The sequence below is a fragment of the Stenotrophomonas sp. STEN038 genome (assembly GCF_056759895.1).
Map to the genome: position 1 here is coordinate 1 of NZ_JBRRDW010000039.1, position 45,799 is coordinate 45,799.

42 protein-coding genes, 1 tRNA gene and 2 pseudogenes are annotated in these 45,799 nt (G+C 60.9%); 28 read left to right on the forward strand and 17 right to left on the reverse strand.

Going from position 1 to position 45,799, the window contains the following annotated elements:
• The 7 genes from ACVOLS_RS15285 to ACVOLS_RS15315 all read left to right on the forward strand — a co-directional run.
• A partial coding sequence (locus ACVOLS_RS15285; RefSeq protein ID WP_481546310.1) for a hypothetical protein occupies window positions 1-722 on the forward strand: 722 nt, incomplete at its 5' end.
• A gap of 233 nt (window positions 723-955) precedes the next feature.
• Window positions 956-1,615: a hypothetical protein gene (locus ACVOLS_RS15290; RefSeq protein ID WP_481546311.1), complete on the forward strand. Its 660-nt coding sequence runs from the start codon at window positions 956-958 to the stop codon at window positions 1,613-1,615.
• Between the two features lie 133 nt (window positions 1,616-1,748).
• Window positions 1,749-2,909: a restriction endonuclease gene (locus tag ACVOLS_RS15295; RefSeq protein WP_481546312.1), complete on the forward strand. Its 1,161-nt coding sequence runs from the start codon at window positions 1,749-1,751 to the stop codon at window positions 2,907-2,909.
• 10 nt (window positions 2,910-2,919) lie between these two features.
• Window positions 2,920-3,711 (forward strand): NYN domain-containing protein, encoded by a 792-nt coding sequence (locus tag ACVOLS_RS15300; protein ID WP_481546313.1) that lies wholly within the window; start codon window positions 2,920-2,922, stop codon window positions 3,709-3,711.
• Window positions 3,712-3,876: 165 nt separating this feature from the next.
• Complete coding sequence (locus tag ACVOLS_RS15305) at window positions 3,877-5,445, forward strand: recombinase family protein (RefSeq protein WP_481546314.1); 1,569 nt, start codon at window positions 3,877-3,879, stop codon at window positions 5,443-5,445.
• Window positions 5,442-6,338, forward strand: coding sequence for a plasmid partitioning protein RepB C-terminal domain-containing protein (locus ACVOLS_RS15310; protein ID WP_481546315.1), 897 nt, complete (start codon window positions 5,442-5,444; stop codon window positions 6,336-6,338). Before ACVOLS_RS15305 ends, ACVOLS_RS15310 begins: the two co-directional genes overlap by 4 nt.
• The gene (locus ACVOLS_RS15315; protein WP_481546316.1) at window positions 6,335-7,237 is read left to right on the forward strand and encodes a plasmid partitioning protein RepB C-terminal domain-containing protein; all 903 of its coding nucleotides are present in this window, start codon (window positions 6,335-6,337) and stop codon (window positions 7,235-7,237) included. The genes ACVOLS_RS15310 and ACVOLS_RS15315 overlap by 4 nt, the downstream gene beginning before the upstream one ends.
• 241 nt (window positions 7,238-7,478) lie before the next feature.
• Here the strand turns inward: ACVOLS_RS15315 and ACVOLS_RS15320 are convergent.
• Window positions 7,479-7,775: pseudogene (locus tag ACVOLS_RS15320) on the reverse strand (integrase core domain-containing protein); the annotation flags it as partial.
• Window positions 7,776-7,867: 92 nt separating this feature from the next.
• On the opposite strand from ACVOLS_RS15320, the gene ACVOLS_RS15325 reads away from it, so the two are divergent.
• Complete coding sequence (locus tag ACVOLS_RS15325; protein WP_481546317.1) at window positions 7,868-9,145, forward strand: IS110 family RNA-guided transposase; 1,278 nt, start codon at window positions 7,868-7,870, stop codon at window positions 9,143-9,145.
• Window positions 9,146-9,371: 226 nt separating this feature from the next.
• Here the strand turns inward: ACVOLS_RS15325 and ACVOLS_RS15330 are convergent.
• Window positions 9,372-10,182 (reverse strand): annotated as a pseudogene (locus tag ACVOLS_RS15330) (transposase); the annotation flags it as partial.
• 217 nt (window positions 10,183-10,399) lie between these two features.
• Complete coding sequence (locus tag ACVOLS_RS15335) at window positions 10,400-10,753, reverse strand: hypothetical protein (protein WP_481546318.1); 354 nt, start codon at window positions 10,751-10,753, stop codon at window positions 10,400-10,402.
• Between the two features lie 132 nt (window positions 10,754-10,885).
• Here ACVOLS_RS15335 and ACVOLS_RS15340 point away from each other — a divergent pair, with 132 nt between their 5' ends.
• Window positions 10,886-11,161: a hypothetical protein gene (locus ACVOLS_RS15340; RefSeq protein WP_481546319.1), complete on the forward strand. Its 276-nt coding sequence runs from the start codon at window positions 10,886-10,888 to the stop codon at window positions 11,159-11,161.
• 170 nt (window positions 11,162-11,331) lie between these two features.
• Here ACVOLS_RS15340 and ACVOLS_RS15345 read toward each other — a convergent pair whose 3' ends face one another.
• Window positions 11,332-11,832 (reverse strand): hypothetical protein, encoded by a 501-nt coding sequence (locus tag ACVOLS_RS15345; RefSeq protein WP_481546320.1) that lies wholly within the window; start codon window positions 11,830-11,832, stop codon window positions 11,332-11,334.
• Between the two features lie 450 nt (window positions 11,833-12,282).
• Here ACVOLS_RS15345 and ACVOLS_RS15350 point away from each other — a divergent pair, with 450 nt between their 5' ends.
• From ACVOLS_RS15350 to ACVOLS_RS15360, 3 genes are read left to right on the forward strand one after another with little or no spacing between them, the layout of a single operon-like run.
• A complete protein-coding gene (locus tag ACVOLS_RS15350) occupies window positions 12,283-12,813 on the forward strand; it encodes a hypothetical protein (RefSeq protein WP_481546321.1) in 531 nt (176 codons plus the stop codon).
• A 10-nt stretch (window positions 12,814-12,823) separates the two neighbouring features.
• Window positions 12,824-15,331, forward strand: a complete 2,508-nt coding sequence (locus tag ACVOLS_RS15355; protein WP_481546322.1) for an N-6 DNA methylase — start codon at window positions 12,824-12,826, stop codon at window positions 15,329-15,331.
• A 10-nt stretch (window positions 15,332-15,341) separates the two neighbouring features.
• Complete coding sequence (locus ACVOLS_RS15360; protein ID WP_481546323.1) at window positions 15,342-15,863, forward strand: PIN domain-containing protein; 522 nt, start codon at window positions 15,342-15,344, stop codon at window positions 15,861-15,863.
• Window positions 15,864-16,210: 347 nt separating this feature from the next.
• Here the strand turns inward: ACVOLS_RS15360 and ACVOLS_RS15365 are convergent, their stop codons facing one another.
• From ACVOLS_RS15365 to dtd, 8 genes are all read right to left on the reverse strand, one after another.
• A complete protein-coding gene (locus ACVOLS_RS15365) occupies window positions 16,211-16,975 on the reverse strand; it encodes a hypothetical protein (protein ID WP_481546324.1) in 765 nt (254 codons plus the stop codon).
• 159 nt (window positions 16,976-17,134) lie between these two features.
• Entirely contained in the window at window positions 17,135-17,551 is a 417-nt protein-coding gene (locus ACVOLS_RS15370; RefSeq protein ID WP_481546325.1) for an H-NS histone family protein, read from the reverse strand.
• Window positions 17,552-17,700: 149 nt separating this feature from the next.
• Entirely contained in the window at window positions 17,701-18,885 is a 1,185-nt protein-coding gene (locus tag ACVOLS_RS15375) for a tyrosine-type recombinase/integrase (protein ID WP_481546326.1), read from the reverse strand.
• A gap of 179 nt (window positions 18,886-19,064) precedes the next feature.
• A tRNA-Ile gene (locus tag ACVOLS_RS15380) sits at window positions 19,065-19,140 on the reverse strand.
• Window positions 19,141-19,437: 297 nt separating this feature from the next.
• Entirely contained in the window at window positions 19,438-19,827 is a 390-nt protein-coding gene (locus tag ACVOLS_RS15385) for a type II toxin-antitoxin system HicB family antitoxin (protein ID WP_481512271.1), read from the reverse strand.
• 8 nt (window positions 19,828-19,835) lie between these two features.
• Window positions 19,836-20,180, reverse strand: coding sequence for a type II toxin-antitoxin system HicA family toxin (locus ACVOLS_RS15390; RefSeq protein ID WP_481546327.1), 345 nt, complete (start codon window positions 20,178-20,180; stop codon window positions 19,836-19,838).
• Between the two features lie 18 nt (window positions 20,181-20,198).
• Entirely contained in the window at window positions 20,199-22,046 is a 1,848-nt protein-coding gene (gene rpoD / locus ACVOLS_RS15395; protein ID WP_481515831.1) for an RNA polymerase sigma factor RpoD, read from the reverse strand.
• A gap of 93 nt (window positions 22,047-22,139) precedes the next feature.
• Window positions 22,140-22,580, reverse strand: a complete 441-nt coding sequence (gene dtd / locus ACVOLS_RS15400; RefSeq protein ID WP_481546328.1) for a D-aminoacyl-tRNA deacylase — start codon at window positions 22,578-22,580, stop codon at window positions 22,140-22,142.
• Window positions 22,581-22,644: 64 nt separating this feature from the next.
• Here dtd and ACVOLS_RS15405 point away from each other — a divergent pair, with 64 nt between their 5' ends.
• The 4 genes from ACVOLS_RS15405 (at window position 22,645) to ACVOLS_RS15420 (ending at window position 26,985) form a co-directional block, all read left to right on the forward strand.
• Complete coding sequence (locus ACVOLS_RS15405; protein ID WP_481546329.1) at window positions 22,645-23,565, forward strand: lauroyl acyltransferase; 921 nt, start codon at window positions 22,645-22,647, stop codon at window positions 23,563-23,565.
• Window positions 23,566-23,639: 74 nt separating this feature from the next.
• On the forward strand, window positions 23,640-24,761 hold the full coding sequence (ribA, locus tag ACVOLS_RS15410) for a GTP cyclohydrolase II RibA (protein ID WP_481546330.1): 1,122 nt from the start codon (window positions 23,640-23,642) through the stop codon (window positions 24,759-24,761).
• A gap of 203 nt (window positions 24,762-24,964) precedes the next feature.
• On the forward strand, window positions 24,965-25,474 hold the full coding sequence (locus tag ACVOLS_RS15415) for a PH domain-containing protein (RefSeq protein ID WP_481546331.1): 510 nt from the start codon (window positions 24,965-24,967) through the stop codon (window positions 25,472-25,474).
• 5 nt (window positions 25,475-25,479) lie between these two features.
• The gene (locus ACVOLS_RS15420) at window positions 25,480-26,985 is read left to right on the forward strand and encodes a PH domain-containing protein (protein WP_481546347.1); all 1,506 of its coding nucleotides are present in this window, start codon (window positions 25,480-25,482) and stop codon (window positions 26,983-26,985) included.
• Window positions 26,986-27,029: 44 nt separating this feature from the next.
• On the opposite strand, the gene ACVOLS_RS15425 is transcribed toward ACVOLS_RS15420, so the two are convergent.
• Window positions 27,030-28,061, reverse strand: a complete 1,032-nt coding sequence (locus ACVOLS_RS15425; RefSeq protein ID WP_303747757.1) for a CDP-glycerol glycerophosphotransferase family protein — start codon at window positions 28,059-28,061, stop codon at window positions 27,030-27,032.
• A 102-nt stretch (window positions 28,062-28,163) separates the two neighbouring features.
• On the opposite strand from ACVOLS_RS15425, the gene ACVOLS_RS15430 reads away from it, so the two are divergent.
• The 5 genes from ACVOLS_RS15430 (at window position 28,164) to ACVOLS_RS15450 (ending at window position 33,374) form a co-directional block, all read left to right on the forward strand.
• The gene (locus ACVOLS_RS15430) at window positions 28,164-29,000 is read left to right on the forward strand and encodes a glycosyltransferase family 2 protein (protein ID WP_481546332.1); all 837 of its coding nucleotides are present in this window, start codon (window positions 28,164-28,166) and stop codon (window positions 28,998-29,000) included.
• 195 nt (window positions 29,001-29,195) lie between these two features.
• Window positions 29,196-30,485 carry an O-antigen ligase family protein gene (locus ACVOLS_RS15435; RefSeq protein ID WP_481546333.1) on the forward strand — a complete coding sequence of 430 codons (1,290 nt, stop codon included), beginning with the start codon at window positions 29,196-29,198 and terminating at the stop codon, window positions 30,483-30,485.
• Entirely contained in the window at window positions 30,482-31,396 is a 915-nt protein-coding gene (locus tag ACVOLS_RS15440; RefSeq protein ID WP_481546334.1) for a glycosyltransferase family 2 protein, read from the forward strand. The genes ACVOLS_RS15435 and ACVOLS_RS15440 overlap by 4 nt, the downstream gene beginning before the upstream one ends.
• A gap of 116 nt (window positions 31,397-31,512) precedes the next feature.
• Window positions 31,513-32,460 (forward strand): UDP-glucuronic acid decarboxylase family protein, encoded by a 948-nt coding sequence (locus ACVOLS_RS15445; protein ID WP_481546335.1) that lies wholly within the window; start codon window positions 31,513-31,515, stop codon window positions 32,458-32,460.
• Window positions 32,457-33,374, forward strand: a complete 918-nt coding sequence (locus tag ACVOLS_RS15450; RefSeq protein WP_481546336.1) for a glycosyltransferase family 2 protein — start codon at window positions 32,457-32,459, stop codon at window positions 33,372-33,374. The genes ACVOLS_RS15445 and ACVOLS_RS15450 overlap by 4 nt, the downstream gene beginning before the upstream one ends.
• A gap of 22 nt (window positions 33,375-33,396) precedes the next feature.
• Here ACVOLS_RS15450 and ACVOLS_RS15455 read toward each other — a convergent pair whose 3' ends face one another.
• The 4 genes from ACVOLS_RS15455 to def form a co-directional block, all read right to left on the reverse strand.
• On the reverse strand, window positions 33,397-34,164 hold the full coding sequence (locus ACVOLS_RS15455; RefSeq protein ID WP_481546337.1) for a glycosyltransferase family 25 protein: 768 nt from the start codon (window positions 34,162-34,164) through the stop codon (window positions 33,397-33,399).
• Window positions 34,165-34,367: 203 nt separating this feature from the next.
• Complete coding sequence (rsmB, locus tag ACVOLS_RS15460; RefSeq protein ID WP_481546338.1) at window positions 34,368-35,711, reverse strand: 16S rRNA (cytosine(967)-C(5))-methyltransferase RsmB; 1,344 nt, start codon at window positions 35,709-35,711, stop codon at window positions 34,368-34,370.
• A gap of 4 nt (window positions 35,712-35,715) precedes the next feature.
• Entirely contained in the window at window positions 35,716-36,639 is a 924-nt protein-coding gene (gene fmt / locus ACVOLS_RS15465) for a methionyl-tRNA formyltransferase (RefSeq protein WP_481546339.1), read from the reverse strand.
• 189 nt (window positions 36,640-36,828) lie between these two features.
• Entirely contained in the window at window positions 36,829-37,344 is a 516-nt protein-coding gene (gene def / locus ACVOLS_RS15470; RefSeq protein WP_481546340.1) for a peptide deformylase, read from the reverse strand.
• A 128-nt stretch (window positions 37,345-37,472) separates the two neighbouring features.
• Here def and ACVOLS_RS15475 point away from each other — a divergent pair, with 128 nt between their 5' ends.
• From ACVOLS_RS15475 to tsaC, 7 genes are all read left to right on the forward strand, one after another.
• Window positions 37,473-38,597, forward strand: a complete 1,125-nt coding sequence (locus tag ACVOLS_RS15475; protein WP_481546341.1) for a LysM peptidoglycan-binding domain-containing protein — start codon at window positions 37,473-37,475, stop codon at window positions 38,595-38,597.
• A gap of 78 nt (window positions 38,598-38,675) precedes the next feature.
• Window positions 38,676-39,827 carry a DNA-processing protein DprA gene (gene dprA, locus ACVOLS_RS15480; protein WP_481546342.1) on the forward strand — a complete coding sequence of 384 codons (1,152 nt, stop codon included), beginning with the start codon at window positions 38,676-38,678 and terminating at the stop codon, window positions 39,825-39,827.
• A 45-nt stretch (window positions 39,828-39,872) separates the two neighbouring features.
• Window positions 39,873-40,346 carry a DUF494 family protein gene (locus ACVOLS_RS15485; RefSeq protein ID WP_282268100.1) on the forward strand — a complete coding sequence of 158 codons (474 nt, stop codon included), beginning with the start codon at window positions 39,873-39,875 and terminating at the stop codon, window positions 40,344-40,346.
• 20 nt (window positions 40,347-40,366) lie between these two features.
• A complete protein-coding gene (locus ACVOLS_RS15490; protein WP_481546343.1) occupies window positions 40,367-41,095 on the forward strand; it encodes a GYF domain-containing protein in 729 nt (242 codons plus the stop codon).
• A 33-nt stretch (window positions 41,096-41,128) separates the two neighbouring features.
• Entirely contained in the window at window positions 41,129-42,067 is a 939-nt protein-coding gene (locus ACVOLS_RS15495) for an RDD family protein (RefSeq protein ID WP_481546344.1), read from the forward strand.
• 272 nt (window positions 42,068-42,339) lie between these two features.
• On the forward strand, window positions 42,340-44,841 hold the full coding sequence (locus tag ACVOLS_RS15500; protein ID WP_481546345.1) for a DNA topoisomerase I: 2,502 nt from the start codon (window positions 42,340-42,342) through the stop codon (window positions 44,839-44,841).
• Window positions 44,842-45,066: 225 nt separating this feature from the next.
• Complete coding sequence (tsaC, locus tag ACVOLS_RS15505; protein ID WP_481546346.1) at window positions 45,067-45,627, forward strand: L-threonylcarbamoyladenylate synthase type 1 TsaC; 561 nt, start codon at window positions 45,067-45,069, stop codon at window positions 45,625-45,627.
• Window positions 45,628-45,799: the final 172 nt, after the last annotated feature.

Sequence of the window (45,799 nt, forward strand, 5' to 3'; positions counted from 1 at the left end):
CGGGGAAACCCGTCGAAAGCCGCCAGAAATGGCGCAATTTTGATCAAATCGAGGTCGATCGAGCGCTCGACGCTGAAATCCAAGCTTCAGGGCGCTTTGATCAGACCTTCCCTAGCCGTACAATCAGGCCCATGCGGCTATGCCGGACTGCTGACCAGGAGAGAACCATGCGCATCGTGCTCGTAGGAATCACGACTGTCTGTCTGATCGCTCTATGGCCAGGCGTAGCAAAGGCCGATAGCTGGGTTATCTACACGGATGGGCGTGTCGGCGGCTGCTGGATGAACAGGTCCGGCGTCCTCTACGGTTGTACGCCGCAACCGCGTGCTTCCAAATTCGATGACGACATGCCTGCCCCGCGCTCCCGGGCTGAACCGCTAATCAGCAAGGACGCCACAGAGCTCGAGTTGCTCCGCCGACAGAACAGCGCATACCAACGACAGTTGTCCGAGCAGCGGGCCGCCGACCGAGAACAGCACGCTCAGGCCCGGGCAGTCAATGCGTACTTCGAGGCCCAGAGCCGGGCAAATGCACAAGCGCGCGGCGCGCGGCAGATGGCTGAGTACCAGTCCAAATACGTGGACTGCCGTGGCCCGCAGTACGACGCACTTCTTGCTGAGCGTAGCTTGAAACGGCATCCGACGGTGGCTGGCATGTGTGTGCCGGCCAGCAGCAAATCCGGCAGTAACAGCGTGTTCGTCCAGTGTCCACCTTGCGGTTGATTAAGTTTGGTCAAGGGGACGAGATGCTTGGCTCAAAACAATTCGGCGAGCTCGCCACGGCTGCGCGTTTTGAGCACGCGGGCGAATGATTGCCTTGAGCTATGATCGCTGGTCAGGCCTCGGCACCAGCTATATCCTTCTGGCATGCGAGAGCTGCGACCCGGGACAGGGTCGGGGCCTTTTATAATTTCTATTTCTAGTTCAATCCATGGAGGGGGCGTATGCGAGTTGCAATGAGTGCCGTTATTCTGGCCGTGGTAGGGGGTAATTTGTCTGCGGCAGAATCCAGTGTCCTTCCCCAGATCTTTGATCCGGAGATAATCGGTGCAGATATTGCCTACCTTGAGCGGTTGACCGGGCCAGCCCGAAATACATACGGTCAAACGAAGGTTTATAAGATCTCGGGCTGTGAGGTTTCTGTCGCCATGATTCGCGGCACAGTTGGCTCAGTGGGTATGGCTGTCAGTCCGCAGTGTGATTTCGATCTTTCTACTTTCCTGCCAAACCTCAGGAGTACCGGCCGGCCTTTGCATACGCTGACCTTTGGTCAGTTTGACGCGATGTCGGGAGGGAATGGTCGTTACTACGCGGACTGCCTTTATCTGTGCGGCAATGCGACCGATCCGAGGATTTATCAGCATTGGCAGGGATCTCGTGCCGACAAGGCCCTAGAGGTTTTGCTTGAGGTTGCGCAAGTCGATGAACCCGCGGTGGAGGCTGCGTTTGCCTGGAAGGCGGGCATGATGGAGGCTGAAGGTGAGGACTGGGTTTTAGATGCGAAGTTCAACTGCACACAAAAATACGAAGAGGTTGCGCACCGACTCTTCCGCGAAGTCCGCATTTCAAAGATCACCATCGGATATGACATCGAGATTCCTCGCTGCGAAAGCTGAGATGCACCCTGTGATCCCCCTATACCGGCTTCAAGGTCCCAAGGACTTGGTTCCGGGGTTGGCGCCGGTCGCGGTCGAGGTTCCTAGCCCCACTGGCTTCGCACGCTTTTGGCCCGGTGCCGGAAAGCGGCACTTGGCAGCCAAGGCCGCAGCGCATCAAGCCCACCAGCAGGCTCTCGAACAGTTCCATCGCGCAGAAGCGCAAAAGAAGCAACGGCTGGCTGATCTACGGGCCCAACACGAGACCGAACGCGCGCTCTATGAGGCAGACGTTGGTCGCCGAAACGCTGAACTGGAAGAGTTTCAGAGCGCCTACCTAGCTCACGAGCCTGATGCCGTCGTGGCCTACAACGACATGGTCCTCACGCGTTCCGAATACCCCTCCGAGGGTTTCCCTCAGGCGTTCAAGCTGGCCTATGCCGAGGCATCCAAAGACCTAGTCGTTGAGTATGACCTCCCCGAGGTGAGTGTCGTGCCCACCGAAGCCGATTATCGCTACGTCAAAACACGCGATGCGATCGACTCCAAGGTGCGCAAGGCCAGCGACATCAAATCGCTCTACCAAGAGATCATTGCCTCAATCGCGCTGAGGACCTTGCACGAAGCCTTTGAGGCTGATCAAGCAAACGCATTGGCGCTGGTAACCTTCAACGGCGTGGTGGACACCCACGACCCCACCACGGGCCAAGAGGTTCGGGTGCCGGTGGTGTCCGTCCGCGCAACAAAGGCCGCCTTCCTTCAGCTGCGGCTCGAACGCGTGGAAAAGGTCGCATGCCTGCGCAGCCTGGGTGCTCAGGTCTCAAACAGGCCCGATGAATTGCAGGCCATCAAACCGATTGTCGAGTTCAACATGGTCGACAAGCGCTTCATCGCGCAATCGGACGTGCTGTCAGGCCTTGAATCACGCCCCAACCTGCTGGATCTGACCCCCAGCGAGTTCGAAGCACTCGTCTCCAACCTGTTCAGTCGGATGGGGCTGGACACGAAACTGACCCGGAGCTCCCACGATGGTGGAGTGGATGCCGTGGCCTTTGACACCCGACCCGTCTTGGGCGGGAAGGTCGTCATACAAGCCAAGCGCTATCGGGACACCGTAGGCGTCAGCGCGGTCCGCGACCTTTACGGAACCATGCTCAATGAAGGCGCCAGCAAGGGCATCTTGGTTTGCACCAGCGGCTACGGCACCGAAGCCTTCAACTTTGCCAAAGACAAACCCATTGAGTTGATCGACGGGGGTGGTCTGCTCTATTTGCTGAGGGAGCACGCCGGCCTGGACGCACGCATCGCAGCTTAAGGACAAGAACATGGCTAACGGATCAGTCCCTCACGACGGCAAAGTGGCCGTTTTGGTCGATTGCGACAACGTCAGTCCCGAGATCGTGGAGCACGCCCTGCTGATGGTGGCCCAGTTCGGGCGCGTGGTGCTGCGACGCGGGTATGGAAACCACGCCACGTTGGCGAACCGCTGGCAGGAGGTGCTCGTCCAACAGGCGTTTACCCCTTGCCTCCAATACCAATACGCCCCTGGAAAAAACACTTCCGACATCGCCCTGGCTCTTGATGCTCAAGAGGCCTTGTTTGACCATCGCGCCGACACCTTCTGCCTGGTGACCAGTGACTCCGACTTCGCTTACCTGTGCAGAAAGCTCCGGGAGCGCGGAGCGACTGTCTGTATCGTCGGCGAGCCCAAGACGCCAGCGGCCCTGCGAAACGCTTGCGATCAGTTCTTCGAATGGGAACGCAAAGCAATCGCCGAGCCGTGCGAAGACCGACCCAATGCATCACCGGCCAAAGCGGAGGGCAACAAAGTTGAGGCCAGCGAGGTGGACACCAAGCCGCTTCCCAAGCGCCGCCCCAAATTCGTGGTGGAAGCGGTCACGCTCCTGGCTGGGGACACCTCTGAAGGCGAGGTAGGACTGGGGCCGCTGGGCCAATACCTCAAACGAACAGACCCCTCCTTCTCCCCCAATGCCTATGGGCATTCGGGCCTACTCAGCATGCTGAAGACCTATGACCTGCTAACCCTACGCCAGCAGGAAGGAGGCCAGTGGACCGTCAGTCTGGCCACGCGGCCTGAAACGAATGAGCACACGTAGGCGTATCACTCGCGCTCCCAGAGCGCCGTGATCATCTCGATCTGCTATCGACACCTGTGCGTCACGAACTTAACTGGTTCAGTCACGAAATCGAAGAGTAACGAGACCGTCAAACTGTCCGCCTACGGTCGCTGAATACATAGTCTTAGATGGGAAGCGCTGGCCGTGTCCTCGCACCACGCTGTGACCGATGCTATTCAGTCTCCCGATCGGCTCATTCCGGTTGCCCAGTATGTGCGCATGTCGACCGAGCATCAGCGCTACTCCACGGAGAACCAGGCTGCGGCAATTGCCGAATATGCCAGGGCGCACGGCATGGAGATCGTCCAGACCTACGAGGACTCAGGCAAGAGTGGACTGAACTTAAAGGGTCGAAGCGCCCTTCAAGCCCTTCTCCGGGATGTGAAGCTCCCCTCCCCTGGATTCAACGCCATTTTGGTCTACGACGTCAGCCGTTGGGGACGGTTCCCTGACCCGGACGAGGCCGCCGCCTACGTTCACGCCTGTAAGAGCCATGGCGTCCCGGTCATCTATTGCGCGGAAGCTTTCAAGAACGATGGCTCCTTGCCTTCCACCATCATGATTGGCCTCAAGCGCAGCATGGCCGCCGAATACAGCCGTGAGCTATCTGACAAGGTGTTCAAAGGGGCGTGCAACATTGTGCGGCACGGGTTCCGACAAGGAGGCACCCCGGGGTATGGCTTACGGCGCCAACTCGTGGACGAGCATCTCCAGCCCAAGGCATTGCTCGCTCGAGGAGAGCAGAAGAGCATCCAAACTGACCGTGTGATCCTGGTGTCCGGGCCTTCGCAAGAAGTCGCCACCGTCTTGCGCATCTATCGGCTGTTTCTGCAGGACGGCATGCCCGAGCGGGTCATCGCCTCCGTCCTGAACCGAGAAGGCATCCCGAATGAGGTTGGTGGCTCCTGGAGCCGAGGGACCGTCCATCAAATACTAACGAATGAAAAATACGTCGGCCACAACGTCTACAACCGGACCTCGTTCAAGCTGAAGCTGCAACACGTTCAGAACCCGCCCGAGGCGTGGGTGCGAAAGGAACATGCGTTTGAAGCCATTGTTCCGTTTGATCTGTTCGAGCGCGTTCAAGCCGTTATAGCGGCACGTTCGGTCCACTTGGACGACCATCAGATGCTGGAAGCCCTGCGTTCGCTGCTTGATCGTCATGGCGCGCTGTCAGGGATGCTGATCGATGAAGAAGAAAGCGTTCCCTCCAGCAGCGCCTTCCGCCATCGGTTTGGAAGCCTGCTCCGGGCTTACAGCCTGGTTGGTTTCTCCCCCAAACGTGACTACGCCTACTTGGAGATCAACCGTTCCCTTCGACGGCGGCATCCCGAGATGGTCCAACTGGTGGTCGATGGCATCGCCCAACACGGCGGTTGGGTTGAGCCATGCCGGGATACCGGTCTTCTGCGGGTGAACGGTGAGCTCCTCACGTCCGTCGTCATCGCACGGTGCAAGCCCACACCCGCCGGCTCTAACCGCTGGCGAATCCGACTGGATACAAGCCTGACGCCGCATGTGACCGTAGTGATCCGGATGGATCCCGGTAACCGTCATGCCCACGACTACTACGTACTTCCTTCCATCGACTTCACCCCCGATGGCATGCCCTCCATGGAGGACAACGGCTTTTCCTTGGATGCCTACCGGATGGACACGCTGGAAGAGTTCTTCGCCCTGGCCGGTCGGGCCGCATTGCTGGAGGCCGCATGACGAACAAAAGCTCAAGCGTTCAGATGATCCCCATTGCCGACATTCACGTAGCCAACCCGCGTGTCAGAAACCAACGCATCCACCGTGGCATCACTCGAAGCATCGAAACGGTGGGACTCAAACGCCCCGTTAGCGTTCGTAACGCATCTCCTGATGAAACGTCGCTCCCGTATGCACTGATCTGTGGCCAAGGCCGCCTTGAGGCCTGCAAGCTGTTGGGCCACCGCGAGATCCCCGCCCTGATCTTGGACGTGGATGAGCACACCGGTCACGTCATGAGCATCGTGGAGAACGTCGCCCGCCGCACGCCCAGGGCAGCCGAGACCATGGAGCAGGTCCAGGTGCTCAGAGAGCGCGGTTACTCGGACCCGGAGATAGCCACCAAGCTTGGCTGCACTCCGTCTTGGGTGAACAGCGTGGCCAATCTCATGGAGCGCGGAGAGCGACGTCTGCTCGCTGCCGCGGAGGCTGGCCACATTTCCTTGGCCCTTGCCATCAACATCTCCCGGGCAAATGATCGCGATGCGCAACAGTTGCTGATGGACGCCTACGAGGCCGGTGAGCTCAAGGGAAAGAAGGTGACCGTCGTCCGAAACATCTTGGCTCATCGAGCTAGAAGCGGAAAAAAGGGAACGAACTCCTATGCTCACGGCACACCGCGAAAAAAGCTGACTCCCGAGGACTTGACCAAGCTTTACAAGCGCGACGTGGAAATGCACCAGCGCATCCAGAAGAAGGCTGAGTTCACGCAGCAATCGCTTCTCTTGGCACGACAAATCTTCAAAGAGCTGCTTGCCTCGACAGATTTCCGCGAACTTCTCCAATCGGAGGGGCTGACTAGCATCCCGCAACCCTTGGCTGACTTACTGCCCCGCAGAGGATTGGGTCGATGAGCAAGAAGCAATCTTCGGGCTTACGCCTCGGCTTCGAAAAGGACTGCGTGGACATCCCTTTGGCGCAGTTGAACTACTGCGTCCCCATGCCAACAGGGATCAAGGGATCGGTCAAATATCAGCAGATCATGAGCTCGGTCAGGATAGTCGGATTGGTTGAGCCCATCGTGGTCGCCTTGGACCGCGGCAACGCCGGACAGTTCTTAGTCTTGGACGGGAGAATGCGCCTGGAGGCCCTGAAGGAACTAGGAGCCTCCGTGGCCCCCTGCCTCATCTCAACCGACGACGAAGGCTATACCTACAATAAGCAGGTAAACCGGCTTTCAGTCATCCAAGAGCACCGAATGATTCTCAGGCTAGCCGAAAGTGGTGCTTCTGTGGAACAGCTGTCGGAGGTGCTCAACATCTCGGCCAGCTCCATCCGGGACAAGTTCCGGCTTCTGGATGGCGTTTGCGACGAAGCAACCGCCATCTTGGCCGACAAGCCGGCCGCGGCCGGCGTGTTTCGGTTGTTGCGGAAGATGAAGCCCTTCCGGCAGATCGATGCTGCTCAGACCATGGTCAACTTGGGGGATTACTCGATCAAGCTCGCAACCGCGCTTCTCCAAAACACGCCGGTGGAACAGTTGATAGAGCCATTGGCAGCAAAGGCGCCCAATGGTGCTCCTATCGAGGCTCTCCAACGCTTGGAACGGGAGCTGGCAGCGCTGCAAGCCGATACAAAGCTGCTGGAGGAGAATTATGGCCCAGCCACCCTCCAACTCGAGATCGTCAAAACCCACATTGGGTCGACCTTTCTGGAAAATGCAGCAGTAGTGCGGTGGCTGGCCAAGAACAAGCCAGACCATCTTCAACAGCTTCAGCGAATTGCGGACATAAAGCTCCTCAAGGCCGGCTAGCTCGTTGAAGTTCCACACCTAGTATCGAAACCATTGCCCAGTGTTGACGCGGGCCGTTCACCTGCCAGCCTGACCAAAGCGCGTTCCGCATGCCTATGCGCGTTACCCGCGCTGTCGAATCTGATGCTTCGCCGGCAAGACCAACCTCGGCTTCTGTGAAAGAAGAAGCAAAATCCTAGGTTGCCAAGCGATGCCCCCCCCCCCGATTACCGGTGCATTTCAAAGTGGAAAATCCGGCGCTCTACGGCCCCCTGGAGTTCGCTTGGGACCCGTGTTTCAGGGCGAATTCCTCCGGGGTTTTCCATCCTAGTGCACTGTGGGGACGTTCCTCGTCATAGAAGCGCCGCCACCCTTCGATCTTGCTCCGCGCGTCGGCCAGTGACAAGAACCGATGCTCACTCAGGCACTCCTGCCGAAGGCGACCGTTGAAGCTTTCTACAAGCGCGTTGTCGGTCGGCGTGCCGCGTCGGGAAAAATCCAGCTCCACGCTGTTCTCATAAGCCCAACGATCCATCACCTTCCCGGCGAACTCGCTACCGTAGTACATCTGGAGGCATGAGTTCTTTGCAGGCAGCCATCGTCTCCGAGCGCATCCTGCGGGTTCTCACACGCCACAGGAGTTCGTTGACGATGGCTACCCAATCTCATCCGACCCCCGCAGCGACTTGGGTCGCGATTGATATCGCTAAGCGCTACCACGCAGTCCTCATTGGGCGCCCGGGCAGTAAGCAGCAGCGCTTCCGCATGGCCAGTTCTCGGGAGGACCATCAACGATTGGTTGAACTTCTCCGTAAAATGCCCGCGCCCGTTCGTGTCGCAATGGAGCCCACTGGCGATTGTCATCGCACCTTGGCCTTCCGCTTGGTCCAAGAGGGCTTCGAAGTCTGCCTTGTGTCCTCGGTCGCCGGGGCCCGCTATCGGGAAGCTCTTTTCAATTCGTGGGACAAGAACGATCCGAAGGATGCAAGCGTGATCCTGGCTATGCTCAAACAGGGCATGACCATGCGCTACGTGGATCCGTTGCTGGCCGGGCATCACGGGTTACAGGAGCTATCCAAGACCCATTACCAGATCAGCTTGGCTAGAACCCGACTGCAGCACAGCCTGATGACACACTACTTGCCCCTGTACTTTCCGGAAATCGAGCGCTACTTCGATGGTGCACATGCCGATTGGTTTGCCCGATTCATGCTTCGTTTTCCCACTGCTGCCTCGATCCGCCAACTCACCTGGGATGCTTTCCGCAAGGAAGCTTGGGAGCTCGTCGGCCGCAAGGTGAACAAGCAGACTTGGCTCGCCGAACTCTACCAATGTGCGCTCGGCAGCATCGGCTTACCCGTAGACGACGATTCGATTGAGGTCCAGAGTTTTCGGCTGCAGCTGCGTCGCTATCAGTTGTTAGTTGAGCAGCGCGATGCTCTAGCTGCGCAAGCGCACCAAGTGTTGGCAGATAACCCAGATTACGAGTCCTTGCGTTCATTACCCGGTATCGGCCCGGTGCTTGCACTGACCATCCTGGCCGAGGCCGGTGATCTTCGTCGATTTGCCCATCATCGCCAGTTCTTGAAGTACTGCGGCCTCGATCTAGCCACCTGCCAGTCCGGGCAGTACCGCGGACATGAGCGTTTATCAAAGCGTGGTAACGCGCGATTGCGCTTCGCCTTCTGGTTTGCCGCCACCATTGCGGTACGAATGCGTGAAAGCAGCTTCCGCGACAAGTACGAACGGTACGTCAAGAACGATCCAAACAATGCTGATCGCAAGCGTAAAGCACTGACCGCAGTGGCTGCCAAGATGACGAGGGTTGCTTATGGTCTGGTGAAGCGCCAAACCCAATACCGCTGCTACTTCGAAAACGCTTTACCCCGTGGATCGATCCCGCTCAGTGGGGCCGTTGGGACCTCATAGGATCCTGTAGATAATGCTCGGACCTTCCACTGGACCTCCATGCTGTTTAAGGCACGGTCGAGGCCGCTACGGACCTCGTGTTCACTATGCTCAGATCAGGAGACCTTGTCGATGTGGAAGCCCACGGGACTTTGTGTGAAGTTGCATACGGCCAGAGAAGAACAGGTGCTAATGGGACCTGTGCATCGACTCGCCATCAACTTTAGCTTGACTCCAGAGTTAGCACGTTGTCCACCTTGATAGCGCCCGGCGATCCTCGCAGGGCTGCCAACCTTGTCATTGCCTCTGCCACATGTTCCCCGCGTCGCGACTGGTCCACGACGATGGCCAGGCACTCATGCGTGAAGTGATCAACCACGGTCAGCATCCGGAAACGGCGACCGTCAAACAGTGCGTCGCTGACGAAGCCCATCCCCCAAAGTGCATTGGGAGCAACAGCTACTTTTATCAGCTGACGCCGGCGTGCACTTCTACTGCGCCGAGGCCGGCAATGCCTTAAAGAAAGGCCTTCCTCCTTGTAAATCCGATGGACCCGCTTGTGGTTGTCACGCCAGCCTTCTCGGCGCAGAACCACGAACAAGCGCTCGCAACCGTAGTGCACCCGAGTTGAGGCGATCTCACGCATGCGCATTCGTACCGCCTGGCTGTCCCTTGCTTTGCCCTTGTACGAATAGCTGGAATACGACATCGTCACCATCTGCAATGCCCGCCGCATGCTGACCCCAAAGCGCTCTTGCAACCGCCCACCCAGGTGCGCCGCTGGGCAGGCCTCAGAGCTTTTTTGCGACCACCTCCTGCAACATGGCCTTGTCCACACTGAGATCGGCAACCAACTGGTTGAGCTTGCGGTTTTCCTCTTCCAGCAGCCTTAAGCGTTTCAATTCCGAAGGGCCAAGCCCACCGTACTTCTTTCGCCATACGTAGACGGTGGCCTCGGCAATACCCAGCCTCCTGCAGATCTCGCCCACTGCCGTTCCCAGCTCCGCCTGCTTTAGCGCGTAGGCAATTTGCTCCTCGGTGAAACGCGACTTCTTCATGCCTGAATCCTCGTTCGTCACGGGGCCCAATGCTGCCGACGTCTCTACTTTAGCCTGCACCAGTTTTCTGGGGGTGGGTCAGGATCAAGCGATGGTGCCCGCTGCGGGGGAATCGACGCGGCGACATGAGGCCAGGCTGCGAACTGAGACGGCCGAAGTTACATTGAAGCTGCGAGGGCGCTTGGACAGCGAGCAATTGGGTCGTCGCGGCGTCAATCTATAAAAACTGCGAATCTTGTTTCGACCATTTACGAAATGCCGCTTGCATTTCACTATTCACCGCCCTCCAGTCGCACCCGTCTCTATGAGACACCACATCAAGGAGGGCTTTGTCGTTGATCCAGAACCCGTCGCCGGTGCCGTAACGCTCAAAGGCGCGGCGTAACCGGTCCATCTCGGCTGGTGTCAGGCATTGCGTGTCTGTGAGTTGGTCTTCCATGAACCAGGCGACGGAGACAGTTAAATGGATCGTAGCATTGGCAGGGAAAGCTTTCGTTCGGTGAACGCCTTGGCTATCAAGCGTGTCATGCCATGCATGCGCATCGACGATGTTTTCTGGCTTCAGCGACACGCGCGCTATCGTGTAAGGGCTCTCTTTTCTCTATGAAAATTTTACAAACCGTTATCCTGATCCCGCCTCACCCCTCCTTACGGCTGGTGCAGGGCACATATCAGGAGATTTGTAGAACAAGGATGGTCACTCATGAGGTCAACGATACCTCGCCATGTCCGCTCGCGCTTTCATAAGCGTCTCAACGTGTTACTTCAAATCGCATTCACATTCTTCGCACTTGCCGTCGCGAGTTACTGCGGCTTCATCGCAGGTAGTGGGCTCTTTCAAGGTGAAGTCTGTATTTTCGGCGACGGCCTGCACGAGACCTTCCAATGGGGCGACAACTCGCCTGCCTTCGTTTTCATGATGATCTTGTGGAGCGGGACAGGACTGCTCTTTTCCCATATGGCACTAAGCAAGAATTGACGCAGTAATCGCCCAGTTAAGAGGAAATCCTTAGTCGACTCGCTCCATCAATCAGGCACAGTCGATCTGCCAGACCTAACTGCCAGTGCATTGACCTGTGCATCCACTGCCTGCATGATAGTGCGCACTATCGGGGAGTAGTACCGGAGCCCGGTTCGCCGGGCTTTTTTTTAACTAACTCTCGGGGCGACTTGCAGATTCCCCGCAAGCGGGTCTCGTTGGCGGATCATGTCGCACTGCTCTACGGTACCTACGTGACTTTGCACGCGGTGCAGCAAGGCATCTATCGAAGCTGCAATTGTGAGCGCATTGGGTAGGTCTTCTGCGGCAACGAGCGCCTGGCCGGCAAGGAGCCCAATTTCGTGCAGCCGAACGGTTCGCTCAGCATGAGACAAGCCATGAGCCTGGGTGATCAGCTCACAAGCAACACCCTCAAGCTTGTTGCGTAATTCCGAGTACACCATCGCGATCCCCTGAGGCGTATCTACACTTCGGCAAAGTATGCACGCTGCAATCCTATCCGGTGTGAAGGCGTGCACCCAAGGCTTTGAATAAACGATGCTAGGGCTTGGTCTTTGAGTCTGAGGCCTGCCTGACGGCTCGATGGATTCACAGACGATCCGTCCGTCCGGGTCGACGTTGTAGTAGTTCAGGTCGCGAAGGTCGATCATCCTGGATAGCTGTCAGCTCACTTTTGCGCGGCTGTCATGAAATTGGAGCCTCGGAACGATTGCTGCTTCCCTGGTGCCGGGTAAGGAGGCATCCTTCGAACCATCCTCACGTTGAGAGCAGTGTCCGCTACCGTACGCAAACCGGCACCCCTTGATGTCACCGCGGCAATCAGGAACTACTCGCGCAGAACCGTCATGTGCTTTCGGTGGATGACGGCAATACTAAACTGGCGGCAGGCATCGCTGGTCTCGGCGCGCTGTGATTGCTGCAGCACATGGCACGCCAGCCACTTGCACGCAGCGAGCTGCTACCGTTGTTTGAGGACTGGTAGCTCGATCCCATGCCTGAATTGGGTCGAACGCCAATTTGTGCGCACTTCCCGCTCAGATCTGCGCACTCCATGCCCAGATCTGAGTATAGAATACGCACAAAGGGCTACGGAGACATAGGTGAGCAGTCGTTCTTTAACCGTGTCAGACCTGTTAGCTATCAGCGGATACACCCGCGATCAAATGCGTGGCCTGCTGGATGCTATACCTGCCTACGCCAGCCGTAATACGTCGGTGCGGGTGGCAAAACGATACACCGCACTGGATCTGCTGGTGGTACGAGCTTGCTCCCACTTGGAGCATCGATACGGCCTACAGCGCGGCACCGTTGCGGATTTTTCCGACGCGTTGCGATCCGTGCTTTCTGGTCCAAGGCCGGTTTCAGTCACAACGCATTTGTTGCTGACATTTGAACCAATCGATGCTCAGTATGTGGAAGCGACGGAGAGCGTCAGCGAAGGACTTATTATCCCACTGGCTCCCATTTTCCAAGTAGTAGACGACTATCTATTGCCAGGGGGCGCACAGCTCAGCTGGAGTCAGCACGAATTGGGTTTCGGACCGCAGGCCATCCGTTCCGATACGGCTGCACCCGTGTCGGCCCGAGAGGCTTCGCATGACCCCAGCCTACACAACACGTTGTACAAATAAGGATGGCACTGTGAGCTACAACGCACAAGTTCTCAGGACTTCCCTAACCCGTCTTGGCTATCGCGCAGCGGACGTCTTCCAGAGATTCCGATTTGCTGCTGTAGATCTCCCCGCGCGGCCGGTACGCGAAGTTGACGCCATTGCGTTTTGGGATGGACCTGCCTCGTATCGGACTGCAGCACTCGGCGTCGTTCGCATTGCGTCGAACGAAACCGCACGCGAAACCGCGGAGGCCACTCGCAGCCTGGGGGCCCCATTCCTCGTCGTCATCGAGGGTGATGAGGCTTCGATGTGGACCTACACTGCCACAGGAGTCGCCCAGCTCAATAGCACGTCTGCATCCCAGTGGCAGACATTACTCGCCGACCGAGAAAAGTTCGGCCCCGGCCCAATCCGCCAGCTCAAAGCGCTCAAAGTACGCGAGGATGTGCCGTGCACTGGGATGTTATTCGATCCGCGCACCTTGTATGGCATCCAAGCGAACACTCAGTTTGCGTTGGACGACATGCTGAAGCATTTCCTTTCCCATTTTGATGGCGAGAGGATCAGAACGGGTCAACTTTCACTGCAGACGCACTACAAAGTTTTATTCCCGCTTGTTTTCCGACTGCTGGCGGGGAAGATACTGATTGATAGAGAAGACAATCGGGTGAAAGCCATCGATGCGGACGATCCGCGCGAGGTCGTTTCCATCGTAGAGGAGTTGTATTCCCTGCCCAAGCAACGGCTCCAATGGACGAAGACCCGAGTGACACAGCTCACGGCTGCGTGGCAGGCCTTGCGCGAAGGCCTGTATGTGCGCAACGTTGCTGCGGACGACCTGGCATTCGTCTACGAGAACACGCTCATCACTCCGGAAACCCGCAAGGCCTTTGGCACACACAGCACACCGTACAGTGCCGCAGACTATGTGATCCGGTCGCTAAGGCTGCCGGAAGGAGATACGGCAGCACAATTACGCGTCTACGAGCCATTCGCAGGCGCATGCGTTTTTCTGACAGCTGCTCTGCGACGATTCAAGGAGCTATTTCCGCAGACGTGGTCTGTAACCAAGGTACATGAACATCTCGTGGGCCACTTCATGGCTAGTGAGATAGATCCGTTCGCATGCGAGATTGCCCGGCTGGCACTGATCCTGGCGGACTATCCGAATCACAACGGCTGGCGTATCACGAACGAAGACTTGTTCGAATCTGGCCGTCTAGCCGAACGCGTTAGTCAATGCGATGTCCTGCTATGCAACCCCCCATTTGAGGATTTTGATAAGCAGTCCTCCGACGTATCCGTCCACAAGCCCGTGGTGTTGTTGGACGCCATCGTTAAGGCCCCACCGCCTTTCGTTGGGGTCGTCATGCCCAGTGGATTTTCCTCACACAATGTGTACCGGCACCACATCCGCCGCATTTGTGAGATCTATGGTGACGTCGAGGTACTGCAACTGCCCGAAGGGGTGTTTCGTCACGCTTCGATCGGCGCGGAAATCCTGATCGCTCAAGGCCGGCGTGACGAAAATTCACCGATCGAAACCACTCTTCGAAAGAATGTTGTGCGACGCGCTGACTGGCCTCGCTTTGTCCAAACCTTGCAAACATCCAGTAGCGACATCGCCCAGGTAGATCCAAATAAATCACCGGGACTTGTTGCTCTACGTCCGCTCCGTGGCGTTTGGGAGTACCTCGCTGGATCGCCCATGCTCGGCAGCGTAGCTGAGATGCACCGCGGGCTGGAATGGACAACCAACCAAAGCGCGGCCAGCAGGCCTAGAGCGGCACCCGGTTTTCTGCAGGGCCTACATCGGTCCGGCGATTCACTAGCGCAATTTGAAGTCAAGCAAACGGTCTATCTGGATACCCGTGAATCACATCTGCGTGGAGGGGCAATTAACTACCCTTGGGCATCCCCAAAAATCATCACCAATGCGATCCGAACATCTCGAGGTCCTTGGCGCTTGGCGGCTACCGTCGATAACGACGGATTGCTGGTTTCTCAACAATTTTATGGGATTTGGCTGCGGGAATCGCAGGACTCATCACTGAGTTTGCTCGAACTATGTGCGATCTTGAACTCACCAATCTCGAACGCTTTCAGCTTTGCACATGATGAACAGAAGCATCTGCGCAAGGAAACGTTGCAAAAGCTGCCGCTACCGTCTTCTCGCATTTCACGTGAAGTGGAGAGCCTAATTAGCGAATACTTGTCAGCGTGCGGAGGAGACGATGGCCCTTTGTTCTCGTCACGATCCAAATCGACTGAGGATCTCCTAATGGAGATCGATGCCCTCGTTTTGAAGGCGTATGACCTGCCTCCAAAGCTGGAACGCGAACTTCTGCGTTTCATGGTCGGAGGCAAGCGCCCTAGCCGTGCAACATTCGGAGATTACCCAGGTACGGCCAACGGCGATGCCGCGATTTCTTTACATAGACGGCTAACAATGAACAACGCAGAAATTAGAGCAGTCTGGCACACACTTATGCAGCCATTGCCGCAAAGTATGGCTGGCGTTTTCGATCTAGCGTAAACGGTGATCTATGTTTCTTCTCGATACTAGCGCAGTATCGACCTTGGTGAACCCGGGTCATCCACGGCATGCGAAAGCAATCGCTTTCAGGAATCAGCACTTCGGACAAGAACAACGGCTCTTCATCTGCGTCGTATCGATCGCAGAGATGCTATTTGGCCTGAACTTGTACCAAAGAAGATCCCCTAAGCCCAGTGACACCGACTTGAATGAAGTTCGCCAGCGCATTCAGGCCGCCAGTGAACTCGCAGACGTTTTGGAGGTAACTCGCCACGTTGCCATTGAGCAAGGCCGACTACGCTCACAATGGGCATGGAAAGTCGCTCCCAAGAAAGCTGCGCAAGAAAAACTCAAAGGAACTCACCCGGAGCGTTGGAGCGACAATTGGGCTGCAAACAAACTACAGATCACGGAGAACGACATCTGGATTGCCGCAATGGCCATGACGCATGATTTAACGTTGGTAACTTGTGACAAAGACTTTGACAAACTAGCTCAGGTTGACCACACCCTTAAGGTCTTAACACTTTGAGCCTCCCCGTAGTACGTCACTTCAGACCTGTATCACGCAGTGGCCGGCTGCAATGGCCCACCGTTTTCTGTTCAGGTCATTCGGTTAGTGGCAGCATAGGCCGCATCCGAGACCATCATCTTCACACAGTAAGCCGCATCGAAAATTCCAACGCCACGGCATACGACCTTGAGCCACCTTCCGATCTCAACTTGCTTCAGCGTCGCAACAATCTGGCTTTCGGTGAATTTTCTCTTGCATATCAATGGTCTTCTTGGGACTAATTTCCCTGGGAACCCCAAGAATGTCTGGATCAAGCTTACGGCCGGGGCCGCATCTTGATTTTACGAGGCTTTGCTCATGCGCCCTTAACGCCCTCGATCATGCATGCGTCCGCCTGAATCAATCCAAATTCCATCTCCCAAGTAACCGTCACCGCCCGACCTGCCTGAGATGGCGCCATAAATTTCGAGCATTTCGTTTCGTGGATGCGGGCTGAGATTTTTTTGCTTTAACGTTCTCTTGTCTCGCGAGCCAACAGACACAAAAAATCGATCATAGTCGCCAGAGTCATTTGCGAAAGCCTTCGCAAATCGATGAATTCCCTCGAAAAGATTGAATTTTGTATGTGCGAGGTGATGCCTAACTACTTGGCCTATGGCTATGGAAACGTCACAAGAACTCATTGGTACTGGAGCTGCGGGCAACCTCTCCGGTAAAATCTGAAGGTCAACACCGTTCTTTCTAAAAAGAATGTTGGCAGTCTGAGTCTTGTTGGTGAACGAAAAAAGTATTGTGTAGACATTCGAGCGGTGTAAAAGAGGTACCCAGCCACCAACCTTGAGAACACGGGCGAGAGCCTGATGAGTCGCCAAGCCAACATGGAGCGGCGATCCAGGTGGCGACGTTAGTGCGCCATCGCCAGTTTCGACTGCCTCGGAAACCTTGCACTCAACAACCGCCCTGCACTGCCAATTAAGATATTGCAGCATTTCCACCACAGCGGGCCTTAGTCGTCCGTCGCCCAGACGGACAACGACTGCGTCCCCCTTCTGTAGATCGGTGCGAAAACAATTCGCAGGGTAATCCGAGTCGGATTCCGGGAACCTAACAAAAGCGATGATATAGCTCATGCGGGCAACATTATTTCAGGCTGACAGCTAACGCCGGAATTAAACCGAGCCGCGAAGCGTCGCCGGATTGAGCTGTTAGGTATCAGTCGATCATTGGATAATTGGTGCATCAACCTCAACCTCAACCGTATTGTCAACGCCAACACGCTCTCACTGAAATCATCCTTGCTTGAACAACCTACGCTTACCAGTCAACGGCTTGTTCTTCGTGGTCAGCTTGGCCACACCTGGAATTAAGTAGTCGACCGGATTCTGTCCAAAACGGATCTTGGACGCCAACCAAAGCGGCATTTTTCCGCGACCAGTCCAAGTGTTCCAAGGACTCTCAGGATCGCGATACTTCGGCTGGACCTTTGGCACCTTGCGCCGGCGAGCTTTTTTAGTAGTCTCCGCCCCCGCCTCCCCCGTATCGAAGAGCTCTTCAATGGTGTACCCGGCCTTCTTGGCCACAACTGCCAATTGACGCCTGACCTTTTCCGGCGCTTGGCGCTTACTTAGGGATCTCTGCCTTTCCTTGGCAGTGCTGATGAGGGCGCTCAACTCGCGAAGAGTGAGTAAATTCAGATCGATGCTCATTGAGGTAGCGTCAAGCCTCTGCCAGTGAGTGTCAAGGAGGCATAGAGCCACGCTTGACCAAGGAAGCACCATGGACTTGCCCACATCCGCAGCTGGGATGGCAAACACCAACGTTCACTACGAGCGGCCGTGAACCTGTCAAACAGCCCCTAAGCGGTTTTCTGATTTCGCAGCTTGTCCAAGTAATCAGCCCACCCCTGCATCATCGCCTTACGCTCTTTCAGATGCGTCGTGCGGTTATAGGCGCGCCCCAAAGGATCGCGTACCGCATGGGCCAACTGATGCTCAATGAAGTCAGGCCTATACCCCAGCACTTCATCCAATAGTGTTCGCGCCATCGCCCGAAAACCATGTGCAGTCATCATAGTGCCATCAAATCCGATATTTCGCAGAGCGGCGTTAATTGTGTTCTCACTGATCGGCTTCGAAACGGTCCTTACACTTGGAAGGACATAGTCACTGCGCCTGGAGTGAGGACGCACCTCCTCCAGAACTTCGAGGGCCTGTCGAGCTAGAGGGACAATGTGCGCTGTATGGGTCTTGCTGGTGGTGTAACGCCACTCTGCAGCTTGCAGATCAATATCCGACCAACGCGCCGCTCGAAGCTCCCCCGGCCGAACAAATAGAAGCGCTGAAAGCTTCAACGCCGCAGAAACGACGGGAAAGCCCTGATAGCCATAAATGGCTTTGAGCAACTTCGCAACATCATCAGGCTCTGTCACGCTGGAGAAATGCGTCGTCTTCGCTGGAGACAACGCACCAACAAGACTAACTGCGGGGTTGTTCTCCGCACACCCTGTAGCAATGGCATAGCGAAAAACAAGGCCAGCCGCGGCCCTAGTGCGGTGCGCTGTTTCCACGGCTCCGCGCGCCTCGATTTTCCTGAGTGCCTTTAACAACATCGGTGCGGTGATACTACGGATCGGCAACTCAGCAATGCCGCCAAGATCCCTCTCAAGCATCCGGCGCTCACGAACTACTGAGCCAGGACTGAGCTTCTTCGCACGCTGGAGCATCAACTCTTCAGCCAGGCTACCGAAAGTGTTGCCCGCTTCCTCTTGCTTGGCAGCACGCTCCACTTTCGCAACCAGACTCGGATCCACACCTTTCTTGACTAAGGCACGCGCCCGATCGCGATCAGCGCGCGCCTCAGCCAGCGAGACAAGCGGATACTCCCCGATAGTCAGCATGTTGGCCTTGTCAGCAAACCGATAGCGGTAACGCCAAATCTTTGCGCCGGTCGTCCGCACTTCGATGCAAAGCCCATTGGCATCTGCGAGTCGAAAGAGCTTGTTCTGAGGCTTGAGGCTACGGAGCTTGGTGTCAGTCAGCATGTGTGTGAGTAACGGAATTGTGAGTAACGGAGGCGAGCCTCGCAATCTTACTCACATCGTTACTCACATTCCAATCGGATGGCGCTGGACAACATCGAACCAGACCGGACATTCCCCCTCAAAAATCCCCTTATTTCATACACTTCTTGAACTTCGCCGGACTGCGTCGGACCATAAAATGGTGGGCCCACCAGGATTCGAACCTGGAACCAAAGGATTATGAGTCCTCTGCTCTAACCGTTGAGCTATAGGCCCGCGCTGACTGCACAGTGTAGTGGAGGTAACCCGTTCGCGACTACTTCCCTGCGTCTGATTAGATGTACATGGATTGCGAACGGCCAGATCACTGCGGATGGAGCGATCCAAGCTGCGGCTGCAACCATTGTCGGGGAGCTTATTGGTCAGCAAACGCGCTGCGAGCGCATGCATCCGACCCATGGCTAGCTCACGGTGGCTAGTCCATCGGTTCGGTGCAACATGACTCAGCTTCGTCCTGTTGCGATTTGCAGCTGGAAAAGTATCTAGCCTCTCGATCAACCTAGCGGAACGGGGTCAGTTCAGCGCAGCCAGATGCGCGATATAGGCAGACCTGCTCTCGCCGGCAGCCTTCGCATTCGCGTCCAAGCGCATCAACACACGGCGCGGCAGTGTGATGTTCACGCGCTCGATCGTGTCGTCGAGCAAGGAGGGATCTACATTGATGTAAGCCACCATCCAACCAGCGAAATCGCCCTTTTCCAATGCAGCCTGGGCACTGGACGGCCGGGGAATCGCACGGCCTGCATCCAGCGCCGAATCGATCCACGCAGCGGCAGCCTCTTCCACTTCGGTCATGGCCTCATCCAGAGTGTCACCTGCGGAGAAGCAACCCGGCAGATCTGGAACAACCACGCTCCACGCGGTGTTTTCGTCGCCTGCTTCAATCATGACGGGGTAGCGCATACCGCCTCCTATTTCAGCCCCGCAATTCTGCGGAGATTGTTTACCAGCCCTTTTCCAAGGTCCTTTTTGGGATGCGGGACGGTGATGATGTTTGAGTTGTCCGGATGGACGTAAACATGGTGGGAGCCACGCACGCGGTCCAATGTCCATCCATTGGTCATCAACTCCTTGATGAGGTCCGCGCTTTTCATGTACAGAGAATACACACGATACACACTGCCCGCAAGCAACCATAGACTGACGTCAGAAGCGAAGGCAGGCTGAATCCGGACACCAACTGCACCGTCGCAAACCAGAAAACGAAAAACCCCGCCAAGGCGGGGTTTTTCATTCCAGCGCTCACGCGCCAGCAATCACTTGCAAGCCACCACTCACTCGATGTCGAGGAAGCTGCGCAGCTGCTCCGAACGGCTCGGGTGACGCAGCTTGCGCAGCGCCTTGGCCTCGATCTGACGGATGCGCTCGCGGGTCACGTCGAACTGCTTGCCCACTTCTTCCAGCGTGTGATCGGTGTTCATGTCGATGCCGAAGCGCATGCGCAGCACCTTGGCTTCCCTCGGGGTGAGGCCAGCCAGCACGTCACGAACGGTTTCAGACAAGTTGATGTTGGTGGTGTTCTCGATCGGGGACTCCACGTTGGTGTCCTCGATGAAGTCGCCCAGATGCGAATCCTCGTCGTCACCGATCGGGGTTTCCATCGAGATCGGCTCCTTGGCGATCTTCATCACCTTGCGGATCTTGTCTTCCGGCATGTCCATTTCCTTGGCCAGCTCCTCCGGCGTAGCCTCGCGGCCGTACTGCTGGAGCATCTGGCGGGAAATGCGGTTCAACTTGTTGATCGTCTCGATCATGTGCACCGGAATACGGATGGTGCGGGCCTGGTCGGCGATCGAACGGGTGATCGCCTGGCGGATCCACCAGGTGGCATAGGTCGAGAACTTGTAACCGCGACGGTATTCGAACTTGTCGACGGCCTTCATCAGGCCGATGTTGCCCTCCTGGATCAGATCCAGGAACTGCAGGCCGCGGTTGGTGTACTTCTTGGCAATGGAAATGACCAGACGCAGGTTGGCCTCGACCATTTCCTTCTTGGCCTTGCGTGCCTTGGCTTCGCCGTAGGCCATGACGCGGCTGATTTCCTTCAGCTCGTCCAGGCTCAGCTGGGTGTTCTTTTCCAGGTCGATGGTGGCCTGCTGCTCGGACACGATCTGGTCCTTGACGTCACGCAGGGCCGACGACCACTTCTGCTTACGCTTGATTGCGTCTTCCACCCACTCCAGATTCGTCTGGTTGCCTTCCCACGAGCGGATGAAATCCTTACGCGGCATGCGGGCAGTAATGGTGGCCAAGTGCAGCACGCGGCGCTCCTGCGACTTGACCTGCGCCATGGTGTCGCGCAGCAGGCGTACCAGCACGTCGGTCAGCGGCAGCGGCAGCTTCAGGGTCACGAAGGTGGCCGAGATTTCTTCGCGCAGCTTGGCCTGGGCCTTGGTATCACCCTTGGCGTGTGCCTTCTTGAACTTGGCAAGATCGCTGGCCAGCTGCTCCATGCGGGCAGCCACTTCCACCGGATCCGGACCGGTCGGGCCGGCTTCTTCCTCGACGTCGTCGCCGTCGTCTTCTTCGTCGCCATCGGCATCAGCGTCATCGCTGGTGTCTTCGGCAACGGCCGGAGCAGGCGCTTCCTCGACCAGGTCGTTGAAGCCGACGATCACTTCGGCCAGGCGCTTCTTGCCTTCCTTGTGCAGTTCGTAATCAGCCAGCACCGACTCAACAGCCAGCGGGAAGGTGCCCAGTGCAGCCTGCACCTGGCCCAGGCCTTCTTCGATGCGCTTGGCGATGGCGATTTCGCCCTCGCGGGTCAGCAGCTCGACCGTACCCATTTCGCGCATGTACATGCGCACCGGGTCGGTGGTGCGGCCACCTTCGGTGTCGAGTGCGGTAAGTGCAGCAGCAGCTTCTTCAGCAGCGGTATCATCGACTTCACGGTTGCCGGTGTTGCCGTCGCTGAGCATCAGCGTGTCGGCGTCGGGGGCAACTTCGTGGACATCGATGCCCATGCCGGTGATCAGGCCGATGATGTCTTCGATCTGCTCCGGATCGACCATGTCGTCGGGCAGATGATCGTTAACTTCGGCGTAGGTCAGGTAGCCCTGTTCCAGGCCCTTGCTGATCAGAAGCTTGATGTCGTTTTGCTGGGCAGGACGTTCGTTGGCCATGTAATGCTCGCGCCACCGGCGATTGTGAAGATGGGAACCTAGCATTATACCAGCGCAGCATAGCGCTTGCCGGGGCGGTGGGTTCGCGGCGCGCTACGGTCTGAGCAGAAAGGTTACGGGCCCATCATTGATCAGGCTGACAACCATATGGGCACCAAAGCGACCGATTTCCACCCCTGAGCTGTGTTTTTCACGGCAGATGGCCACCAATTGGTTGAAAAGCCGTTCAGCCTCGGCCGGCGGCGCGGCGCTGGTGAAGCTCGGGCGCATGCCTGAACGGGTATCGGCGGCCAGGGTGAACTGGCTGACCAGCAGCAATCCGCCGCCGGTATCACGCAAAGAACGGTTCATCTTGCCGGCATCGTCGGCGAAAACTCGGTAACCGAGCAGCCGGTCCGCCATCCGCGACAGCATCGCCTCATCGTCGCCCGGCTCCACCCCCACCAGGGCAAGCAGGCCCGGGCCTATCTGCCCGACCACGGCATCGTCGACGGTGACCGAGGCCTGGGTGACACGTTGGATCAGGCAAAGCATTGGCAGCTCCTGCTGTGGGGGCCGGGCACCATAGCACCGGGCGCCAGCGGCTAAACTTGGGGGAATGAAACCGCAATCCACCGCCAAGCTCTATTACCGCCTCGCCTGTGCCCTGACCCACCTGCCCTGGTCCTGGCAGCGGACCCTGGCCGACACGGTGGCCTGGCTGTGGCGCAGCATCAATGCCCGCGAAAGCCGGGTGACCCGCCGCAACCTGGAATTGACCTACCCGGAGTTGGATGCTGCCCAGCGCGCACGGCTGCACCGCGAGGTGCTGCGCACCACCGCCCGCCAGGCGCTGGAAACCCTGTACCTGTGGACCCACGACCCGGCCCGGAACCTGTCCCGGCACCTGCGCGAACGCCATGGTCAGGAGCTCTACGACGCCGCGCTGGCCTCGGGCAAGGGCGTGATCGTCATTGCCCCGCATTACGGCAACTGGGAATTGCTGAACCAGTGGCTGGCCTCGCGCGGGCCGATCGCAATTGTTTACGCGCCGCCGGAGAACCCGGTCGGCGATGAATTCCTGCAACTGTGCCGTGGCGGCGACAACGTGCGCCAGGTTCGCGCCGAAGGCCCGGCCGTGCGGCAGTTGTTCAAGGTGCTCAAGGACGGCGGCGCCACCGGCATCCTGCCCGACCAGCAACCAAAGAACGGCGACGGCGTGTTCGTGCCGTTCTTCGGCATGCAGGCACTGACCATGACCCTGGTCAACCGTCTGGCCGAGCGCACCGGCGCCACCTTGTTGTACGGCTGGTGCGAGCGCACCGGGCCCAACCTGGACTTCGCCCTGCATATCGAACCGGCCGAGACCCAAATCGCCGACCCGGATCTGCAACTTGCCGCAGCTACCCTCAATGCCGGCATCGAACGCATCGCCCGCCGCGATCCTGCGCAGTACCAGTGGACCTACAAGCGCTACACCCTGCGGCCACCCGGCAGCGGCGAGCACGACCCCTACGCCACCGCCCGTCACCCGCACTGAACCTGCTGCTGCAACACTGCGTCACCCGTGCCGCTCGATTGATTCGACTGCCAACGGCCCCCATAAGGTTTCAAATGAACAACCCCGTTTCTGCCAGCCCGTCCTACTTCGGCCAGACCGCCGCCATCCGCTGCGAGCGCGCCGCCGCCGAACTGCGTGCTGGCCGCCCGGTAGTGATCAGCGATGGCCGGCAGCGTCTGGCCAGCATCGCCCTGGACAGCAGCTCGCCGGAAGGCTACGCCGCCTTCGCCGAGGCCGCGCAAGGCCGCCATTACCTGTTCCTGAGCGCAGCGCGCGCGCAGACGCTGGGCATCAACGCTGCCAACGGCATCCACCTGCCACTGGCTGATCGCGAGTTCGCCGAACTGCCAGCGCTGGCCTACCTGCGCGATGCAGTCGCGCCGGCCGATGCGCAAGCCAATGGCAATGCGCTGGACGCAGCGACTGTGGAAGTGGCGCGGCTGGGCTTGCTGTTGCCGGCCATGATCTCGGTGGAACTGGATGCGACAGGCAGTCCATTTGATGATTGCCTGCAGCTGGACACCACCGCCCTGTACGAAGGTGCTGGCCAGGCCGGCCAGGACTACGAACTGGTAACGCGCTCGCCGGTGCCGCTGCGTGATGTCGGCATGAGCGAGTTCGCCGTGTTCCGTGGCGGCGTGGCACAGCGTGACCAGGTTGCGGTGATCGTTGGCAATCCGGACATGAGCGGCATCGTGCCGGTGCGCGTGCATTCCTCCTGCCTCACCGGCGACCTGTTCGGCTCGCTCAAATGCGATTGCGGCGACCAGCTGCGGCGCGGCCTGCGCACGCTCAAAGAACTGGGCGGCGGCATTCTGTTGTACCTGGACCAGGAAGGTCGCGGCACCGGCATCGCTGCCAAGATGCGTGCCTATGGCTACCAGCACGAAGGCCTGGACACCATCGACGCCGATGCCCAACTGGGCTTCGGTGCCGACGAGCGCCGCTATGGCAGCGCAGTAGCCATGCTCCGCGCGCTGGGCGTGCAGCGCATCCAACTGCTGACCAATAACCCGACCAAGGTGCAGCACCTGCGCAAGGCCGGCATCGAAGTGGTTGGCTGCGTACCGGTCACCGGCGAGATCACCCACGAGAACGAGCAGTACCTGCGCACCAAGGCCGCACGTGCCGGCCATCATCTGGATGTGGATGCGCTGATCATGGCGGCGCAGTAGGCGTTTTTATTTTTTGTAGGAGCGGCGTCAGCCGCGAAGCCACAGATACATCCGGCGCCCACAATGGCGCCCCACCTTGAAACTGCGAATGCAGGCCTTTCGGCGGTCTGCAGCCTCGCCAGCTTCGCGGCTGACGCCGCTCCTACAACTGCGATTGCGGCCCCACCTACCGTTGCATGGCCTCGCCGTTATATCGTCTGCGCATGACTGAACCTCCTGCCTTCGATACGCCGCTGCCGGACGACAACCAGTGGCAGCCACTGCCGCCTCGCGGCGCGGTCTTCGCTGCCGTCGGCGCAGCGCTGAGCATGGCCCTGCTGTTCGGCGCGGCCTGCGTGGTACTGATGCTGGCCACCAAGCAATCGAGCTGGCTACTGATCCCCTCGGCTGGTGCCGTACTTGGCGCCCTGCTCGGCGCATGGTTCGGCTGGCGCCGCCATCGACTCACCTTCTGGCGCTTGGATGCGCAGTCACTAGGCGTGCGCCGCGGCCATATGTGGCAGAGCGAAAGCCACGTCCCGGTCTCGCGCGTGCAGCACCTGGACCTGCGCCGCGGTCCGCTGGAGCGCATGGCTGGCCTGGCGACCCTGATCGTGCATACCGCCGGCACCCGCATGAACACCGTCGCCGTGGCCGGCCTGGCGCACGCCGATGCCGAACGCCTGCGTGATCGCCTGGCCCGCCAACTCGACCACGACGACGACGCGCTGTGAGCGAACTGCCGCCCCCCATCCCCAGCGACGAGCAGCGACTGCATCCGTGGTCGTGGCTGTTCGCCCTGCAGCAGCAGGTGCAGCAGTTCCTGCTACCGCTGGTTGCCTTGCTGGTGTTTGGCAGTCGCCGCGACGATGACCTGCCCTACCACCACTGGATCAGCGCCGCGATCGTCGTCGCGCTGGTCGCCACCGCGGTGCTGCAATACCTGAGTTACCGCTACCGCATCGGCAATGATGCGTTGAGCATCCGCAGCGGCATCTTCGAACGCACCCGTCGCGAGATTCCGTTCGCGCGCATCCACAACGTCGTTGTGCACCAGAACCTGTTGCACCGCATCTTCGGCGTGGCCGAGTTGCGTCTGGAATCGGCCGGCGGCGACAAACCAGAAGCGGAAATGCGGGTGCTCAAACTGGCGCAGGCGCTGGAGCTGGAACGCCTGATCCGCCAAGGTGGCAGCGAAGCGGCGACCACGAGTGCGCAGCCCGACATTGCGACTGATGGCGTGCTGTTGAGCCTGCCCTTGTCCGAACTCGTGCGGCAGGGTCTGATTTCCAATCGCGCAATGGTTGTCGTGGCAGCGGCAATCGGTGCGGCTTACCAGCTGTTCCCGCGCCGGGCCACCTCCGATTTCATCGAAGAACAGGGCCGCCATGCCTTCGGCTATGCCAGCCAGCTGCAGCTGGGCACGCTGACCATGGTTGCTACCGGCATCCTGCTGCTTGCCTTCGCATTGGTGCTGATGCGGCTGCTATCGGTGGGTCTGGCGATCGTGCAGTACTACGGTTTTCGCCTTAGCGAGGCCGACCGCCGCCTCACCGTCGAACGCGGTCTCTTCACCCGCGTGCGCAGCAGCGTGGCGCGCAGGCGCATCCAGGCCTGGACCTTGCGCGAAGGTGCGTTGCATCGCTTGTTCAAGCGCCGCCAGCTACGGGTGGATATCGCCAGTGGCGGCCAGCAACAGGAGCAGGACGGTCGCGCGCTCAAGGAGCTGGCACCGCTGGCAACGCCGGTCACTTGCGACGGCCTGCTGCAGCACCTGCTGCCGCAGCTGCAGTGGCCGCCCACGCAATGGCTGCCGGTAAGTACGCGGGGTTGGTGGCGGCTGTGCCTGCCAGCACTGGTGTTGATGAGCCTGCTGTCTGCACTGCTGGTGTACGAAACCGGCAGTGCATGGGGCCTGCTGCCACTGCTCTGGCTGCCATGGTCCGCACTGAAGGCGCACCGCCAGGTAAGCCGCATCGGCTACAACATCGATGCGCAGCGTGTGGCCATCCGTGGTGGCTGGTGGAACCGCTGGTGGCGCGTGGCCGAGCTGGACAAGCTGCAGGCTCTGCGGCTGGATCGTTCACCGCTGGACCGACGATTCGGTACCGCGACGCTGACCTTGGATACAGCCGGTGCAGGTGGCGCGCCAGCCTTGCAACTGCGCTTTCTGGAAGAAGCCCAGGCACGTACGTTGATGGCGCAGCTTGAGCGGGAGATGGCGCGGCGCAAGCTGCGCTGGTGAGGCACCCCCTCTCCCGCAAAGGGAGAGGTGAACACTTCGCGCGATCAAACCCGCGCCGGGCCCCAATAACCAATGCGTTTGCGCAGCTTGATCTTGCGCCACCAGTTGCGCGGCTTGGGCTTGCGGTTGCGACCGCCCTTGGCGATGAAGTCGTCGATCGCCTGCAGGATGCGCTCGCTGGACTGCCCGTCGCGGTAGGGGTGCAGCTGGTCGGCGAACTGGCGCACCGCAGCCATCAGTTCCGGCGGCCGCGACAAGGCGGTACGGATTGCACCCTCAAACTGCGCCGGGTCGTCGATATCCAGCAACTGCGGGCCCGGGCGACGGTTCTTGAAAGTCACCACCGGCTTGTAGGTCAGCAGGAATTCGTTGAGTGCCGAGGAAGTGTCCGAACACATCATGTCCACCTGCGGGAACAGGTCCAGGATGTTGTCGTCATCGGCGAAGCGCAGGTACGGGCCTTCCAGCGCGCGGTACTTGGCAGTGATCTCCGGGTCCATCTTCGGGTGGAAGGTGACGATCCAGCGCCACTCGCCAGTCTGCGACAGCCGCTTGATCTCGTCGTACAGGATGCCGGCAGCACTCCAGGACGGTGAGAAAGTCGAGTGGTACAGGATCACCGGCGGTTCGCGCACCGGGTCGGGCTCGTCCTTCAGTTGGCTCATGAACGGGTCGATCTTCGGGAAGCCGGTCTCAACCACCGAAAAATGTCCGGTCTTTTGTGCCAGCTCCGAGAACGCAGCGGTATCGCGAGGGCCGGTGGTGCAGTACAGGTCGAAGAAGCCACGGATGTAGATGTGGCGCGGCTTGCCAGCATCGAAGCCGTGGAAGGTCTCCACCTTCACCCCGGGGAAGAAGTGCGGCACCGCGTTGGACGAGGTGATCACTGCGCAGGGGTTCCAGGCACGCACCTGCTCCACCGTCAGCAGGGTTTCGTCGGCGGTCAGGTCTGCCGCGCCCGGCCCATCGAAGAACCATGCCGCCTCATCGCCACGCGCGCGGATCGCCGCCTGCAGCGGGCGGAGGATGGCCAGCGCATAGCGCTCGGACCCGTACAGCAGATAGTGGCGTGGCACGGTGGGGAACTCCTGAATATCCCGGATATCCCGAAATTATCGCATCGCCAGTGGAAGCCGTCGCTGCTAGGCTTTGGCCCGATCCCCCGCGCCAGACCCCGCATGCCCAGCCCAAGCACCGCCCTGCCCGCCCAGCGCCCGCGCCTGTCGGCCTGCATCATCGCCTTCAACGAAGCCGACCGCATTGGCGACTGCCTGGCCTCGCTGGCGTTCTGCGACGAGATCGTGGTGGTGGACTCCTTCTCCAGTGACGCCACCGTCGCCGTCGCCGAAGCCGCTGGTGCCCGCGTGGTGCAGCGTGCGTTCACCGGTTTCCGCAGCCAGAAGGCGTTCTGCGTGGAGCAGGCCAGCCACGACTGGGTGCTGTGCCTGGACGCCGATGAGCGGGTCAACCCGGAGCTGCGCGCGGCCATCGAAGCCGAACGTGACGCCGGCTTCAATCGCGCCATCGGCTACCGCTTCGCACGCTGCTCGGAGTACTTCGGCCGTTTCCTGCGCCACGGCACCGCCTACCCGGACCGGGTGCTGCGGCTGTTCGACCGCCGCCACGGCGGCTGGCGCGGCGATCGCGAGATCCACGAAGCCGTCTCGCTGGATGGCCCAGCCGCCCTGCTCAGGGGCGACCTGCTGCACCACCCCTACCGCAGCTTCCTGCAACTGCTGGACAAGAAGCAGAAGTACGCACGAATGATGGCCGAGCATGAGTTCGGCAAGGGCAAGCGCGCCAGCCTGGGCAAGCTGATCATCGCCCCGACCTGGCGCTTCATCCGCAGCTACGTGGTCAAGCGTGGCTTCCTGGACGGCTGGCCGGGGTTGATCGAGGCCTTCGTCAGCGCCAACTACGTGCGCCAGAAAACCATCATGCTGTGGCTGCTGCAGAACGGACAGCCGCTGGTGACGCCCCCAGCGAATGCCAGCATCAATAAGCCGCTTGACTGAACGACAGCGGTTCTTGCTGAACATGTCCCAGCATCTACCATGAACACGCGACACCGTTCGTTGAAGATGCAGGTTCGCATCGCTAGAATTATTCGTTCTACCGACTGAAAATCAGACTGGTTGCACGGTGGCTGTCCAGCTGTCACTGCCACTTTCCCAGCGGCGTATCCACGCCCAACCGGTGTGATCCATCACGTGAATCAGTTGTCTGCGGTCCAATCTCCCTTGCTGTTACAGGCGCTGCGCAGCCGGCTGCTGACGGTGGGCCAATGGTGCGCGGTGCTGACACTGGCTGCCGCTCCGCTCAACAAACCCGCCACCAACATCCTGCTTGGCTTGAGCCTGCTGTGCTCGCTGGCAGGCACGGACCTGTTCGCACGCTGGCGCGCCGCACTGCGTGAGCCAGTGGTGATCGGTTTCCTGGTCTGGTTCGGCGTATTGTTTGCGAGCGCACTGCATGCGTGGATCGGCTCCGGTGCTCCCGCAATGGGCGAAGCCTCCCTGTGGGGCTGCCTATACCCTGCACTCATCGCCAGCCTTCTGCGCGATTCGCGCTGGCGCTGGCGTGCACTGGCGGCGTTCGCTGTCGCCGCCGGGCTGGTGGTGCTGATTTCCTACCTGATGCAGTTCGGCCTGGTACCACAACGGGCGGTAGCTGAAATCCAGCCGTCCATGCGCAATACCGTGTTCAAGGAATACACCCAGCAGGGGCTGGCCAGCCTGATCCTGATGTCGATGCTGGTGGCAGTGGCCCTGGACAGCAACGAGCGGCGCTGGCGTATCGCTGCGTGGGTAGCCGCCGCGGTTGTGCTGTGCAACGTCGTACTGCTGATCCAGAGCCGCACCACATACATCGTGTTGCTGCCGCTGTTCGGGTATTGGATCTACCGGCTTGTTGCCCACCGTTTCAACGGCTGGCGCACGCTGATGATCAGTATCGGCCTGGTCATCGTCACCATTGGCGCGCTGTGGTCGACACCGAGCATCCGCGAACGCATGCTCAGCTCGATCACCGAGGAAGTCGACAGCTATCTGGTCGCCCAGGAGCCCACGTCCAGCGGCATCCGTCTATGGCTGTGGCAGCAAACCCTGCCGATCATCGCCGATGCCCCCGTGTTCGGGCACGGCCTGAACCAGTGGGAGCCCATCTACATGGAGCAGATGCGCGCCATCCCGGGCTCGGAACCGTTCATCACCGGCCACCCGCACCAGGAAGCCCTGCTCATCCTGGCCGAGGAAGGCGTGGCTGGCATGCTGGTATTCGTGGCCCTGCTGTTGGCCTTTGCCGTTCATGTTGGCAAGCTGCGCGACCCTCAAAAGGGTATCTTTGCCAGCATCCTCATCATCTATGTGGCTGCCGGCCTGGCCAATGGACTCTGGAGCAACTTCACCCACCGCCATGTTTTCATGCTACTGATGGCCAGCATTCCGCTGGGCAGCTTTCCTTGGCGTGGCATCGGTGAAGCGCGCGAATCCACATCATGAGCCCACGTCCGTCGCTCGATGAGGTGACCGTTGTCTGCGTCACCTACAACAGTTCGACGCTTGTGGAGGCGATGGCCAACACACTGGCACCGTTCCCGCATGTCGTCATAATCGACAATGGCAGCAGCGACGACACCGCCCCACGCATCGCGCAGCATCTCCCGCATGCGCAGGTGATCACCCGCTCCACCAACGCGGGATATGGTGCAGCCAACAACCAGGCGATGACGGCCGTACAGACGCCGTTCGCCTTGCTGCTCAACCCCGATTGCTTCATCGCCGCCGATGACCTGCAATGTCTACTGGACTGCATGCAGCAGCACCCCCATGCCGGCGTCATCGGTCCGCAGAACTGGCGCAGCGAAACGGTCCCGCAGATATCGCATCGCCAGGCCTTCTTCAGGCCCGGCGCGGACAGCACCTGCACGGTGCCGGACAAGGTCACCGCCGCCGAATGGATCCATGGCTGTTGCCAGCTTCTGCGAACCAGTGCATTCCGTGAAATCGGCGGCTTTGACGAAGCTTTCTTCCTCTACTACGAAGACGACGACCTGTGCCTTCGGATGGCCCAGGCCGGCCATCAATGCCTGCTGCAGCCTGCGGCACGCGCCCTCCATAAAGGCGGCGCATCCTCTGCTCCCAGCATGCGCACCGAGTTTATCAAACGCTTCCACTATGCACGCTCACGCCAGATTGCCATACGCCGTTACATGGGCACTGCCGCAGGGCGGATGCACCTGGCCAAGCTGATGGCCGCTGCGGTGCCAGCTGTGGTGGTATACAGCCTGCTGCTGCGTCGGCGCGATGTAATCAAGTGGGCCGCATGGGGAGCGGCGGCATTTTCGGCCGCCGCAGGGTTGGATCTGGTGCCCGGGCGGGGCAAGCCCGCCGCGCGCTCAATCAGCAGTTAGCATCTTTTCAACACCAATGCATCCCAACCAAGGGCACAGATCATGGCAGAATGTGTTGCCAGCTGGGCATTGAACGCCCATGCCCGCCCTATCCTTTATCTTTTCGAGATTTTTTCATGCAACGCGTCCTGGTCACAGGTGGTGCGGGGTTTCTTGGTTCCCATTTATGCGATCGGCTGATCCAGCAGGGACACGATGTCCTGTGCGTGGACAACTACTTCACCGGCAGCAAGCGCAACATCGCGCATCTGCTGAACCTACCCAATTTTGAGCTGATGCGGCACGACGTCACCTTCCCCCTGTATGTGGAAGTGCAACGCATCTTCAACCTGGCCTGCCCGGCCTCTCCCGTGCATTACCAGCACGATCCGGTACAGACCACCAAGACCTCGGTACACGGCGCGATCAACATGCTGGGCCTGGCCAAGCGTGTCAATGCGCGGATCCTGCAGGCGTCCACCAGCGAAGTCTATGGAGACCCGGAAGTACACCCTCAGCAGGAGGGCTATTGGGGCCGGGTCAACCCGATCGGCATCCGCAGCTGCTATGACGAAGGCAAGCGCTGCGCCGAAACGCTGTTCTTTGACTACCACCGCCAGCACGCGCTGGACATCAAGGTAGTGCGCATCTTCAACACCTACGGCCCGCGGATGCACCCCAACGATGGCCGCGTGGTGAGCAACTTCATCGTGCAGGCCCTGCGCGGCGAAGAAATCACCATTTTCGGCGATGGCAGCCAGACCCGCAGCTTCTGCTATGTGGATGATCTGATTGAAGCCATGCTGCGGACCATGGACACCGAGCGCGGCTTTACCGGGCCAATCAATATTGGCAATCCCGGCGAGTTCACCATGCTGGAGCTGGCCGAAATGGTCCTGCGCCTGGTCGGCGGGCGCTCGCGCCTGGTGTATCGGCCACTGCCCTCGGATGACCCGCGCCAGCGCCAGCCGGACATCTCGCTGGCCCGTGAAAAGCTGGGCTGGGAGCCAAAGGTCGCCTTGGAAGACGGCCTGAAGGAAACCATCGCCTACTTCCGCAAGTTGTTGGCCGAGGATCAGGCGTGACCACGTTTGCCGTCGTCATCACCAACTACAACTACGCCAAGTTTGTCTGCGAGACGATTGACAGCGCGCTGGCCCAGACCCGGGCCGCCGCGCAGATCCTGGTGGTGGACGACGGCTCAAGCGATGGCTCGCCGGAACTGCTGCGCCAGCGCTACGGTGACGATGCCCGGGTGACCCTGCTGTTTGGCGAGAACGAAGGCCAACTGGCCGCGTTTCAACGCGGCGTGGCCGCTGCCAACGCCGATGTGATCTGCTTCCTGGACGCCGATGACCGCTGGAAGCCGGAATACCTGGAAAAGATCGGCGCGGTGTATGACGCCCGCCGCGATATCGACTTCGTCTTCAGCGACCTGCAGACCTTCGGCATCGACAACCTGGACATCCGCTACGAAGACAGCCAGCAGCCCATCGACCTGGGCTATACCGCAATAAGCACCTACTTCCTGGTGCCCTGGTATGGTGCTCCCACCTCGGCGCTGAGCCTGCGCCGGGCCTGGGCAGAGAACGTACTGGACCTGCCGCACAGCTTCCGCCGCCAGTGGAAGCTCTGCGCCGATGCCTGCGTGGTGCACGGCGCCAGCATCCTCGGCGCCCGCAAGTACTACCTGCCCACCGCCTGCGTGGAGTACCGCACCCATGGCAACAACGGCTGGTGGGCAACCCGCCGTGAGCCGACCAGCCTGTACCGTAACGCACTGCGCAACTACGGCATTGTCCGTGTGTATGCCGCGCGCAGCGGCCTGGACGATGGCTGCTGCAGCCTGGGCAAACAGGAGTACCGCACCAAAACCAAGCCCAGCCGCAAAGAACGGCATCGCTACGCCAGCATCGCATTACGCGGGGATGCGCCTTGGTGGAAGCGCTACGAAAGAGCCATCAGCATCCTGTCTGGACGCCAATCCAGCCGCCGCTGAACAGCGGCGGCATCGCCGCATCTCAACCGTTGCTTGCGGGTGTACGCCCGCGCAGCCGCGAGGCGAGATTGTAGGCAAACCAGCGCATGCTCAAACCGGCACGGTAAGCCTCACGCTGCAGCCAACCCAGTGGCCCAACGCTGGGTTTGGCCCTGCGCCCGGCCTGAATCACCGAGGCGAACAGATCACCACTGCGCACCACTCCCGGCTTGAGGCCGAGGCATTCCACCCCGTGCAGCCAGGCCAGATCCATATAGTCATCAACCGGCAGCACCCAGTGCTCGGCGTGACCAAGGAATTTCGCCGCCGCCTCTGGCGTCAGGTAGTAGCCAAACGCACACAAGGGGCTGCGCCAGTAGCGGTGCAGGACGAAGTCGCCGAACTTTATCCAGGGCGAGCTGGGGCGATCCGCAGCATGCAGGCGGAAGTAGCCAACCGACTCCGGCAATGACGGCAGGTCACGCAATACGTCCAGGAAGCGCGGATCGATGGTGATGTCGTCTTCAAACACGATCATCGGCCGGCCGCTGTCCACGCACTGCTGCCACAACAGATAGTGGCTGGCCCAGCAGCCGATTTCGCCGGGACGGAAAGGGCGGCCCTTGCAGGCCAGGCGCCGCTTTTCATCGACCTTGGTGAACAAGGGATGCGGAATGCTGCCATTGACCGCCTCCCACATCGTCACCTCGATACCCAAAGCTTCCGCCTGCCGCTGGATCGAGGCACGACGATCCGCCGATGCAGGCAGGTTGATCACATAAAGGGGCAAATCAGCAGACGGCCGAGTCATTGCGCGACGCAATCCTGGAAAAGAATCCACACGGGCTCCCTGCTCTCAGAAAGCCATCCTAGACACAACAACGAGTCATGATAGTACCCGATCAACAATTGCCTGCCTCCCTGCCATATGGCGCCCGCAAGCAAAACGGGGCCGGCGCTTGATTTCACCGCCAACGCTGCCGCCAGCTTGATCCTAGGGACGGAGAACGTCCGTCAGTCCTGCGCCGCTTTCAGCAACCGCGCATAGAAGAATCCATCGCCCCCCTGCTCGCCCGGCAGTCGCTGGCGATTGCCGGCAACCTCGTGACCGAATGAGTCGGGCAATGCCTGCAGCTGTGCATCCGGGGTACGCGCGAGGAAGTCCGCTACCTGCTGACCATTCTCTTGGCGCAGGATCGAACAGGTCGAGTACAGCAGCACGCCACCTGGGCGCACCACTGTCCACAACGCGTCCAGCAAGCGCGACTGCAGGGCCGCCAATGCAACGATGTCTTCGGCACGACGGTGCAACAGCACGTCTGGCTGACGGCGGATGATGCCGGTAGCCGAACATGGGGCGTCCAGCAATACCGCATCAAACGGCTTGCCGTCCCACCAGGCGGCGGTATCGGTAGCATCGACCGCCAGCACCTGCGCCTGCGCGCCGACGCCGGTGCGTGCAAAGGTTTCACGGATGCGCTGCAGACGTCGCGCGTCGACGTCCAGCGCCAGCAATGGCAGGGACGGGTCGCGCTCCAGCAGGTGCGCGGACTTGCCGCCCGGCGCGGCGCACGCGTCCAGCACCCGTGCGCCGAGTGGCGCCTGCAGGGCATCGGCTACCTGCTGCGCTGACAGGTCCTGCACCGACACTGCGCCTTGCGCGAAGCCGGGCAAGCCGCTCACGGGCACCGCAACCGGCAGGCGCACCGCATCGGCCGACAAGGGCTCGGCGACGGCTTCAATGCCGGCTTCAGCCAACAAACCCAGATACGCTTCGCGCGAATGCTGCTGACGGTTGACCCGCAGCCACATCGGCGCCGGCTGCAGACTCTGCGCGATGATTTCCACAACCTGCTCCGGCCAGTCGTGCTGCACCTGGGCCAGCAGCCATTGCGGCCACGCATCTTCAGCGCGCGCCTCGGCAAAGCCCTCGCGCTGGGCGCGGCGCAGCAATGCATTGACCATGCCTGCCTGACGCTCGCGGCCCAGCGCGCGCGCTGCCTCCACGGTCGCCGACAACGCGGCGTGGGCGGGCAACTGCAATACGTCCAACTGCGCGAAACCCGCCATCAACAGCGCGCGCAGATCACTGTCACGCGCGCCCAGCGGCTTCTGCAGCCATTGCCGCAATGCCTGGTCATAGACGACGCGGCGGCGCAGCGCGGCAAAACAAATGGCTTCGAGCAACGCACGGTCGCGGCTGTCATCTAGCTTGGGCAGGGCTGCGCCAAGTTCGGCTTTCAGCGAACGGCCCTTGCCGATCACGGCCGCCAACACTTTGGCCGCCAACGCGCGGGTCTGCACGCCGGGCTGTGCCGCCGCGGACTTGCCCCACGGCGAGGAAGTAGCAGCCGTCATCCGCTCAGCCCTCGACCCGCAGATCGCGGCGAGCGTTCAGATAATCAGCAGCGGTGATCGCCTTGCCGCCTTCGCGCTGCACCACGCGCAGGCGCAAGGCGCCCTGGCCGCAGGCGATATCGATACCCTCGCGGGCAGCACCGATCACCGTGCCCGGCGCCTGCCCACGGTTGTCCTCAATGGCCACTGCGCCGTGGATGCGCACGCGCTCTCCCGCCAGCGTAGCCTCGGCGACCGGCCAGGGATTGAAGGCGCGCACACGGCGCGCCAGCGCAGCCGCCGGCTCGGCCCAGTCGAGCCTGGCTTCGGCCTTGTCCAATTTGTGTGCATAGGTGACACCGGCTTCCGGCTGGCGCTGCGGCACCGGCTTCAAGCCGGCGCGCAACAAGCCCAGACCATCGGACAGCACCTGCGCGCCCAGCTGTGCCAGACGGTCATGCAGTTGGCCGCCGGTATCGGCATCACTGATCGGGGTGTGCTGGCGCAGCAACACTGGGCCGGTATCCAGGCCCGCCTCCATCTGCATCAGGCAGACACCGGTTTCGGCATCGCCAGCCTCGATCGCGCGCTGGATGGGCGCGGCACCGCGCCAGCGCGGCAGCAGCGAGGCGTGCACGTTCCAGCAGCCGTGGGTCGGGATGGCCAGCACCGCCTTGGGCAGGATCAGGCCGTAGGCAACCACGATCATCAGATCCGGCTGCAGCTCCCGCAGCTGCTGCTGGGCTTCGGGTGTCTTCAGGCTATCCGGCTGGAATACCGGGATGCCGCGCGCGATCGCGTCAAGCTTCACCGGCGAGGGCATCAAACCACGGCCGCGGCCGGCCGGACGATCCGGCTGGGTGTAGACCGCCACCACTTCATGCTGGCGCGCAGCGGCGGCCAAGGAAGCAACGGCGAATTCCGGCGTACCGGCGAAGACGATTTTCATTGGGCGGGGATTCGCTATTCGGGATGCGGGATTGGCAAGAGCGACGCAGCGGCGGCTGTTGCCAATCGCGGATCGAAAAAAGGAGCGTGCAGGTCAGGGAGGCAGATCAGAGCGCCAGGACAACAGGAAGACGCGGCACAGCCTGCTCTTGCCGATCCCCAATCCCGACGCCCCGATCCCACCCTTGGATCAAGCTACATGCTTGCGCGACTTGGCCAGCTTCTTGCGCACCATCTCGCGCTTGAGCGGCGACAGGTAGTCAATGAACAGCTTGCCGTCCAGGTGATCCATCTCGTGCTGGATGCAGGTGGCCAGCAGCTCATCGGCCGCCAGTTCCTGCTGCTTGCCTTCACGGTCAAGGTAGCGCACCACGATGGAATCAGCGCGGGTGACATCGGCATAGATGCCCGGCACCGACAGGCAGCCTTCCTGATAGACGCGGCCGCCTTCGCTGGCGCTGACGATCTGCGGGTTGATGAACACCTGCGGCTCGTTGTGCTCTTCGCTGACGTCGATGACCATGAATCGCTTATGGACGTCCACCTGACTGGCCGCCAGGCCAATGCCCGGGGCGTCATACATCGTCTGCAGCATGTCGTCGAGCAGCTGCTGGAAGACCGGCGTGGTCACCTCGGCCGCTTCAACAAGGGCCGCCTTGGTGCGCAGGCGCGGGTCTGGGAACTCAAGAATGGGCAGGAGGGCCATGGCAATACCAATCCGGGATGCCGCTTATTTCGGCAAGATGTCCCAATTCTACCGCTTGCGCTTGCCCGGCGCCCCCGTTTCTGCAATATAGTGCGACAACCTGTTGGGGAATCAGGCAGATCGCAACCATGTTGAAACAATTACGTACGGTCGCCGCCGTGGCGATGCTGACCGTCACGACCTATGCCGTGGCCGTCGAAATGAACGGCACCCACCCTGACACCTACGTGGTGCGCAAGGGCGATACTTTGTGGGACATATCGGCACGTTTCCTGAAAAAGCCGTGGCTTTGGCCGGAAATCTGGCAGGCAAACCCGCAGGTCAAGAACCCGCATCTGATCTATCCGGGCGACGTTCTGAGCCTGGCCTATCTGGACCGGGTAACGGCCCAGGCCGGCCCGCGCCAGGAGGCGCCGATCACCGGCGTACCGCTGGCGGACGTTGAGCCTTTCCTTAAGAACCTGAACGTGGTGGACAGCTTCGAAGACCTGCCCTACGTGGTCGGCCTGGAAGACAACCGCCTGCGCGCAACCCTGGGACAGAAGGCCTATGTCCGCGGCCTGGAGGGCGCGCAGCCTGGCCAACGCTATATGGTGGTGCGCCCAACCGTACGCTTCAGCCAACCCAAGCCCACCGACGACCTGGACAACCGGGGCCGGGCCATTCCGGGCAGCGGCAACGTGTGGGCGAGCTACGTAGCCGCCAATGACCGCAATGAGTTCCTGGGCTACGAGCTGGCAGAGGTGAATGCCGGCACCCTGACCCAGGTAGCCAGCGGTAACGCCGAAGCATCCACCCTGCAGCTGCAGGACAGCGGCAGGGAGGTGCGCATCGGCGACCGCCTGGTGCCAGTGCAGACCACCCCTTACGACCTGCAGTTCGTTCCGCACGCCCCGGCCAACGCCTCGGCACCGGGCCAGCTGCGTGTGCTTGCAGTGACCGACACCTTCACCAGCGGCGGCCCGCGCGATGTGATCGCCATCTCCGGCGGCGCACGTGAAGGCATCAACAACGGCACGGTGTTCTCGATCTGGCGCAGCGGCAGCCATGTCGCCCACCGCATGCAGTACCCGGGCTCTTCGCGCATGGATGACGCACTGAAGACCGGCGCCGGCCGGGTCACACTGCCTGACGAATATGCAGGCCATGCGATGGTGTTCCGCACCTTCGACAAGGTCAGCTATGCCTTGATCATGGAAGGCACCAAGCCGACCCGCGTAGGCTTTGAGCTGAAGCACCCGGACGCGCAGTAAGCGCCTGCGGTCTAGCCTTACGATGTACAACAACGGCGCCCGAGGGCGCCGTTGTTGTTTGTGGCCGCAGGCTGGGCCATGTCTCGATCAGCCTTCGCCAATCTACCCATTCCACCCTGCTGCCCGGCCCTGCTGGCCCTGGCGCTGGCTGGCGGCCCCCTGCAGACACTGCGTCGCCTGCTCGATCAACACAGCGGCAGCGCGAACGCCTTGGCCGCCGGCCCTGGTGGCTGGCAAGCGGCCGGCTGCACGCCGGCGCAACGCCAAGCACTGGCAAAGCCCAATGCGGATGCCTGGGCGCGTGCCATCACCTGGCTGGAAGCCGATTGCCACCACCTGATCGGCTGGGGTGACCCGGACTATCCGCCGTTGCTGCGCGATAGCCCCAACCCGCCATTGGCATTGTTCGTAGCCGGTGACCCAGTCCGGCTATGGCAACCGGCAATCGCCATCGTCGGCAGTCGCATGCCCAGTGCCGGCGGTCGCGACATCGCCCGCGACTTTGCCACCACGCTGGCCGGCCACGGTTTGTCCGTCGCCAGCGGCCTGGCCGCCGGCATTGATGCAGCCGCGCACCGGGCAACACTTGCCTGCAAGGGCAGCACCTATGCGGTTATCGGCACCGGCCCGGACCTGGCCTACCCGCGCCACCATCGCCAACTGCAGACGCAGATCGCCGCCGAAGGCGCGGTGGCCAGCGAATACCCGCCAGGCACAGCGCCGCGCAGCGGTCAGTTCCCGGCCCGCAACCGCCTGTTGGCGGCGCTTGCCTTGGGCACCGTGGTCATCGAGGCCGCTGAACGCTCCGGCGCACTGATCACCGCGCGCCTGGCCAGCGAGGCCGGCCGCGAAGTCTTTGCCGTGCCCGGCTCCATCCACAATCCGATGGCGCGCGGCTGCCACCGGCTGATACGCGAAGGTGCAACCTTGGTGACACACAGCGACGACATTCTTGAAGGCGTGGCCAATCTGGCCGGCGAACTGGCCTGTGCCTTGCAAACCCGGCTTCAGACCCCCATCTCCCCTGTACCGTCCGGCCAGCACCCGGCCGTCACGCCACCGGACCCAGACTACCAGCGATTGTGGGACGCCTTGGGTTATGACCCAACCGGTATGGATTTACTGATCGAGCGCACTGGATTGACGGCCGCCAAGCTGTCCTCCATGCTGCTGCTCATGGAATTGGAAGGCAGGGTGTCGTCGGCGTACGGCCGCTACACCCGCACCTGAAGGTTTCTTCACCTCCACAGCGCCAATGGCGCAGGCCGAGGGGCAATGAAAGAGAGCATCCTGGACGTCCTGCTGTACCTGTTTGAACACTACTTCAGCGAAGACGCTGATCTCATCCGAGACCGCGACTCGTTACAGAACGGCCTGATCCAGGCCGGTTTCAGTCCCGCCGAAATCAACAAGGCCTTCGATTGGCTCGATGCCTTGGCCGAACAACGCCCAGCCGTGGCGCAGCCACGCGTTGACGGGCCGGTACGCGTGTTCCACGGCCCCGAGCTCGACAAGCTGGACGTGGAGAGCCGCGGCTTCCTGCTGTTCCTGGAACAACAGCGCGTGCTCGACGCCGACCAGCGCGAGCTGGTGCTGGATCGCGCCATGGCGCTGGACCAGGACGAACTGGACCTGGACGACCTGAAATGGGTGGTGCTGATGGTGCTGTTCAACCAGCCCGGCGCGGAAGCCGCCTATGCATGGATGGAAACCCAGATGTTCGTCGACGAACCCGAACCCCTGCACTGAGCCAAAAACGGCGTGCAGGGATGCATAAGGACAATACCTACGTGAGCCAATGGTTCTACGCCGAGGGTAACCGCGAACGCCGCGGCCCGATCAGTGACGAAGACATCGCCCAGCTTTTCCAGTCCCGTCGCATCGACGAGGACACCCTGGTCTGGCGCGAAGGGGCCGGCGACTGGCGGCCGCTGCGCGACTTCGCCGGCGAGCTTGGCCTCGACCTGCAAAAGCCGGCAGCGGCAAGCGCGCAATCAGTACCGCCATCGCTGCCTCCGGGGCTGCAGACCGTCCACACCTCCGCACCATCGCGGCAGGGCCTGTCCGGCTGCGCCATCGCCGGCATCGTTGCTGCGGTAGTCGGCGTGATCCTGATTGCCATCCTCGCCATCCTGGCGGCCATCGCCATGCCCGCCTACCAGCAGTATGTGATGCGCTCCAAGACAACGATGGTTTCAGGGCAACTGCTGGGCTTGAAACATCAAGTGGCTGAGTTCGTCGCCGCCAACCAGCGCTGCCCGATCAATGATGACGAAGGCTTCGGCACCCCCGAAAGCTACGCCAGCGGTGATGTCGCCCAGGTCCATGTCGGCCGTTTTGAAGAGGGACATTGCGGGCTGGAAGCCTTCCTGCGTGTTCCATCGCATACGCCACTTGACGGCAAAAGCATCTGGCTCGACTACGATATGCAGGCCGACAGCTGGGAATGCAGTTCCGATGTCGACGACAAATACCTGCCGATCGACTGTCGCGGCTGATTGGTAGCGTTCAGAACTTTTACGGGGAAAAAGATGAGCCAGTGGTACTACGCTGATGCCCAGCGCGAGCGGCATGGTCCGATTGAAGCGGATGCACTCCGCGAAAAATTCCGCGCAGGCGAGATCGACCTGGGCACCCTGGTGTGGCGTGAAGGCATGCAGCAGTGGCAGCCGCTCTCGGCCATCGCCGACGAACTGCAGCTGATCACCCAGGCCAGCACCGGCATCGACCTGCGCCAGGACTACGCGGCCATCGAGAACGGCACCGCGGCCGAACCCGCAATTGTGCGAGCTGCGACTGCGCACTCCCCATATTCCGCGCCGGGCAGCATGCCCGTCGATCAGAATCATGTCGTGACCGGTGGCGCCATCGTACAGGCAGGCTTCCTGCGACGTTTTGCTGCCTCGGTGATCGACAGCGTCGTCACCGGCGTAGTCTCTGCGGTGTTGCTGATCCCGATCGCGCTTGTGATGGGGGTGAGCCTGGCAGGCATGGCGGGGTCGGAAATGGCCAACGCTGGCGCCATGCTCGCCTTCTACGCCATCTATATGGGCATCTGCATCCTGGTGCCGGCCACCTATTTCGGCTGGATGCACTCGTCCAACAACATGGCCAGCCTGGGCAAGATGGCGGTGGGCGCCAAGGTTGTGCGCAGCAATGGCGAAAGCATCAGTTTCTGGCGCGCGTTTCTGCGCTACATCGCCATGATCGGGCTTGCAGTGATCTCCTGCTACATCTCCCTGCTGGTGTCGGCGATCATGGTCGGCGTCACCGAGCGCAAGCAGAGCTTGCATGACATGATCTGCGACACCGTGGTAGTCGACAAATGGGCCTTTACCGAGCATCCGGAACGCCAGAGCCGTGAGTTGGGCCCGGTAACACTCGTCATCGTCGGCTTGGCGGCACTGTTGATCCTCGGCTACCTGGCATTGATGGCATTTGGCTTTTTCATGGCCATCGCGCAATCCTGAGCAAGCGGATGGCCCTCCACCTGAGGGCTTTGCCTGATCGGGCTGGTGGTGCTTCCCGGCGTTGCCGCAGCGGGCTTCAACCGACAAATTGCCGGGGGCGGCTTGACATCAGCCCCTCCGGCATGATTCCTCTAATAAGGAAACAAGCTGAACGCCCGGGCCGCAACCCGGGCGTCGGCTTATGCACAACCCAAACATCGGCTTCACTATCGTCCCGGTTTAAGCCACCCTAGCGCCCCCACAAGGGCGTTCCGCCCCAAGAATGTACTGACATGCCCAAGCACCTGCTCATCGTCGAATCACCGGCCAAGGCCAAGACGATCAATAAATACCTCGGCAAGGACTACACGGTCCTGGCCTCGTATGGGCATGTGCGTGACCTGGTCCCCAAGGAAGGCGCGGTTGACCCCGAGAACGGGTTCGCCATGCGCTACGACCTGATCGAGAAGAACGAGAAGCACGTCGAAGCCATCGCAAAAGCCGCAAAGGGCGCCGATGACATCCTGCTGGCGACCGATCCGGATCGCGAGGGTGAGGCCATCAGCTGGCATATCGCCGAGATCCTGAAGCAGCGCGGCCTGTCCGACGGCAAGCCGATGCAGCGCGTGGTGTTCACCGAAATCACCCCGCGCGCGATCAAGGAAGCGATCGCCCAGCCGCGTGAAATCGCCTCGGATCTGGTCGATGCACAGCAAGCCCGTCGAGCACTCGATTACCTGGTTGGCTTCAACCTGTCGCCGGTGCTGTGGCGCAAGGTGCAGCGCGGCCTGTCCGCCGGCCGCGTGCAGAGCCCGGCGCTGCGCATGATCGTCGAGCGCGAGGAAGAGATCGAAGCCTTCATCTCGCGCGAGTACTGGAGCATCGAGGCCGCCTGCGCACATCCTTCGCAGCACTTCAACGCGCGCCTGATCAAGCTGGACGGGCAGAAGTTCGAGCAGTTCACCATCACCGATGGCGATACCGCCGAAGCCGCGCGCCTGCGCATCCAGCAGGCCGCGCAGGGCTCGCTGCACGTCACCGACGTCGCCAGCAAGGAGCGCAAGCGCCGCCCGGCCGCACCGTTCACCACCTCCACGCTGCAGCAGGAAGCCTCGCGCAAGCTCGGCTTCACCACCCGCAAGACCATGCAGGTGGCGCAGAAGCTGTATGAAGGCGTGAACATCGGCGATGAAGGCACGGTCGGCCTGATCTCCTACATGCGTACCGACTCGGTGAGCCTGTCGCAGGACGCGCTGGCCGAGATCCGCGACGTGATCGCCCGCGACTACGGCATCAGCTCGCTGCCGGACAAGCCGAACACCTACACCACCAAATCCAAGAACGCGCAGGAAGCCCACGAAGCCGTGCGCCCGACCTCCGCGTTGCGCACCCCGGCACAGGTGGGCAAGTACCTCACCGATGACGAGCGCAAGCTGTACGAGTTGATCTGGAAGCGCGCCGTCGCCTGCCAGATGATCCCGGCCACCCTGAACACCGTCAGCGTCGACCTGTCGGCCGGCAGCGAGCATGTATTCCGCGCCAGCGGCACCACCGTGGTGGTGCCCGGCTTCCTCGCCGTGTACGAGGAAGGCAAGGACAGCAAGAGCGCCGAGGACGAAGACGAAGGCCGCAAGCTGCCGCTGATGAAGCCCGGCGACCGCGTGCCGCTGGACCGCATCGTCGCCGACCAGCACTTCACCCAGCCGCCGCCGCGCTACACCGAAGCGGCACTGGTCAAGGCGCTTGAGGAGTACGGCATCGGCCGTCCGTCCACCTACGCCTCGATCATCCAGACCCTGCTGTTCCGCAAGTACACCGAGATGGAAGGCCGCAGCTTCAAGCCGACCGACGTCGGCCGTGCGGTCAGCAAGTTCCTGTCCAGCCACTTCACCCAGTACGTCGATTACGACTTCACCGCCAAGCTCGAGGACGAGCTGGATGCGGTGTCGCGTGGCGAAGAAGAGTGGATACCGCTGATGGAGCGTTTCTGGGGCCCGTTCAAGGAACTGGTCACCGACAAGAGCGAATCGTTGGACCGCACCGACGCCGGCAGCGCGCGCGTGCTCGGCCCGGACCCGGTCAGCGGCAAGGATGTCACCGCGCGTATCGGCCGCTTCGGCCCGATGGTGCAGATCGGCACCGTCGAAGACGAAGAAAAGCCCAAGTTCGCCTCGCTGCAGCCGGGCCAGAGCATCTACTCGATCTCGCTGGATGAGGCACTGAAGCTGTTCGACATGCCGCGCAAGCTCGGTGCCGACGCCAATGGCGAGGAAGTCACCGTCGGCATCGGCCGCTTCGGACCGTTCGCCAAGCGCGGCAGCACCTACGCCTCGCTGACCAAGGAAGACGACCCGTACAAGATCGACCTGGCCCGCGCCGTGTTCCTGATCGAAGAGAAGGAAGAGATCGCGCGCAACCGCATCATCAAGGAGTTCGAAGGCTCGGACATCCAGGTGTTGAACGGTCGCTTCGGCCCTTACATCAGCGACGGCAAGGTGAACGGCAAGATCCCCAAGGACCGCGAGCCCGCCTCGCTGACCCTGGCCGAAGTCGAGCAGCTGATGGCCGACACCGGCAAGCCGGTGCGCAAGGGCTTCGGCAAGAAGGCCGCCAAGAAGACCACGGTCAAGAAGGAAACCGCACCGAAGAAGGCCGCCGCAAAGAAGGCTCCGGCCAAGAAGGCGGCAACCAAGAAAGCCGCGACCAAAAAGACCGCAGCGAAGAAGGCAACGAAAAAAGCCGTCGCCAAGAAGGCAGTGAAGAAGTCGGCGGCCGACGACGCACCGCCGTTCTGACCAGCGGCACAGCAAGACCGCTACTCCCTTCTCCCGTATACGGGAGAAGGTGCCCGGAGGGCGGATGAGGGGAAGCTCTTCTCCTGAGGGTGGATACCCCCTCCCCCGCCAACAAGCGGATAATCAGCACCACCCGCAGCAGGCCGCCCACCGGGCGGCCTTTGCTTTGCGTCCCTTTCGCGGACCAGCGCCATCGAACGCACTGGCCCTCCAACGGTGCTGACCATGCTCGAACTCGACCTGCACAGCGTCGTCCCGGCCCTCAAGGCCGGCGGCGTGATCGCCTACCCGACCGAAGCGGTCTGGGGCCTGGGCTGTGACCCCTCCAACGAAACCGCGGTGATGAAGCTGCTGGCGCTGAAGCAGCGCCCGGTCGAGAAAGGCATGATCCTGATCGCCGCCAGCCCGGCGCAGTTGGAAGGCTGGGTGCAGTTGGACGCCTTGGCAGACGACCGCCGGCAGGCAGTGCTGGACAGCTGGCCCGGCGCCAACACCTGGATCGTGCCAGCCGGCCCACGCGCCCCACGCTGGATCACTGGAGAACACACCGGCATCGCCGTGCGGGTCAGTGCGCATCCGCTGGTACAGGCCCTGTGCGAGGCCTGGGGCGGCCCGTTGGTATCGACCAGTGCCAACCTCGCCGGTGAGCCCCCGGCGCGCTCCCGTGAGCAGCTGGACCCGGCCCTGCTGGACCTGCTGGACGGCTTGCTGGACGGCGCCACCGGCGGCCTGTCTCAACCCACCCGCATCCGCGTTGCCGCCACCGGCGAAGTCCTGCGCGACTGAAAAGCCGAAAAGCCACCCCCTCCCCAACCCTCCCCTTGGCTACGCCAAAGGGAGGGGGCGAAATCGTAGTGGCGCCGCCGGGGGGGGGCGGGGCGTGCCCGTAGGGGCGCCCCCCCGCCATGCGACGGGCGGCTGGGGGGTGCGCCGCCCAGAGTGAGGGGGGGGCGGGCGC

Excerpts from the sequence above, each read along its gene's own strand:
- ACVOLS_RS15290 (WP_481546311.1), top strand. The coding sequence starts at position 956 with ATGAGTGCCGTTATTCTGGCCGTGGTAGGGGGTAATTTGTCTGCGGCA.
- ACVOLS_RS15300 (WP_481546313.1), top strand. The coding sequence starts at position 2,920 with ATGGCTAACGGATCAGTCCCTCACGACGGCAAAGTGGCCGTTTTGGTC.
- ACVOLS_RS15310 (WP_481546315.1), top strand. The coding sequence starts at position 5,442 with ATGACGAACAAAAGCTCAAGCGTTCAGATGATCCCCATTGCCGACATT.
- ACVOLS_RS15315 (WP_481546316.1), top strand. The coding sequence starts at position 6,335 with ATGAGCAAGAAGCAATCTTCGGGCTTACGCCTCGGCTTCGAAAAGGAC.
- ACVOLS_RS15325 (WP_481546317.1), top strand. The coding sequence starts at position 7,868 with ATGGCTACCCAATCTCATCCGACCCCCGCAGCGACTTGGGTCGCGATT.
- ACVOLS_RS15340 (WP_481546319.1), top strand. The coding sequence starts at position 10,886 with ATGAGGTCAACGATACCTCGCCATGTCCGCTCGCGCTTTCATAAGCGT.
- ACVOLS_RS15345 (WP_481546320.1), bottom strand. The coding sequence starts at position 11,832 with ATGATCGACCTTCGCGACCTGAACTACTACAACGTCGACCCGGACGGA.
- ACVOLS_RS15360 (WP_481546323.1), top strand. The coding sequence starts at position 15,342 with ATGTTTCTTCTCGATACTAGCGCAGTATCGACCTTGGTGAACCCGGGT.
- ACVOLS_RS15365 (WP_481546324.1), bottom strand. The coding sequence starts at position 16,975 with ATGAGCTATATCATCGCTTTTGTTAGGTTCCCGGAATCCGACTCGGAT.
- ACVOLS_RS15370 (WP_481546325.1), bottom strand. The coding sequence starts at position 17,551 with ATGAGCATCGATCTGAATTTACTCACTCTTCGCGAGTTGAGCGCCCTC.
- ACVOLS_RS15375 (WP_481546326.1), bottom strand. The coding sequence starts at position 18,885 with ATGCTGACTGACACCAAGCTCCGTAGCCTCAAGCCTCAGAACAAGCTC.
- ACVOLS_RS15385 (WP_481512271.1), bottom strand. The coding sequence starts at position 19,827 with ATGCGCTACCCCGTCATGATTGAAGCAGGCGACGAAAACACCGCGTGG.
- rpoD (WP_481515831.1), bottom strand. The coding sequence starts at position 22,046 with ATGGCCAACGAACGTCCTGCCCAGCAAAACGACATCAAGCTTCTGATC.
- dtd (WP_481546328.1), bottom strand. The coding sequence starts at position 22,580 with ATGCTTTGCCTGATCCAACGTGTCACCCAGGCCTCGGTCACCGTCGAC.
- ACVOLS_RS15405 (WP_481546329.1), top strand. The coding sequence starts at position 22,645 with ATGAAACCGCAATCCACCGCCAAGCTCTATTACCGCCTCGCCTGTGCC.
- ribA (WP_481546330.1), top strand. The coding sequence starts at position 23,640 with ATGAACAACCCCGTTTCTGCCAGCCCGTCCTACTTCGGCCAGACCGCC.
- ACVOLS_RS15415 (WP_481546331.1), top strand. The coding sequence starts at position 24,965 with ATGACTGAACCTCCTGCCTTCGATACGCCGCTGCCGGACGACAACCAG.
- ACVOLS_RS15430 (WP_481546332.1), top strand. The coding sequence starts at position 28,164 with ATGCCCAGCCCAAGCACCGCCCTGCCCGCCCAGCGCCCGCGCCTGTCG.
- ACVOLS_RS15440 (WP_481546334.1), top strand. The coding sequence starts at position 30,482 with ATGAGCCCACGTCCGTCGCTCGATGAGGTGACCGTTGTCTGCGTCACC.
- ACVOLS_RS15445 (WP_481546335.1), top strand. The coding sequence starts at position 31,513 with ATGCAACGCGTCCTGGTCACAGGTGGTGCGGGGTTTCTTGGTTCCCAT.
- ACVOLS_RS15455 (WP_481546337.1), bottom strand. The coding sequence starts at position 34,164 with ATGACTCGGCCGTCTGCTGATTTGCCCCTTTATGTGATCAACCTGCCT.
- rsmB (WP_481546338.1), bottom strand. The coding sequence starts at position 35,711 with ATGACGGCTGCTACTTCCTCGCCGTGGGGCAAGTCCGCGGCGGCACAG.
- fmt (WP_481546339.1), bottom strand. The coding sequence starts at position 36,639 with ATGAAAATCGTCTTCGCCGGTACGCCGGAATTCGCCGTTGCTTCCTTG.
- def (WP_481546340.1), bottom strand. The coding sequence starts at position 37,344 with ATGGCCCTCCTGCCCATTCTTGAGTTCCCAGACCCGCGCCTGCGCACC.
- ACVOLS_RS15475 (WP_481546341.1), top strand. The coding sequence starts at position 37,473 with ATGTTGAAACAATTACGTACGGTCGCCGCCGTGGCGATGCTGACCGTC.
- dprA (WP_481546342.1), top strand. The coding sequence starts at position 38,676 with ATGTCTCGATCAGCCTTCGCCAATCTACCCATTCCACCCTGCTGCCCG.
- ACVOLS_RS15485 (WP_282268100.1), top strand. The coding sequence starts at position 39,873 with ATGAAAGAGAGCATCCTGGACGTCCTGCTGTACCTGTTTGAACACTAC.
- ACVOLS_RS15490 (WP_481546343.1), top strand. The coding sequence starts at position 40,367 with ATGCATAAGGACAATACCTACGTGAGCCAATGGTTCTACGCCGAGGGT.
- ACVOLS_RS15495 (WP_481546344.1), top strand. The coding sequence starts at position 41,129 with ATGAGCCAGTGGTACTACGCTGATGCCCAGCGCGAGCGGCATGGTCCG.
- ACVOLS_RS15500 (WP_481546345.1), top strand. The coding sequence starts at position 42,340 with ATGCCCAAGCACCTGCTCATCGTCGAATCACCGGCCAAGGCCAAGACG.
- tsaC (WP_481546346.1), top strand. The coding sequence starts at position 45,067 with ATGCTCGAACTCGACCTGCACAGCGTCGTCCCGGCCCTCAAGGCCGGC.